General features: G+C 65.7%; 52 protein-coding genes and 1 tRNA gene (2 of these 53 only partly in view). 26 read left to right on the top strand and 27 right to left on the bottom strand.

Annotation, left to right across the window (positions count from 1 at the left end; translation table 11 throughout):
* Positions 1 to 88: transfer RNA gene (locus AC13CR_RS09955), tRNA-Ser, on the top strand (it extends 2 nt beyond the left edge of the window).
* 108 nt (positions 89 to 196) lie between these two features.
* On the opposite strand, the gene AC13CR_RS09950 is transcribed toward AC13CR_RS09955, so the two are convergent.
* Positions 197 to 649, bottom strand: a complete 453-nt coding sequence (locus tag AC13CR_RS09950) for an Hsp20 family protein (protein ID WP_292953691.1) — start codon at positions 647 to 649, stop codon at positions 197 to 199.
* Between the two features lie 266 nt (positions 650 to 915).
* Between AC13CR_RS09950 and AC13CR_RS09945 the strand changes: the two genes are divergently transcribed.
* Positions 916 to 1,677 (top strand): DUF599 domain-containing protein, encoded by a 762-nt coding sequence (locus tag AC13CR_RS09945; RefSeq protein ID WP_292978089.1) that lies wholly within the window; start codon positions 916 to 918, stop codon positions 1,675 to 1,677.
* Here the strand turns inward: AC13CR_RS09945 and AC13CR_RS09940 are convergent.
* Both AC13CR_RS09940 and AC13CR_RS09935 read right to left on the bottom strand, forming a co-directional pair.
* On the bottom strand, positions 1,595 to 2,782 hold the full coding sequence (locus AC13CR_RS09940) for an MFS transporter (RefSeq protein WP_292953685.1): 1,188 nt from the start codon (positions 2,780 to 2,782) through the stop codon (positions 1,595 to 1,597). The genes AC13CR_RS09945 and AC13CR_RS09940 overlap by 83 nt on opposite strands.
* A 94-nt stretch (positions 2,783 to 2,876) precedes the next feature.
* Complete coding sequence (locus AC13CR_RS09935) at positions 2,877 to 3,275, bottom strand: hypothetical protein (protein WP_292953682.1); 399 nt, start codon at positions 3,273 to 3,275, stop codon at positions 2,877 to 2,879.
* Between the two features lie 54 nt (positions 3,276 to 3,329).
* Here AC13CR_RS09935 and AC13CR_RS09930 point away from each other — a divergent pair, with 54 nt between their 5' ends.
* From AC13CR_RS09930 to AC13CR_RS09915, 4 genes are all read left to right on the top strand, one after another.
* A complete protein-coding gene (locus AC13CR_RS09930) occupies positions 3,330 to 4,118 on the top strand; it encodes an alpha/beta fold hydrolase (RefSeq protein WP_335662077.1) in 789 nt (262 codons plus the stop codon).
* A gap of 342 nt (positions 4,119 to 4,460) precedes the next feature.
* Positions 4,461 to 5,018: an ATP-dependent protease subunit HslV gene (gene hslV, locus AC13CR_RS09925; RefSeq protein ID WP_335662076.1), complete on the top strand. Its 558-nt coding sequence runs from the start codon at positions 4,461 to 4,463 to the stop codon at positions 5,016 to 5,018.
* A gap of 70 nt (positions 5,019 to 5,088) precedes the next feature.
* Complete coding sequence (gene hslU / locus AC13CR_RS09920; protein WP_482900462.1) at positions 5,089 to 6,396, top strand: ATP-dependent protease ATPase subunit HslU; 1,308 nt, start codon at positions 5,089 to 5,091, stop codon at positions 6,394 to 6,396.
* Positions 6,397 to 6,449: 53 nt separating this feature from the next.
* Positions 6,450 to 6,629, top strand: coding sequence for a PLDc N-terminal domain-containing protein (locus AC13CR_RS09915; protein WP_292978092.1), 180 nt, complete (start codon positions 6,450 to 6,452; stop codon positions 6,627 to 6,629).
* Positions 6,630 to 6,719: 90 nt separating this feature from the next.
* On the opposite strand, the gene AC13CR_RS09910 is transcribed toward AC13CR_RS09915, so the two are convergent.
* The 5 genes from AC13CR_RS09910 to AC13CR_RS09890 all read right to left on the bottom strand — a co-directional run bounded on the left by AC13CR_RS09910 (position 6,720) and on the right by AC13CR_RS09890 (position 11,316).
* Complete coding sequence (locus tag AC13CR_RS09910) at positions 6,720 to 7,463, bottom strand: flavodoxin family protein (RefSeq protein WP_292953706.1); 744 nt, start codon at positions 7,461 to 7,463, stop codon at positions 6,720 to 6,722.
* A gap of 677 nt (positions 7,464 to 8,140) precedes the next feature.
* Positions 8,141 to 8,437: a hypothetical protein gene (locus AC13CR_RS09905; protein WP_482900461.1), complete on the bottom strand. Its 297-nt coding sequence runs from the start codon at positions 8,435 to 8,437 to the stop codon at positions 8,141 to 8,143.
* 33 nt (positions 8,438 to 8,470) lie between these two features.
* Complete coding sequence (gene zapA / locus AC13CR_RS09900) at positions 8,471 to 8,833, bottom strand: cell division protein ZapA (protein ID WP_335662073.1); 363 nt, start codon at positions 8,831 to 8,833, stop codon at positions 8,471 to 8,473.
* Positions 8,833 to 9,474: a hypothetical protein gene (locus AC13CR_RS09895; RefSeq protein WP_292953661.1), complete on the bottom strand. Its 642-nt coding sequence runs from the start codon at positions 9,472 to 9,474 to the stop codon at positions 8,833 to 8,835. Before AC13CR_RS09895 ends, zapA begins: the two co-directional genes overlap by 1 nt.
* Positions 9,475 to 9,582: 108 nt before the next feature.
* A complete protein-coding gene (locus tag AC13CR_RS09890; protein ID WP_292953658.1) occupies positions 9,583 to 11,316 on the bottom strand; it encodes a BCCT family transporter in 1,734 nt (577 codons plus the stop codon).
* A 321-nt stretch (positions 11,317 to 11,637) separates the two neighbouring features.
* Between AC13CR_RS09890 and AC13CR_RS09885 the strand changes: the two genes are divergently transcribed.
* The 4 genes from AC13CR_RS09885 to hisH are packed head-to-tail and all read left to right on the top strand — an operon-like array spanning position 11,638 to position 14,953.
* Positions 11,638 to 12,342: a potassium channel family protein gene (locus AC13CR_RS09885; protein WP_348670935.1), complete on the top strand. Its 705-nt coding sequence runs from the start codon at positions 11,638 to 11,640 to the stop codon at positions 12,340 to 12,342.
* Between the two features lie 2 nt (positions 12,343 to 12,344).
* Positions 12,345 to 13,691, top strand: coding sequence for a TrkH family potassium uptake protein (locus tag AC13CR_RS09880; RefSeq protein WP_292953655.1), 1,347 nt, complete (start codon positions 12,345 to 12,347; stop codon positions 13,689 to 13,691).
* A 45-nt stretch (positions 13,692 to 13,736) separates the two neighbouring features.
* Complete coding sequence (hisB, locus tag AC13CR_RS09875; protein ID WP_292953652.1) at positions 13,737 to 14,324, top strand: imidazoleglycerol-phosphate dehydratase HisB; 588 nt, start codon at positions 13,737 to 13,739, stop codon at positions 14,322 to 14,324.
* Complete coding sequence (gene hisH / locus AC13CR_RS09870) at positions 14,324 to 14,953, top strand: imidazole glycerol phosphate synthase subunit HisH (RefSeq protein ID WP_292953649.1); 630 nt, start codon at positions 14,324 to 14,326, stop codon at positions 14,951 to 14,953. Before hisB ends, hisH begins: the two co-directional genes overlap by 1 nt.
* Before the next feature lie 93 nt (positions 14,954 to 15,046).
* Here hisH and AC13CR_RS09865 read toward each other — a convergent pair whose 3' ends face one another.
* On the bottom strand, positions 15,047 to 15,808 hold the full coding sequence (locus AC13CR_RS09865) for an HpcH/HpaI aldolase family protein (RefSeq protein ID WP_292953647.1): 762 nt from the start codon (positions 15,806 to 15,808) through the stop codon (positions 15,047 to 15,049).
* Positions 15,809 to 15,937: 129 nt separating this feature from the next.
* Here AC13CR_RS09865 and ade point away from each other — a divergent pair, with 129 nt between their 5' ends.
* A complete protein-coding gene (gene ade / locus AC13CR_RS09860) occupies positions 15,938 to 17,635 on the top strand; it encodes an adenine deaminase (protein WP_292953644.1) in 1,698 nt (565 codons plus the stop codon).
* A 108-nt stretch (positions 17,636 to 17,743) separates the two neighbouring features.
* Here ade and AC13CR_RS09855 read toward each other — a convergent pair whose 3' ends face one another.
* Complete coding sequence (locus AC13CR_RS09855) at positions 17,744 to 19,150, bottom strand: class II 3-deoxy-7-phosphoheptulonate synthase (RefSeq protein WP_293015305.1); 1,407 nt, start codon at positions 19,148 to 19,150, stop codon at positions 17,744 to 17,746.
* A 150-nt stretch (positions 19,151 to 19,300) separates the two neighbouring features.
* On the opposite strand from AC13CR_RS09855, the gene AC13CR_RS09850 reads away from it, so the two are divergent.
* Together AC13CR_RS09850 and AC13CR_RS09845 are read left to right on the top strand one after the other, a co-directional pair.
* Positions 19,301 to 20,347 carry a GlxA family transcriptional regulator gene (locus AC13CR_RS09850; RefSeq protein WP_292953639.1) on the top strand — a complete coding sequence of 349 codons (1,047 nt, stop codon included), beginning with the start codon at positions 19,301 to 19,303 and terminating at the stop codon, positions 20,345 to 20,347.
* 100 nt (positions 20,348 to 20,447) lie between these two features.
* A complete protein-coding gene (locus AC13CR_RS09845; protein ID WP_292953636.1) occupies positions 20,448 to 21,590 on the top strand; it encodes a Hint domain-containing protein in 1,143 nt (380 codons plus the stop codon).
* Between the two features lie 30 nt (positions 21,591 to 21,620).
* Here AC13CR_RS09845 and lpdA read toward each other — a convergent pair whose 3' ends face one another.
* The 3 genes from lpdA to queA form a co-directional block, all read right to left on the bottom strand.
* Complete coding sequence (gene lpdA / locus AC13CR_RS09840; RefSeq protein WP_292953633.1) at positions 21,621 to 23,012, bottom strand: dihydrolipoyl dehydrogenase; 1,392 nt, start codon at positions 23,010 to 23,012, stop codon at positions 21,621 to 21,623.
* 74 nt (positions 23,013 to 23,086) lie between these two features.
* The gene (locus tag AC13CR_RS09835; RefSeq protein ID WP_292953630.1) at positions 23,087 to 24,358 is read right to left on the bottom strand and encodes an MFS transporter; all 1,272 of its coding nucleotides are present in this window, start codon (positions 24,356 to 24,358) and stop codon (positions 23,087 to 23,089) included.
* A 106-nt stretch (positions 24,359 to 24,464) separates the two neighbouring features.
* Positions 24,465 to 25,511 carry a tRNA preQ1(34) S-adenosylmethionine ribosyltransferase-isomerase QueA gene (gene queA, locus AC13CR_RS09830; protein WP_446236567.1) on the bottom strand — a complete coding sequence of 349 codons (1,047 nt, stop codon included), beginning with the start codon at positions 25,509 to 25,511 and terminating at the stop codon, positions 24,465 to 24,467.
* Between the two features lie 139 nt (positions 25,512 to 25,650).
* Between queA and AC13CR_RS09825 the strand changes: the two genes are divergently transcribed.
* Complete coding sequence (locus AC13CR_RS09825) at positions 25,651 to 25,944, top strand: (2Fe-2S)-binding protein (protein WP_292953625.1); 294 nt, start codon at positions 25,651 to 25,653, stop codon at positions 25,942 to 25,944.
* The gene (gene bfr, locus AC13CR_RS09820; protein WP_292953622.1) at positions 25,892 to 26,377 is read left to right on the top strand and encodes a bacterioferritin; all 486 of its coding nucleotides are present in this window, start codon (positions 25,892 to 25,894) and stop codon (positions 26,375 to 26,377) included. Before AC13CR_RS09825 ends, bfr begins: the two co-directional genes overlap by 53 nt.
* Before the next feature lie 156 nt (positions 26,378 to 26,533).
* Here the strand turns inward: bfr and AC13CR_RS09815 are convergent, their stop codons facing one another.
* Positions 26,534 to 26,695, bottom strand: coding sequence for a small membrane protein YohP (locus AC13CR_RS09815; RefSeq protein WP_446232462.1), 162 nt, complete (start codon positions 26,693 to 26,695; stop codon positions 26,534 to 26,536).
* Between the two features lie 18 nt (positions 26,696 to 26,713).
* Positions 26,714 to 27,388, bottom strand: coding sequence for an HAD-IA family hydrolase (locus AC13CR_RS09810; RefSeq protein ID WP_292953616.1), 675 nt, complete (start codon positions 27,386 to 27,388; stop codon positions 26,714 to 26,716).
* A gap of 122 nt (positions 27,389 to 27,510) precedes the next feature.
* Between AC13CR_RS09810 and glmU the strand changes: the two genes are divergently transcribed.
* From glmU to AC13CR_RS09795, 3 genes are read left to right on the top strand one after another with little or no spacing between them, the layout of a single operon-like run.
* Positions 27,511 to 28,854 carry a bifunctional UDP-N-acetylglucosamine diphosphorylase/glucosamine-1-phosphate N-acetyltransferase GlmU gene (gene glmU / locus AC13CR_RS09805; protein ID WP_292953613.1) on the top strand — a complete coding sequence of 448 codons (1,344 nt, stop codon included), beginning with the start codon at positions 27,511 to 27,513 and terminating at the stop codon, positions 28,852 to 28,854.
* Positions 28,854 to 30,671, top strand: coding sequence for a glutamine--fructose-6-phosphate transaminase (isomerizing) (gene glmS, locus AC13CR_RS09800; RefSeq protein WP_482900460.1), 1,818 nt, complete (start codon positions 28,854 to 28,856; stop codon positions 30,669 to 30,671). The genes glmU and glmS overlap by 1 nt, the downstream gene beginning before the upstream one ends.
* Positions 30,672 to 30,719: 48 nt before the next feature.
* Positions 30,720 to 31,331, top strand: a complete 612-nt coding sequence (locus AC13CR_RS09795) for a hypothetical protein (RefSeq protein WP_292978959.1) — start codon at positions 30,720 to 30,722, stop codon at positions 31,329 to 31,331.
* Here the strand turns inward: AC13CR_RS09795 and AC13CR_RS09790 are convergent, their stop codons facing one another.
* Entirely contained in the window at positions 31,332 to 31,655 is a 324-nt protein-coding gene (locus AC13CR_RS09790; protein ID WP_292953604.1) for a HesB/IscA family protein, read from the bottom strand.
* A 74-nt stretch (positions 31,656 to 31,729) separates the two neighbouring features.
* On the opposite strand from AC13CR_RS09790, the gene AC13CR_RS09785 reads away from it, so the two are divergent.
* The gene (locus AC13CR_RS09785) at positions 31,730 to 32,887 is read left to right on the top strand and encodes a deoxyguanosinetriphosphate triphosphohydrolase (protein WP_292953601.1); all 1,158 of its coding nucleotides are present in this window, start codon (positions 31,730 to 31,732) and stop codon (positions 32,885 to 32,887) included.
* A gap of 63 nt (positions 32,888 to 32,950) precedes the next feature.
* Here the strand turns inward: AC13CR_RS09785 and AC13CR_RS09780 are convergent, their stop codons facing one another.
* From AC13CR_RS09780 to guaB, 4 genes are all read right to left on the bottom strand, one after another.
* A complete protein-coding gene (locus AC13CR_RS09780) occupies positions 32,951 to 34,489 on the bottom strand; it encodes a tripartite tricarboxylate transporter permease (RefSeq protein WP_292953598.1) in 1,539 nt (512 codons plus the stop codon).
* Between the two features lie 11 nt (positions 34,490 to 34,500).
* The gene (locus tag AC13CR_RS09775; RefSeq protein ID WP_292953595.1) at positions 34,501 to 34,932 is read right to left on the bottom strand and encodes a tripartite tricarboxylate transporter TctB family protein; all 432 of its coding nucleotides are present in this window, start codon (positions 34,930 to 34,932) and stop codon (positions 34,501 to 34,503) included.
* Positions 34,933 to 35,010: 78 nt separating this feature from the next.
* Positions 35,011 to 36,000 carry a Bug family tripartite tricarboxylate transporter substrate binding protein gene (locus AC13CR_RS09770; protein WP_292953592.1) on the bottom strand — a complete coding sequence of 330 codons (990 nt, stop codon included), beginning with the start codon at positions 35,998 to 36,000 and terminating at the stop codon, positions 35,011 to 35,013.
* Positions 36,001 to 36,346: 346 nt separating this feature from the next.
* Positions 36,347 to 37,795 (bottom strand): IMP dehydrogenase, encoded by a 1,449-nt coding sequence (gene guaB / locus AC13CR_RS09765; protein ID WP_292953589.1) that lies wholly within the window; start codon positions 37,793 to 37,795, stop codon positions 36,347 to 36,349.
* Positions 37,796 to 38,027: 232 nt separating this feature from the next.
* On the opposite strand from guaB, the gene AC13CR_RS09760 reads away from it, so the two are divergent.
* The 7 genes from AC13CR_RS09760 (at position 38,028) to metH (ending at position 47,103) form a co-directional block, all read left to right on the top strand.
* Positions 38,028 to 39,218 carry an OmpP1/FadL family transporter gene (locus AC13CR_RS09760; protein ID WP_292953586.1) on the top strand — a complete coding sequence of 397 codons (1,191 nt, stop codon included), beginning with the start codon at positions 38,028 to 38,030 and terminating at the stop codon, positions 39,216 to 39,218.
* 227 nt (positions 39,219 to 39,445) lie between these two features.
* Positions 39,446 to 40,309 carry an ATPase gene (locus AC13CR_RS09755; RefSeq protein ID WP_292953583.1) on the top strand — a complete coding sequence of 288 codons (864 nt, stop codon included), beginning with the start codon at positions 39,446 to 39,448 and terminating at the stop codon, positions 40,307 to 40,309.
* A gap of 224 nt (positions 40,310 to 40,533) precedes the next feature.
* Entirely contained in the window at positions 40,534 to 41,460 is a 927-nt protein-coding gene (locus AC13CR_RS09750; RefSeq protein WP_292953580.1) for a homoserine O-succinyltransferase, read from the top strand.
* Positions 41,460 to 42,353: a polyphosphate kinase 2 gene (gene ppk2, locus AC13CR_RS09745; RefSeq protein ID WP_292953577.1), complete on the top strand. Its 894-nt coding sequence runs from the start codon at positions 41,460 to 41,462 to the stop codon at positions 42,351 to 42,353. Before AC13CR_RS09750 ends, ppk2 begins: the two co-directional genes overlap by 1 nt.
* A 97-nt stretch (positions 42,354 to 42,450) precedes the next feature.
* Entirely contained in the window at positions 42,451 to 43,194 is a 744-nt protein-coding gene (locus AC13CR_RS09740) for an SDR family oxidoreductase (RefSeq protein ID WP_292953574.1), read from the top strand.
* A gap of 152 nt (positions 43,195 to 43,346) precedes the next feature.
* Positions 43,347 to 44,402 carry a homocysteine S-methyltransferase family protein gene (locus AC13CR_RS09735; RefSeq protein ID WP_446232571.1) on the top strand — a complete coding sequence of 352 codons (1,056 nt, stop codon included), beginning with the start codon at positions 43,347 to 43,349 and terminating at the stop codon, positions 44,400 to 44,402.
* Positions 44,395 to 47,103 (top strand): methionine synthase, encoded by a 2,709-nt coding sequence (gene metH / locus AC13CR_RS09730; RefSeq protein WP_446233720.1) that lies wholly within the window; start codon positions 44,395 to 44,397, stop codon positions 47,101 to 47,103. The genes AC13CR_RS09735 and metH overlap by 8 nt, the downstream gene beginning before the upstream one ends.
* A 70-nt stretch (positions 47,104 to 47,173) precedes the next feature.
* Here the strand turns inward: metH and AC13CR_RS09725 are convergent, their stop codons facing one another.
* The 7 genes from AC13CR_RS09725 to xdhB form a co-directional block, all read right to left on the bottom strand.
* The gene (locus tag AC13CR_RS09725; RefSeq protein ID WP_292953565.1) at positions 47,174 to 48,094 is read right to left on the bottom strand and encodes an NAD-dependent epimerase/dehydratase family protein; all 921 of its coding nucleotides are present in this window, start codon (positions 48,092 to 48,094) and stop codon (positions 47,174 to 47,176) included.
* Positions 48,094 to 49,527, bottom strand: coding sequence for a mannose-1-phosphate guanylyltransferase/mannose-6-phosphate isomerase (locus AC13CR_RS09720; RefSeq protein WP_292978967.1), 1,434 nt, complete (start codon positions 49,525 to 49,527; stop codon positions 48,094 to 48,096). The genes AC13CR_RS09725 and AC13CR_RS09720 overlap by 1 nt, the downstream gene beginning before the upstream one ends.
* Positions 49,524 to 50,594, bottom strand: a complete 1,071-nt coding sequence (gene gmd / locus AC13CR_RS09715) for a GDP-mannose 4,6-dehydratase (protein ID WP_292953556.1) — start codon at positions 50,592 to 50,594, stop codon at positions 49,524 to 49,526. Before gmd ends, AC13CR_RS09720 begins: the two co-directional genes overlap by 4 nt.
* Positions 50,591 to 51,763, bottom strand: a complete 1,173-nt coding sequence (locus tag AC13CR_RS09710) for a DegT/DnrJ/EryC1/StrS family aminotransferase (RefSeq protein WP_292953553.1) — start codon at positions 51,761 to 51,763, stop codon at positions 50,591 to 50,593. The genes gmd and AC13CR_RS09710 overlap by 4 nt, the downstream gene beginning before the upstream one ends.
* Positions 51,764 to 51,840: 77 nt before the next feature.
* A complete protein-coding gene (gene guaD, locus AC13CR_RS09705; RefSeq protein WP_292953550.1) occupies positions 51,841 to 53,124 on the bottom strand; it encodes a guanine deaminase in 1,284 nt (427 codons plus the stop codon).
* Entirely contained in the window at positions 53,112 to 53,852 is a 741-nt protein-coding gene (gene xdhC / locus AC13CR_RS09700; RefSeq protein ID WP_292953547.1) for a xanthine dehydrogenase accessory protein XdhC, read from the bottom strand. Before xdhC ends, guaD begins: the two co-directional genes overlap by 13 nt.
* Positions 53,849 to 56,077, bottom strand: partial view of a xanthine dehydrogenase molybdopterin binding subunit gene (gene xdhB / locus AC13CR_RS09695; RefSeq protein ID WP_292953544.1) — the 3' portion only. It continues 78 nt past the right edge of the window; the window shows 2,229 of its 2,307 coding nt (coding positions 79-2,307); its start codon lies beyond the right edge, outside the window; its stop codon occupies positions 53,849 to 53,851. The genes xdhC and xdhB overlap by 4 nt, the downstream gene beginning before the upstream one ends.

Below are 56,077 nucleotides of genomic sequence, written 5' to 3'. Positions count from 1 at the left end.
AAGCGTGGCCGAGTGGTTTAAGGCTCTGGTCTTGAAAACCAGCGTGCGGGAAACCGCACCGTGGGTTCGAATCCCACCGCTTCCGCCACTTTAGCAAAGATGCCGGACACCCATCGCCGATATCATGCCCGCCGACGGAGCGCGGCGGGCATGAACGGCCTGTCGGGGAAAAGACAGGCTGCGGGGTTCGGCGCGGTCAGGCGTCGAGCTTCTCGACCTTGGGCGCCGATTTGGCGATCTCGATCCGGCGCGGTTTCAGCGCCTCGGGCACTTCCCGGACCAAATCGATATGCAGCATTCCGTCGGCATGGCTGGCGCCATCGACACGGACGTGATCGGCCAGGGTGAACTTGCGCTCGAACGCGCGGGTCGCGATGCCGCGGTGCAGATAGGACCGGCCGTCATCCTCTTCGGCCTTCCGGGCCGAGACGATCACGGCGCCGTCACGAACCTCGACCGACAGATCATCGGCGGCAAAACCCGCCACAGCGATCGAGATTCGATAGGCATCCTCGCCGGTCTTCTCGATGTTGTAGGGCGGATAGGTCGGGGCCGCGACATCGGCGGACAGGGTTCGATCCATCACGTCCGCCAGACGGTCAAAGCCGACCGAGGCACGATAGAGCGGGGTCAGATCAAAATTGCGCATGGGTTACATCCTTTCATAAGCGATGCGGTCTAAGGCCCCCCGGTTTCCGGGCGGGCGTCCTGCCGGCGCCATTCAAGGCCGCCGGACAGAATAGATCTAGGGAACCGAAAGCAGCCTTCAAGACCCGGCGCAACCGATCGTGAAGGCCCGCGCCCGCCGCCGTTTGCCGGGTGCTGTCGCCGCCTGCGCCGACCTGCCGGATACCGCATCGGCGCGGCGTGCGAACAGGGCTTTCAAGGCGCGACCCGGCAGCCTAAACCAGGCTCATGCAGTTCGACATGACCTTCGCCACGCGTTTCGATCCCGCCGATCTGGCGGCGGTGCTGGCTCTGTTCGCCGCCTGGTGGGGCATCGGCTGGATGACCGAGCGACCGCCGGCCGGCAAGCCCTCGGTCTCGGTGCTGATGACGCGGTTCCGGCGCGAATGGATGCTGCACTTCCTGACCAGGGAACCACGCATCTTCGACGGCAATATCCTGGCCAGCCTGCGCGAGGGCACGGCCTTCTTCGCATCCGCCTGCATGATCGCGACCGGTGGAATCCTGGCGCTGATCGGCAATACCGACCCGTTGCGCGGTCTGGCCCGCGAATTCGATCTGGATCGCGGCCTGACCATCCTGTGGGAGGTCAAGCTGCTGGTGACGATGTTCTTCGTCGTCAACGCCTTCCTGAAATTCGTCTGGGCGCACCGGCTGTTCGGCTATTGCGCGATCATGATGGCAGCGGTGCCCAACGATCCGGCCGATCCGGCGGCGCGGGATCGCGCCATGCAGGCGGCGGACCTGAACATCACCGCCGCCCGCAGCTTCAATGCCGGGCTGCGCAGCGTCTATTTCGCCCTCGGCTCACTGAGCTGGCTGGCCGGGCCCTGGGCGCTGCTGGCCGGCGTGGCGGTCGTGCTGTTCGTGACCTGGCGGCGCGAATTCGCCTCGACCTCGCGGCAGGTCATCCTGCGCAATCTGCCACCGCCGCGGAGACCCGGTCCTGTCGCAAAGCCAGCATCAGAACCACCGCACCCGCAGCCGTAAGCGCGATTCCCACCAGACCGGGCGCGCGCCAGCCCCATCCTGCGGTCAGCGCCAGACCGGCCAGGAAAGGCCCAAGCGCGTTGGCCGCGTTGAACGCCGCGTGGTTCATCGCCGCGGCCATGTTCTGCGCCCGGCCCGCCACGTCCATCAGCCGCGTCTGCAGCGGGATCACCAGTCCCGCCCCCGCCGCCAGCAGAAAGCTGGAAACGACCATCAGCACCCAGTTTCCCACGGCCAGCGCGGCGAAGCCCTGCGTCACCGCCATCGCGGCAAGGCTGACATAGGCGGCGCGGGCCGTGCCCAGCCGCTCGGTCACGCGCCCGGCGAACCACGTGCCCAGTGTCCCGCCCAGGCCGAAGACCGCCAGCGCCAGCGGGATGGCCCAGCCCGGACCGTCGCTGGTGGCAAGGATCGCGGCCGTCAGGTAGGAATAGACCGCAAACAGCCCGCCAAAGCCGATCGCGCCCACGGCGAGGGTCCACAGCACGCGCGGATTGCGCAGGGCCTGCAATTCGTCCAGCGGGCGGGCATCGGGATCGCCGCCGACGCGCGGCGCCAGTCTGAGGATCGCCCAGGCCGAGATCAGCGCGATCAGGCCCGGCAGCGCAAAACCCCATCGCCAGCCGATCCCCTGCCCCATCGCGCCGGCCAGGGGAACGCCAAAGATATTCGCGATCGTCAGGCCCATCAACACCTGCGCAGCCCCTCGCGCGCGTTGTCCGGCCGGCAAGGCATCGGCGGCATAAAGCATCGCGACGCCCAGGAATCCGCCATGCGGCAGACCGGCCAGAAACCGCATCACGGTCAGCGCCGCCAGCCCCGGCAGTGCCGCGGCCAGAAGGTTCATGATCCCGTAAAAGGCGATCAGCGCCGCCAGATAGCGCCGGCGCGGCAGTTTGGCGCCCATCATCGAGGTCAGCGGCGCGCCGATCACGACGCCAAGCGCATAGGCGCTGATGACATGGCCCGCCTGCGGGTCGGTAATGCCCAGATCGGCAGCGAAATAGGGCAAAAGCCCCATCGCGGCGAATTCGGACGTGCCGATGGCAAAGGCGCCGATGGCCAGCGCCAGAATCGCGTTCCGGAATTCTCGGTTCTCGGGCATCATTGTCTCTCGCACATGTCGGAGCCAAGATCATGCTGCGGCGCAGCATTGACAACCCCCTGTTCCTGCAAGCCGGGTTGCACGATGTGCAAGGCTAAAGCCTGCCGCGCCACACCAGAAGCCAGACGATCGCCGCGCCCAGAACCAGCAGTCCGAAGGCGACCGAGGCCGCAAAGCTGATCGCGCGGCCCTGCCAACGGTTGAACTGGCCCAGAGGCTGCAAGTGGGCGATCAACAAGTCGCGGTCGCGGCTGAGCCCGGCCAGATCCATCTGCCGGGCGACCTTGGGCTGACGCGCCAGCGTTTCGGCGCGCGCCAGCCGGGCGCCGGCCTTGCGCAGCCTTCGCGGCAGGGCGCCGCCGCGGCGGCGCAGCATGATCCGCAGCGGTGGCCGTTCGCCCCGCCTGGCGCCACCGAACCGCGCCGCGATCATGTGCGAAACCTCTGCAGCCATGTCGCCGATCTCTTCGAAACTCTGCGCATCCCGTGCCATGGCCACAGGCTACGCGGGATGGCGGGCGGGCGCCAGACGCCGTAGGCTGCCGACATGAAGCTGAATCACGTCTCGATCGGGCCCGAAGGCGGGCTTCCCATCCTTCTGGTTCACGGCCTGTTTGGTCAGGGCCGCAATCTGGGCGCTCTGGCCCGGCGGCTGGCCGAATCGCGACGGGTGGTGACGGCGGACCTGCGCAATCACGGCGACAGCCCGCAAGATCCCGATCACAGCTATGCGGCGATGGCAGGCGATCTGGCGGAGTTGATCGGAATTCTCGGCGGGCGCGCCGATCTGGTCGGTCATTCGATGGGCGGCAAGGCGTCGATGGCGCTGGCGCTGACGCGGCCGCGGATGGTGCGCAAGCTGGCGGTGATGGACATCGCTCCCATCGCCTATCGCCACGACCAGAGCCACCATATCGACGCCATGGAATCCCTGGACCTGCGCAATCTGAGACGCCGCAGCGACGCCGACCGGCTTCTGGCCGCGCTGGTAGACGAGCCGGGCACCCGCGCCTTTCTGCTGCAATCGCTGGATCTGAAGGCCGATCCGCCGGCATGGCGGCTGAACCTGCCTGCGCTGCGCGCGGCGATGGCCGACCTGGTGGGCTGGCCGGAGGACCTGCCGCAGGGGACCTTCGACGGGCCGGTCCTCGAAATCGCGGGGGCGCGGTCGGATTACCTCAGCAAGGCGGGGCAGAAGGCGCTGCGCGCCAGCTTTCCCCAGGCCCGCGTGGTCAAGGTCAAGGACGCAGGCCATTGGCTGCACGCCGACGCGCCCGATGCGGTGGCAGCGATCCTGTCCCAGTTTCTGGGAGCGGCCGAGATCTCCGAGACATAATCCGCACACCGACGCGGATTCCGGCGAGTTGGAGGGATTCGCGACCGTTGTCGTCGCGCGGGTCACGGCGCGGGGCAAGAACCTCGGTGGCCTGGAGATCTCTGAACGGGCACCCAGGGCCAAGGCGGTTTAGATTGACGCCAGGTTTCCGGCTCGGCCGCACACTGGAAGCCCGGATCCGCCGTCGCCCCTGAGAATGTGGATCCGGCCGGCGCCGGCGCGAAAAACCACCCTGCCCGCAGACCCGCGCAGCAGCCTGCCAGAGCCCTGCACGGGATGGAACGGCTTGCAGTCATCGGGGCGCCTTCATATCTGGGTCCGGACAGAAGACGGAGACTTCCGATGGCGGATGAGACATTTCCCGGCTGGCACGGCACCACCATCCTTGCGGTGCGGCGCGGCGGCAGGGTCGTGGTCGCGGGCGACGGTCAGGTCAGCGTGGGCCAGACGGTGATGAAAGGCAGCGCGCGCAAGGTGCGGCGGCTGGCGCCGGGCGGGCGCGACGTCGTGGCGGGCTTTGCCGGTTCGACCGCCGACGCCTTCACCCTGCTGGAACGGCTGGAGAAGAAGCTGGAATCCGCGCCCGGACAATTGCAACGCGCCTGCGTGGACCTGGCCAAGGATTGGCGCACCGACAAGTACCTGCGCAATCTCGAGGCGATGCTGATCGTGACCGATGGCGACCAGATCTATGTCGTCACCGGCGCGGGCGATGTGCTGGAACCCGAACATGACGTGGCCGCCATCGGATCGGGCGGCAACTTCGCGCTGGCAGCGGCGCGGGGGCTGATGGAAACCGATCTCGATGCCGAGGCAGTCGCCCGCAAGGCGATGGCGATTGCGGCCGATATCTGCGTCTATACAAACGGAAACCTTACCGTCGAATTCCTGGAAGGGTAAGGCGGCGGCGCCCCATCGGCCCGTGTCGGGCCTCATCCCCGGGATATCTGACGACCAAAGCAGGCATGACATGACCGACCTGACACCGCGCGAGATCGTATCCGAGCTGGATCGCTTCATCATCGGACAGAAGGAGGCCAAGCGCGCCGTCTCTGTCGCGCTGCGCAACCGCTGGCGGCGCAAACAGCTGGGCGACGACCTGCGTGACGAGGTCTATCCCAAGAACATCCTGATGATCGGCCCCACCGGCGTCGGCAAGACCGAGATCAGCCGGCGGCTGGCCCGACTGGCCAATGCGCCCTTCATCAAGGTCGAGGCAACCAAGTTCACCGAAGTCGGCTATGTCGGTCGCGATGTGGAACAGATCGTCCGCGATCTGGCCGACGCGGCCATGATCGACACCCGCGAGCGGATGCGCGACGAGGTGAAGGCCAAGGCTCATGCCCTTGCCGAGGAGCGGGTGGTCGAGGCTTTGGCCGGCGAAAGCGCGCGCGACGGCACCCGGCAGATGTTTCGCGACAAGCTGAAACGCGGCGAACTGGACGACACCATGATCGAACTGGAATTGCAGGACAATTCCAACCCCCTGGGTGGCATGGAAATGCCCGGCCAACCGGGTCAGCCGCTGGGCGGAATGATGGATCTGTCCGGGCTGATGAAGGCGTTTGGCGGGCGCCGGGTTCGGCGCAGGGTGACGGTCGCGGAAAGTTATGAATTGCTGATCGCGGAAGAGGCGGACAAGCTGCTCGATGACGATGTGGTCAAGGCCGCCGCGCTGGAATCGGTGCAGGAAAACGGCATCGTCTTCATCGACGAGATCGACAAGGTCTGCGCGCGGGCGGATGCGCGCGGCGGCGATGTCAGCCGCGAGGGCGTGCAGCGCGACCTGCTGCCGCTGATCGAGGGCACGACCGTCAGCACGAAATACGGCGCGGTCAGGACCGATCATATCCTGTTCATCGCCTCGGGCGCGTTCCACGTGGCCAAACCCAGCGACCTGCTGCCCGAATTGCAGGGCCGCCTGCCGATCCGGGTCGAGTTGCGGGCGCTGACGGAAGAGGATTTCATCCGGATCCTGACCGAAACCGACAACGCGCTGACGCGGCAGTACACCGCCCTGATGGCCACCGAGGGCGTCGATGTGACCTTTGCCGATAACGGCATCGCGGCTCTTGCCCGGATCGCGGCCGAGGTGAACAGCGCGGTCGAGAATATCGGCGCGCGGCGTCTTTACACGGTGATCGAACGGGTCTTCGAGGATCTGTCATTCGAGGCGCCGGACCAGAAGGGTCAGTCCGTCAGCGTGGATGCCGACTACGTCGAGAAGCGTCTGGGCGATCTGTCCCGGTCGACCGATCTGTCGCGCTACGTCCTGTAGGGAACCCCGCGGCGGCCGGCGGGGTTGGCCATCAGGCAACAGGAGAAACAGCCATGGAATATCTGTTCGGCATTGTCATTCTGGTTCTGGATATCTGGGCAATCGCGCAGGTGATCAATACCAATGAAGGCACCGGCACCAAGTTGCTGTGGATCCTGCTGATCGCGATCCTGCCCATCCTGGGTCTGATCATCTGGTATTTCGCCGGTCCGAAATCGAATCTGAAGATCTGAGCCTTCGGTCACCTCGCCTTTCGGACAAGCAAGCTTGCCTTAGGCCGGCAAGCCGGGTGCCGGCCTGATCCTGCGCAATCGGGCGGCCGGCTAGCCGGGCTGGGGTTTTTCATAGTCGAACCGGCACCCGGCCGACCACGCTTTCCGGTCGTTGCCGTGGCTGGGGATGCCGCCAGCATCCTTCAGCATCCGCGCCATGTGCAGCAGGTTCCAGGTCATGATCGTGGTATTGCGCTGCGTGAACTCGTTGTCGAGCCCGGCGCCATCATCGCCATAGCTCGGGCCTGGGCCCGCCTCGCCGATCCATCCGCAATCGGCCTGCGGCGGAATCGCGTAACCCAGATGCGACAGGGAATAGAGCACGTTCATCGCCACATGCTTGATCCCGTCCTCGTTGCCGGTGACCACGACACCGCCGGTCTTGCCGTAGAAGATGGACTGGCCCTTGTCGTTCAACATCCCCGACATGGCATAGAGACGCTCGATCAGCAGCCGGCAGACCGAAGATTGCTCGCCCAGCCAGATCGGCGTGCCGACGACAAGGATGTCTGCGGCCTTCACCTTGGGCCACAGGTCGGGCCAGTCGTCGCGGTCCCATCCATGCTCGCGCATGTCGGGTTGCACGCCAAAGGCAATATCGTGCGCGGTCATGCGGATCTCGTCGACGGCGACGCCGCTCTTGCGCATGATCCTGGCCGAGCTGCCCATCAACAATGAGGTATGGGACGCCTGGTCGGGATGCTTCAGGGTGCAGTTGAAGAACACGGCGCGCAGATCGGAAAAATCGGTGTTTTTTTCGCCGCGATGGGCGGCTTGCTTCTCGCTCGGGTCCATGGGGTCCTCTTTTCTTTCATTTGCAGGACATCGGGCGCCTCTTCTCTGCCCGATTGCTTCGCGCCGAAGCGGGATCCGGCTACAGGCCGAAACAGGGTGTGATGTCCTCGTCCGATATATCGAACGCCTTGCTTGCCATTGCGGTTCTCTCGGCATGTCGTCGATCAGAGATGGACCCGGCGAAATCACCGCCAGACCGGACATCCGCCCCCCCCCGCCTTCCCACAACGACCGGTGAACTGTTTCAGCTTGGCGGCAAGGGGTGTTGTGCGGCTTGTTTGGCCGGCGATTGCCTTGCAGCCTGCTTTGCCTTCGCGCAAGCGCACCCCCTTCCTCACGGCAGAGGCGACTTGATCGAGACAGGCGCTCCGACCGGCGATTCCGTCCTGCCGGATAAAGAGGGGCCGATCGTCCTTTTCAGCGCGGGCGCAAGCGGCAGACCATACGGGGCGCGAGACGGCGCGTCCCATGACGCGCCTGAGTTCCGGGGACGATCGCTCCGGACGAATGTTTCACGAACGCTTCGATCCCGTGGGATGATGTCCGCCGCCGCTGCCGACATGTCACGATGCACGCGCTTTGCGGGACGAACGGAATGGCGCAGGCCGTGGCCTGAATCTCGGGTCAGGGTTCGGCCTGCCGACCGACAAGAGCGGTCCGCGCCTGTTCGCGCCGCCTCAGCAGACCAGATCGAATTGGGCCACCCCCGTGTCGCCAGGCAAACGGGTCCTGATGCTGTCTGCCAGCACGCGGCAGCCCGTGATCCGTTCCCCGGCCTCGGCCATCAGGGCGGGCACCCTGTCCCGCTGGGGGCGGGACAGGTATCCCATGCGGACGATTTCCACACGGTCGCCCTTGCGAAAGACGACGAAATCCAGTCCTTCCACCCTCACCGCCTGCCGCGTTCCGCCCATCATTCCGGGCGACGAGGTGGCGCAGGCCGACAGCAGTAGAAGCAAAAGCAAGCAGCGCATGACCGCTTGTCGCATCGCCGGGTTAACAAAGCGTTAAGACCCCTGCTGTTCCTCCAGCTTCTCGGCCAGCGATTCGGCGCGGGCGGCCAGCTCGGCCATGGCCTCTTTCAAATCCGAGGGGATCACCGGCACCTCGACACGGGCCGGGTTCGATTGCAGCCGGTTCAGATGGCGTTCGGCCTTTTCGGCGCGCTCCTCCATCACCGCGAAACGATCCGCCAACATCAGCCCGGCCAGCAGCAGCAGGCGCGGCTCGGGCATCCGGCCCGTCTGTTCCAGGATCTGCTGCGCCTCGGCATCGAGGATCGAGGCCGCACGTTGCAGCAGCCGCTCTTCGCCGTCCTGGGCGACCTGGCTGTATTCCTTGTGCCCGATGGTGAATGCGACCTCGGCCATTACCTGTTTCCCTCCTGAAAGCCATCGTCATCCGCGACCCCGCCATTCCCGGACCGTTCGTCGTGATCGCTGGGCAGGCCGTCTTTTCCGGTCTGCCGGGCTTCGGGCGCCTCGGGCACACCGGCTTCGTCCCCCGCGGCTTCCAGCGTCGGATCGACAATCTGTCCCGGTGCGGCGGGCACCTGATCCTCGGCCAGCAGGCGTTCCAGTTCGACCATGATATCGCCCATCTGCGACAATTCGGCCTCGCGCGCGGCGCGAAGGGATTCGATCTCGGCCTCCAGCGCGCGCCGAATCGCGGGATCTGCGTCACCCTGCCCGGCGGCGTCGATCAGCGCGCGGTTGGCAGCGGTCAGTTCCTCGTTCGCGGCGGCCAGGCGAGCCGCCTGCTGGCCGGCGCCGTCCAGCCGGGCCCGCGCCTCGGCCAATGCCGCCTCCAGCGGGCCGCCGCGATCGGCACGCAGAGCGGCCAGTTCCTGCGCCAGACGGTCGGCCTCGGCCTGCGCGGCGGCCAGCGCCTGGTCCTGATCGGACTGCGTGGCCGGGGATTGCGCGCCTCGGCCGGTGCCGGCTTCGAGGATCTGGTCGATGCGGTCCAGCGCGGCGCTGAGGCGGCGTTCGCTGACGGAAATTTCGCTCATCGGCGTCGGTCCTTCGGTGGCGTCAGCAACGGTTTTGGCACCGCGCGGACCATAAAACAAGAACGGGCGGGGAAAACCCCGCCCGCCACTGTGATTGACGCCGCCTGTTCAGGCAAGTTCTCGCCGTTCGGCAATCAGACCCTTCACGATCGACCAGCAGGCGATCAGCAGGATGATGGTGAAGGGAAGCCCGGTCGAGACGGCCATGGCCTGCAAGGCGGTCAGGCCGCCGCCCAGCAGCAGCGCGATCGCCACCAGACCCTCGAAGCTGCACCAGAAGATGCGCTGCGGGATCGGCGCGTTCACCTTGCCACCGGCCGCGATCGTGTCGATGACCAGGCTGCCCGAGTCCGACGAGGTCACGAAGAACACGATCACCAGGATGATGCCCACGAAGCTGGTGATCGAGGTCAGCGGCAATTGTCCCAGCATCTGGAACAGCTTCAGCTCCAGCGCCGCATCGGCGATACCCTCGAACCCGCCCACGGTCATGGTGATGGCGGTGCCGCCCAGGGCGGTCATCCACAGGATCGAGATGACCGAGGGCACGATCAGCACCGCGATCAGGAACTGACGCACCGTCCGGCCACGGCTGACGCGGGCGATGAACATGCCGACGAAGGGCGACCAGCTGATCCACCAGGCCCAGTAGAAAGCGGTCCAGCCCTGACGGAAGTTGTCGTCGCTGCGCCCGAACGGGTTCGACAGCGGCACCAGTTCCCGCGCATAGGCGCCCAGGTTGCCGAAAAAGCCGCGGAAGATCTCGATCGTGGGGCCGAAGAAGATGATGAACAGCAGCAGGACCAAGGCCAGCACCATGTTGATCTCGGACAGCCGCTTGACGCCCTTCTCGACACCCAGCACGACCGACATCGTCGCGATTCCGGTGATGCAGACGATCAGGATGATCTTGGTCGTGTTCGAGTTCGAGATACCGAACAGGAAGTTCAGGCCCGCCGTCGCCTGTTCCGCCCCGAAGCCCAGCGAGGTTGCCAGACCGAAGATCGTGGCAAAAACCGCCAGAACGTCGATGACATGTCCCGGCCATCCCCAGACACGTTCGCCCAGAAGCGGATAGAAGATCGACCGCATGGTCAGCGGCAGACCCTTGTTATAGGCGAACAGGGCCAGCGCAAGCGCCACGATCGCATAGATCGCCCAGGGATGCAGACCCCAGTGGAAGATGGTCGCGGCCATGCCCAGGCGCCGGGCCTCCATCTCGTTGCCCTGCGCGCCGCCCAGGGGCGCCCAGTCGGTGCGCACGCCGCCTTCCATCGTGACCCCGCCAAGCGCGGTCTGATAATGGCTGATCGGTTCGCTGACGCCATAGAACATCAGCCCGATCCCCATCCCGGCCGCGAACAGCATCGCGAACCAGCCCGACAGGCTGAAATCCGGCGTCGCGTCGGGTCCGCCAAGACGGATCGTCCCCAGCGGCGACAGGATCAGCCCCAGGCACAGCAGCACGAAGACATTGCCCGACAGCAGGAAGAACCAGTCGAGATTGCTGGTCAACCCGTCGCGCATCTGCAGGAACACGGGTTCGAGCTGAGTGGGAAACAGCATCGTCACCAGCGTGAACAGCACGATGGTGACGGCCGAGATCATGAAGACCGGGTTGTGAACATCGAAGGGAAAGGGTTTCTTGCCCTCGATATTGTGCTGGCCGATCTCGTAATCCGTCTGGATCACCTGGGTGGGGCCCTCGGGCGCGGGTATCGCCTCGATATCGGGTTCGGGATCGGGCTCGAAGCGGCCTTTCAGCGCCTCGCGTTCGCGGCGTTCGTCGCCGGGCCGGCCCTTGACGTTCTTCTGCCCCTTGGGCTGTGTCGAATCTGTCATGCGTCCCTTTCTCGTTATGATTGGATCGGGGCGGCGGATCAGCCGTGACTGGCGGAAATCCGCGCGTGGAACCGGGTTTCTGTCACATTCTCTTCAGAATGGCCACAAGGGGCGCGAAAGTGGCGGACAAATGCGACCCGGGCAACGCGGGTTGCGACATCGGCCGCTTTGTCCGCCGGCGCCAATGCGGAATCCGTCCGCGAAAACACGCGGCTCGGTCTGGGAACCGGATCGGGCTGGCCGGTCGCGCCCTTGCCAGGCGTGATCCCGGCGGGTGCAAGAAGCGGCTGCGGTGGCCCGGCTTGACCCCGGCCGTCCTGCATGAGCAGTATCGCCGCCGTCTCGACTCGGTCCTCCGGAGGGTCCATGGGCAAGCAGAATCGCAGCTTTGTCGTCGTCGGCCTCGGCTCCTTCGGCAGCGTGGTTGCATCCGAACTGGCGCGGTTCGGCAACCGCGTTCTGGGCGTGGACAAGAACCAGCGTCGGGTCGCGGCCCTGGCCGAGCAATTGTCGAATGCGGTGATCCTCGACGCCACCGACGAGGGCGCGCTGCGCGAGGCCGGGGTGGACCGCTACGACGTGGCGCTGGTCTCGATCGGCAACGATCTGGAAAGCAACGTGATCGCGGCGATGAACCTGCGCCTGATCGGCGTCGGCTCGGTCTGGGCCAAGGCCGAAAATCGCACCCACCATCGCATCCTGTCCAAGATCGGCGCCGACCGCGTGGTTCTGCCGGAACTGGAGATGGGCCGCCACACCGCACAGATGCTGAACAATCCGGCGGTGCAGGATTACGTCGCGCTTGGTAACGGCTTTTCGGTCGTGAACCTGATGCTTCCCGAGCGACTGAAGGGCAAGACACTGTCCGAACTGAACATCGGCGAGGGGATCACCGCGCTTGGGATGATGCGCGGAACCGAATATATCGACCTGCGCGGCAAGGCCGATCCGGTGCTGAACACGAATGACCGCCTGCTGCTGCTGGGCAAGCGCGTCGATCTGACCCGGTTCGGCGACCGGATTTGAGCGTGCGGACGCATCCGCTGGCCGCGTTCCGGGGCTGGTTGTCGCGCACGCCGCCGCCGGCCGTGCTGGCGGTCCTGTACCTGTCGCTGATCCTTGCCGGCGGGCTGGCGCTGATGCTGCCCTTCACGACCACGCGGGCGATCAGCTTTTCGGATGCGATCTTCACCTCGACCTCGGCGGTGACGGTGACGGGTCTTTCGGTGATCGACACCGAACTCGATCTGACCTTCTGGGGGCAGGTGGTCGTTGCGGTGCTGATCCAGCTTGGCGGGCTGGGGCTGATGACCTTCGCCGTGCTGGTCTGGTCCGCGCTTGGCCTGCCGCTGCGCATCACGCACCACACCTATCTGCGCGAGGATCTGAACCAGACCTCCTATGTCCGCCTGACGCAACTGGTCTTTACCATCTTCCGCGTGGCGCTGATGGCCGAGATCGCGGGCGCGATGCTGCTGTCGCTCAGCTTCATGCCCCGCGAGGGGCTTGGTCCCGGCCTGTGGGACGCGGTCTTCCATTCCGTCTCGGCCTTCAACAATGCCGGTTTCTCGACCTTTTCCGAGGGCCTGGTCCGCTATGCGACCGATCCGCTGGTCAACATCGTCATCCCCGGCCTCTTCATTCTGGGCGGGATCGGCTATGTGGTCGTGTCGGATGTCTGGAACCGGCGCTTCTGGTATGGCTGGACCCTGCATACGCGGCTGATGCTGGTGGGAACGGCGGCGCTGATCGTGATCGGGGTGGGGCTGACGGCGATCCTGGAATGGAACAATCCGCTGACGCTGGCGCAATATGACGGCCCGGTCGCGCGGATGACGGTGGCCTGGTTCCAGGGCGTGACGCCCCGCACGGCCGGCTTCAACACCGTCGATATCGGTGGGCTGCACGATTCGACCTCGTTGCTCTACATGGCGCTGATGATCATCGGCGCCGGCCCGACCTCGACCGGGGGCGGGCTGAAGGTCACGACCATCGTGGTGATGTTGCTGGCGACCCTGGCCTTCTTCCGCCGCCGGACCGAGATCTGGGCCTTCGGGCGGTCCATCGGGCTTGACGAGGTGCTGAAGGTGATGGCGCTGATCGCCATCGCCTCGGTGCTGATCTTCACGGCGGTGTTTCTGATGATGGCCAGCCACGACGGCTATTTTCTCGACATCAGCTTCGAGGTCGCCTCGGCCTTCGGCACCACCGGCCTGTCGCGCGGCTACACTTCGGAACTGAACCCCTTCGGCCGGATCATCATCATCACGGTGATGTTCCTGGGCCGGGTCGGGCCACTGACACTGGGCTTTTTCCTGGCGACGCGCACGACGCCCCGCGTGCGCTATCCCGAAGGACAGGTCCATCTTGGCTGATCCGCCGCGCCGCCCTATAAGGCCCGCGTCGTGAAAGGAAATTCCATGCGCAAGGCGACCATCACCCGCAACACTGCCGAGACCCGGATCGAGGTGGCGATCGACCTGGACGGCACCGGAACCTATGACAACCGGACCGGCGTGGGTTTTTTCGATCACATGCTGGACCAGTTGTCGCGCCATTCCCTGATCGACATGACGATCCGGGCGACGGGCGATCTGCATGTCGACGACCACCACACGATCGAGGATACCGGCATCGCCATCGGTCAGGCGCTGACCAAGGCTCTGGGCGACAAGACCGGCATCCGCCGCTACGGCAACTTCCTCCTGGCGATGGATGATGCGCTGGTCCGCGCCGCGCTGGATTTGTCGGGGCGGCCCTATCTGGTCTGGAACGTCGATTTCCCGTCGGCAAGGATCGGCGGCTTCGATACCGAACTGGTGCGCGAATTCTTCCAGGCGCTGGCCACCCATGGCGGAATCAGCCTGAATCTCGCGCGCCTGGACGGGATCAATTCCCATCACATCGCCGAGGCCGCCTTCAAGGCGGTCGCCCGCGCGCTGCGCGAGGCGGTCGAACCCGACCCGCGCATGTCCGGCGCCCTGCCCTCGACCAAGGGTGCGCTGTGATGCGTGTGGCGCTGATCGATTACGACAGCGGCAACCTGCATTCGGCCGAAAAGGCGTTCCAGAAGATGGGCCGGAGCGTCGGGGCCGAGATCGTTGTGACGTCCGATCCGGGTATCGCGGCACGCGCCGACCGGATCGTGCTGCCGGGCGACGGCGCCTTTCCCGCCTGCCGCGCGGCCCTGGGTGAGGTCGATGGAATGGCCGAGGCCCTGCGCGAGGCGGTCTTGAATCGCGGCGTGCCTTTCATCGGCATCTGCGTCGGAATGCAGATGCTGGCGACGACGGGATACGAATACCGCCCGACGGCCGGGCTGGACTGGATCGGCGGCGAAGTGGCGCGGATCGACGCGCCGGGCCTCAAGGTGCCGCATATGGGTTGGAACGATCTGGTCATCGACCGCCCCCATCCTGTCCTGGAAGGTATCGGCACGGGCGATCATGCCTATTTCGTCCATTCCTGGCAGTTCCGGGTAGCGGATCGGGCGCATCTGCTGGCCCATGTCGATTACGGCGGCGCGGTCACGGCGGTGGTGGGCCGCGACAACATCGTCGGCACACAGTTTCATCCCGAAAAATCGCAAGGCGTCGGTCTGCGCCTGATCGCGAATTTCCTGCGCTGGACCCCCTGACAATGACGGGGGCGGGACAGGAAGATCCTGCCCCGGTCGCTGCCGCTGGGCGGGGCGCGCGCGTCCCGCGCGCCGGCGGCGCAAAACCGCGCCCTATCCCCGCGCTTCGGCCAGCGCGGCGCCGAGCGCGCGCGTGAACAGCCCGGTATCGGTGGCCAGCGAGGCAAAATCGAATCCCTGTCCCAGCATCGCGCGCACCATCGCGCCATCGCCGCAATGCACGCCGGCCAGCAATCCCGCCTGCCGCGCCGCCGCCAGAACATCGCCGATTGCCTGCAGCACCTCGACCGCCTCGGGGTTCAGCGTGGGGGCGTAGCCCAGCGACAAGCCCAGATCGGCGGGGCCGACATAGACCCCGCTGAGCCCCTCGACCGCCATGATCTCGTGGCGGTTTCGCAGCGCCTCGCGCGTCTCGATCATGGCAAAGACCTGCACCAGATCGGCCGAGCGGGCGACGTAGTCGACATGCAGGGCGCCGGCCCGCACCGGCCCGTAGCTGCGCGCGCCCAGCGGCGCATAGCGCGCGGCCCGGACCAGCGCGCGCGCCTCGTCGGCGCTGTTGATCATCGGGCAGATGATTCCGTCGGCCCCGGCATCCAGCGCCTTCATCGCGATGCCGGGTTCGTTCCACGGGATGCGCACGAATTTCGGCGCCGGGCTGGCAGACATCGCCTGCAACATCGCCAGCATGTCGGCATAGCCGACCAGCCCGTGTTGCATGTCGATGGTCAGCAGATCATAGCCCGCATGCGCATGGATTTCGGTCGTGACCGGCGACGGGATGCCGCACCAGCCGTTGATTGCCTTGCCGCCGGCCCTGAAATGGTCGCGGAAAGTCCCTGCCGTCAAAGTCATTCGTGGCCTCCTCATCCGCCGGAGTGAAGGCAAACACAGGCTGGCCCGCGCGGCAAGTGGCCCCGGCTCTGGACCTTGGCCGGGCGATGGGGTTCTGTGGCCGCCTGCAAGGACGCGACGGAGGACGGCATGGACGGGTTGGAACAGCGGATCGCACAGGCGCGCGGGGATGAACCGGCCGATCTGGTCCTGCGCGGCGGGCAGGTCTTCGATCTGGTCACCGGCAGCATGATCGACGGCGACGTGGCGATCTGCGGCGAAACGATCGTGGGCATCGGTGCGCGATACGAGGCGCGCGCGGTGATCGACGTGACCGGGCTGACGCTGGTTCCGGGCTTCATCGACACCCATCTGCATGTCGAATCCAGCCTTGTCACGCCGTTCGAGTTCGACCGCTGCGTGACACCGCGCGGCATCACCACCGCGATCTGCGACCCGCACGAGATCGCCAACGTGATCGGCCTGGACGGTATCCGCTATTTTCAGCAGGCCAGCCTGCATCTGCTGATGGATCTGCGGGTGCAACTGTCCTCCTGCGTGCCGTCGACCGAGATGGAGACCTCGGGCGCGCGGATCGAGGCCGCCGACCTGGCACCGCTGATGGGACATCCCTCGGGGATCGGGCTGGCCGAGTTCATGAATTATCCCGGCGTGATCCACCGCGACCCTGCCGCGATGGACAAGCTGCGCCTGTTCGCGGGCGGCCATGTCGACGGCCATTGCCCGCAGCTTTCGGGCCGCGATCTGAACGCCTATATCGCCGCCGGCATCCGCACGGAACACGAGGCGACAACCGCCGGGGAGGCGCTGGAAAAGCTGCGCAAGGGGATGCGCGTGCTGATCCGCGAGGGTTCGGTCAGCAAGGATCTGGAAGCCCTGCAGCCGGTCCTGACCGAGACGACCAGCGCCTATCTGTGCCTGTGCACCGACGATCGCAACCCGCTGGATATCGGCGAGCATGGTCACCTGGACTACATGATCCGGCGGCTGATCCAGATGGGCACGTCGCCGCTGGCCGCCTATCGCGCGGCCTCGCTGTCGGCGGCCGAAGCCTTCGGGCTGAAGGATCGCGGGCTGATCGCGCCGGGGCGGCGGGCCGATATCGTGGCGCTGGATTCGCTGGAAGGTTGTCACGCGGCGCTGGTCCTGTGTGGCGGCCGGGTCGTGGACGATGCGGCATTTGCCGCACGTGGCGACGTGCCGCCCGTCGGCCGAAACTCGGTCAAGGCCCCGAAGGTCGAGGCTCGTGATTTCCGGTCCAGCGGCAACCGGGCCGAAACCGACGTGATCGGAATCATCGAAGGCAAGATCATCACCCGCCATCTGCACGATGAGATCGCACCGAAGGATGGCGACAAGCGGCCCGACCCCGCGCGCGATCTGATCCGGATCGCGGTGATCGAGCGGCATGGCAGGAACGGCAACATTGCCACCGGCTTCGTCAGGGGCTTCGGCATGGCGCGCGGGGCCATCGCCTCGACCGTCTGCCACGATCACCACAATATCGCGGTCGTCGGCGCGGATTATGCCGACATGGCGCTGGCGGCAAACCGGCTGTCGCAGATCGAGGGCGGTCTGGTGGTTGCGGCCGAGGGCGAGGTTCTGGCCGAATTGCCGCTGCCGGTCGCCGGGCTGATGAGCCTTCAGCCCTTCGAGACGGTGCGCGACCGGCTGGCCCGATTGCGGAAGGCGGCGAAATCGCTGGGTGTGACGCTGGAAGAGCCGTTCCTGCAACTGGCCTTTCTGGCCCTGCCGGTGATCCCGGCACTGAAGATCACCGATCGCGGCATGGTCGATGTGGAAAGGTTCGAGATCATCTCGGGCTAGGCCTGCCTTCGCTCCGCCCGAAAGGCGGATGGACAGACATCGCCACGGTCCGGAACGACGACAGCCGCCGGGCGTGCGGCGACTGTCCTCCGGGCGCGGGGGCCGTTTTCAGCCTGCCTTCACGTCCTTCCCGGGCGCGGCCGTCTCGCGCCGGTTGCGCAGTTCCTCGGCCACCAGAAATGCCAGTTCCAGCGACTGGCTGGCATTCAGGCGTGGATCGCAGGCGGTGTGATAACGGTCCGACAGATCCTCGTCGGTGACGGCGCGGACACCGCCGGTGCATTCGGTCACGTCCTTGCCGGTCATCTCGAAATGCACGCCGCCGGGGATCGTGCCCTCGGCCTTGTGAATGCCGAAGAATTCGCGCACCTCGCGCAGGATCGAATCGAAGGCCCGGGTCTTGTAGCCCGACGAGGACTTGATGACGTTGCCGTGCATCGGGTCGCAGGACCAGAGGACATTGGCGCCTTCTTCCTGCACCGTCCTGATCAGGCGCGGCAGATGATCGCCGACCTTGCCGGCGCCGAAGCGTGCGATCAGGGTCAACCGGCCGGCCTCGTTGTCGGGGTTCAGCTTTTCCATCAGCACCTTCAGATCGTCGGGCGTGGTCGTCGGGCCGCATTTCAGGCCGATCGGGTTCTGAACGCCGCGACAGAATTCCACATGCGCGCCATCGGGCTGCCGCGTGCGGTCGCCGATCCAGATCATGTGGCCCGAACCGGCGACCGGCAGTCCGGTCGTCGTGTCGATCCGGGCCAGCGCCTCTTCGTATTCCAGCAGCAGACCCTCGTGGCTGGTATAGAAATCGACCTTGGACAATTGATGCGCCGTGTCGGAATTGACACCCGCCGCCTGCATGAAGGCCATGGCGTCCCGGATGCGATCGGCGATGTCGCGGTATTTCGCGGCCTCGGGGCCGCCGACGAAATCGGCGATCCAGCTTTGGACCCGGTGCATGTCGGCATAGCCGCCGGTCGAGAAGGCGCGCAGCAGGTTCAGCGACGCCGCCGCCTGCGTATAGGCGGCCAGCATCCGCTGCGGGTCGGGAATCCGCGCCTCGGGGGTAAAGTCGAAGCCGTTGACGATGTCGCCGCGATAGCTGGGCAGTTCGACCCCGTTCGCGGTCTCGGTCGGCGCGCTGCGCGGCTTGGCGAATTGCCCGGCCATGCGGCCGACCTTGACGACCGGCAATTGCGCGCCCCAGGTCAGCACGACGGCCATCTGCAGCAGAACCTTGAAGGTGTCGCGGATGTTGTCGGCGCTGAATTCGGCGAAGCTTTCCGCGCAATCGCCGCCCTGCAACAGAAAGGCGCGGCCCGCTGCGACCTCGGCCAGTTGCTCGCGCAGGCGCCGCGCCTCGCCCGCAAAGACCAGCGGCGGATATCGGCGCAACTGCGCCTCGACCATCTGCAACGCGGCGGCATCGGTGTAGTCCGGCATCTGGACGCGCGGATAGGCACGCCAGCCGGCCTTGTCCCAGTTCCGGGCGGCGGTCTTGCGGGTCTCCTGCGTCATGGCGCGCACTCCTTGAAAAAATGGTCGGGCCGGTATAGGGCCGAACCGCGTCAAGGGAAAGGGTGGCGAAGCCTTGCGGACGCGGCAACCGCCCCTTGCGGCGGCGCGAAATCCCTGCTGATGTGCCTCATCGACAACAAAGCCAGTCCGATGTCCGCCGACAAGCCACGCCGTTTCACCTTCCTGCTGCTCGACCGTTTCACGATGCTGCCTTTCGCCGCCGCGATCGAACCCTTGCGGCTGGCGAATCGGGCCGCCGGAAAAACGCTGTTCGAATGGCGCCTGATCGGGCCCGGAGGGGATGTCGCCGTCTGCTCCAACGGGGCCCGCGTGGAACTGGATGGCGGGCTGGACGCCGAGATCGCCTTCGGGCGCGACGACGTGGTGATCCTGTGCGGCGGCATCGGGATCGCGCGCGTGGCGACGAAACCGGTGCTGAACTGGCTGCGCAAGCAGGCCCGCAGCGGCGCCGGGATCGGCGCGGTCTGCACCGGCGCCTGGGTTCTGGCCGAGGCCGGTCTGCTGGACGGCCGCAAGGCCACGATCCACTGGGAAAACCACGACGGTCTGGCCGAGGCTTTCCCCGAGGTCGATCTCTACCGTTCGGTTTTCGTGCATGATGGCAACCGGCTGACGGCGGCGGGCGGCACCTCGTCCATCGACCTGATGCTGCATCTGATTGCGGAATGGCATGGCGACGCGCTGGCGGCCGAGGTGGCCGACCAGATGCTGCACACCGCGATCCGCACCGATCAGGACCGTCAGCGCCTGTCGATCCCGACGCGGATCGGCGTTCGCCATCCCCGACTGGCCGCCGTGATCGCGCGGATGGAGGGCAATCTGGAAGATCCGATCAGTCCGGCCACCCTGGCCCGCGATGCCGGCATGTCCACTCGGCAGCTGGAACGCCTGTTTCGCCGTTATCTGAACCGCAGTCCCAAGCGGTATTACATGGAGACGCGGCTGGCCCGCGCCCGGAACCTGCTGATGCAGACCGAGATGTCGATCATCGAAGTGGCGCTGGCTTCGGGCTTTTCCAGCCCGTCGCATTTCTCCAAATGCTACCGCGCGCAATATGGCAGCACCCCCTATCGCGAACGCGGCACCGGAGCGGCGCCGAACGGCGGCGAGAATGCACCGACCGTGCATGGATCGGGCCGGCCCGGAACCGACCGGCCTTTGTCACGATCGCGTTAACCCTTCTTTAACCATCTGCCGGTAAACCGCGAAAAAGCGCGGGCCGATCACCCGCGGCCGGAACGTCCGGGAACAGGACAGGCACGGTGGCGGGGGGCGGATGGCGGAACTGAGCGAATACAAGATCACGATGGTGACGCTGGACTCGCCGCCGCCCATCGGCAGCAGCACCAACACGGTGTTCGAGCCCTGGTACAGGCAAAACTCGTTCACGATGTCGGGGGCGCGTGTCAGCACTGTCGCCGTTCTCGACGATGATCCCAATTTCGAGGTGCCGCGCTATTCGACCGACCTGGAACAATTTCTCGTCTCCGATACCGCGTTCGGTCCCGACCTTGTCGCCGCAGGCAACCGGCTGTCGGTGTTTCGCGGCTCGATCATCAAGGATGCAGACGGCAACCGCTTCCTGGCCAACTTTCCCTTCATCAATGGAACGCGGGGAAGTTTCGGCAACATGGTCGGGGGCCGCAAGGCCATCCTGATCACGCCCCTGCCGGTGACCGATGCCAGCACGGGGAAGACGACATTTCCCAAATTCGATGTCAATGCGACCTTCTCCTATGTCTCGGAGAAGGGGTTCGGCAACGGATATGCCAGCGTCGCCTACGCCCCCCAGGCGGCAATCTGCTTTACCGCCGGAACGATGATCGAGACGATGTTCGGCGCGCAGGCGATCGAAACGCTGTCGGCCGGCGACATGGTGCTGACGCGCGACAACGGCTTTCGGGTCTTGCGCTGGATCGGATCGACGCTGCTGGGCCGCGACCGCCTGGATCTGCAACCCCATCTGCGGCCGATCCTGATCCGCGCGGATGCGCTGGCGCCCGGCTTTCCCTCGCGCGATCTGCGGGTGTCGCCGCAGCATCGGGTTCTGGTGCGATCGGTCATCGCCCGGCGCATGTTCGGCGAGGACGAAATCCTGGTGGCCGCCAAACACCTTCTGGGCCTGCCGGGGATCGAGATCGTCAATCCCGCGCTTGGTGTCAGCTATCATCACATGCTGTTCGACGATCACGAGGTGGTCCGGTCCAACGGCGCCTGGACCGAAAGCCTCTATACCGGCCCCGAGGCGCTGAAAGCCGTCAGCGGCGCGGCGCGGCGCGAAATCCTCGCCCTGTTTCCGCATCTGTCCGATCCGGGTTTCCGATCCACCGGCGCGCGACGCCTGCTGAACGGCCGCGAAGGCCGCAAGTTGGCACAGCGGCACGTCAAGAACAGCCGGCAATTGGTGAACGAAGCCTGAATCCCCAAGGGATTTGTGTCGTGACGCCGTTCAGAAATGGATCGCCCGGCCATAGGCGTCCAGCACCGATTCATGCATCATCTCTGACAGCGTCGGGTGCGGGAAAATGGATTCCATCAGTTCGGCCTCGGTCGTCTCAAGCTGGCGCCCGACGATATAGCCCTGGATCAGTTCCGTGACTTCGGCGCCGATCATGTGCGCGCCCAGAAGCTCGCCGGTCTTGGCGTCGAAGACGGTCTTGACAAAACCCTCGGCCTCGCCCAGGGCGATCGCCTTGCCGTTGCCGATGAAGGGGAACTTGCCCACCTTGACCTCATAGCCCTGTTCCTTGGCCCTGGCCTCGGTCAGCCCGACGGATGCGACCTGCGGCTGGCAATAGGTGCAGCCGGCGACCGAGTTCGGCTTGATCGGGTGCGGATGGCCGCCCGCGACCAGTTCGGCGACCATGACGCCTTCGTGGCTGGCCTTGTGCGCCAGCCAGGGCGCCCCCGCCACATCGCCGATGGCAAACAGGCCATCGACGCCCGTGCGGCAATATTCGTCGGTCACGATATGGCTGCGATCGACCTTGACGCCGGCCTCTTCCAGGCCCAGCCCCTCGACATTGCCGACAATGCCGACGGCGGAAATCACCGTGTCGAAATCGATCGTCTTGGTCTTGCCGTCCTTCTCGATATGGGCGGTGACCTTGTCCTTGGCCCTGTCCAGTTTCGTGACCGTCGCCTTTTCCATGATGGTCATGCCCTGCTTTTCGAAGGCTTTCCTGGCAAAGGCGGAGACCTCGGAATCCTCGACCGGCAAAACGCGGTCCATCACCTCGACCACGGTGGTATCAGCCCCCAGCGTGTTGAAGAAGCTGGCAAATTCGATGCCGATGGCGCCCGATCCGATAACCAGCAGCTTTTTCGGCATATGCGGCGGCTTCAATGCGTGCTTGTAGTTCCAGACCAGCTTGCCATCCGGTTCCAGCCCCGGCAATTCGCGGGCCCGCGCGCCGGTCGCGATGATGATCGACCGGGCCGTGACCTCTTCGCTGCCCTTGTCGGTCTTGACCGTCACCTTGCCTTTGCCGGCCAGCCTGGCCTCGCCCATGATGGTTGTGACCTTGTTCTTCTTGAACAGATGCCCGATACCGCCCGACAATTGCTTGGCCACCCCGCGCGAACGATCGACGACCTTGTTCAGGTCATAGCCGATCCCTTCGGCGCTGAGACCGAAATCCTTGGCGCGTTCCATCAGGTGAAAGACCTCGGCGCTGCGCAACAGGGCCTTGGTCGGGATGCAGCCCCAGTTCAGGCAGATGCCGCCCAGATGCTCGCGTTCGATACAGGCCACCTTCAGCCCCAGTTGCGCGCCCCGGATCGCCGCGACATAGCCGCCAGGCCCCGCACCGATCACCACCATGTCGAAATTCTGGGCCATTGGTTCCCCCCGCTCGGTCAAGATGGTTCAGCGTTAAACCAATCCCCCGGCAGCGGCAAGCATCGGCCCCGATCTCAGGCGGCGGGGGGCGGCGCGTCCTGCGCGTCGGCCTGGCCGGAGGATTGCGCATCGTCCAGGGCCGCCCCCACCACAAGCTGCGTGTTGCCGGGGGTGATGACGGCGTAGTTGCCCTGTTCGTCCGGGGTCAGCGCCCGGCGCCGGGTCATCCGCCACCCCGCATAGATCGCCAGCGCCAGCATCAGCACGCCCATATAGGCCCAGAACCCCGACGGTCCCATCTGCGCCATCATCCAGCCGGTGATCAGCGGGCCGCCAAAGGATCCGACGCCATAGATGAACAGCAGCCCCGCCGATGCCGCGGCCATGTCCGACTGATCGAGATAGTCGTTGGTATAGGCCAGCAGAACCGCGTAGATCGGGTTCGCCACGCCGCCCATGATCGCCCCCGCGACCACCAGCCCCAGCGTACCGGGCTGCACCACCACCACGACCAGCGTCGTCAGCGCGCCCACGGCCGACAGGATCAGCACCAGCCGGCGCCGGTCCCAGCGGTCCGACACCCAGCCAAGCGGATATTGCAGCACCAGCCCGCCCGAATAGATCGCCGCCACGAACAGCGATATCTGTGCGACCGACAGCCCGATCGATGCGCCCCAGACCGACGACATCCCCGCAAGCGCCGAGAAGACCCCGCCCATCAGGAACACGCCCACGCAGCCCAACGGCGAGGCATCGTAGAGCCGGGCAAAGGACATGCGCTTGATCGTCTCGAAGTTGGGGGCGGGCCGGGCAGTCAGCAGGATCGGCGTGAAGGCCAGCGAAACCAGGACAGACGGGATGATGAACAGCAGGTATCCCGCCGGATCGCCGATATTCAGCAGCCCCTGCGCGATCACGATCCCCAGAAGCTGGGTGATCATGTAGGCCGCCAGCGCCTGTCCCCGGTTCTCGTTGGTCGAACTTGCGTTCAGCCAGCTTTCGGCGGTGATATAAACCCCGCAGAAGCAGAACCCCACCATGACCCGCAGAAGCGTCCAGACGATCCAGTCCGGCTGGATCGAATACAGCACCACCGCTGCCGAGATCAGCGATCCGAGGGCCGCGAAGACACGGACATGGCCGACATTCTTGATCACGCCGGGCACGACCAGGCTGCCCAGCAGGAAGCCGCCGAAATAGCCGGACATGACAACGGACATCTGGAAGGTGGGAATCCCCTCGATGCCGCCACGGATCCCCAGAAGCGTGCCCTGCATCCCGTTGCCGATCATCAGAAGAAGCATCCCCAGAAGCAGGGGCCAGGTGCTGCGCATCACCGAAGTCATGTCTCGTCTCGTTTCGTCAGGGTGTCGCCAGGGGTCCGGAAGACCCGTTTCATCAGATCGCCCGCCCTAATCCCGCGTGCCCGGCGATGCCAGCCGGAAAGCGACGTCAGGGAATCAGGAGCGACGCATCGCCGTAGCTGAAGAAACGATACCGCTGCGATACCGCATGTGTATAGATTTGCTTGATCTTTTCGGGCCCCATCAGGGCGGAAACCAGCATCAGCAGGGTCGATTTGGGCAGGTGAAAATTGGTCATCAGCCCATCTGTCACCTGGAAGTGATAACCGGGATAGATGAAGATGTCGGTCATGCCCTCGAACGGGGCGATCCGGCCGTCTCCGGCGGCGGCCGTTTCGATCAGTCGCAGCGCCGTGGTGCCGACGGCGATGACGCGCCGGCCCCCGGACCTGGCGCGGTTGATTGCCGCCGCCGCGTCCGGCGTGACCTCGCCCCATTCGGCGTGCATCCGGTGCGTCGTCACGTCCTCGACCTTGACGGGCAGAAAGGTGCCCGCGCCGACATGCAACGTGACGTGGACGAATTCCACGCCGCGGGCGTCCAGGGCGGCCAGCAGCGCCTCATCGAAATGCAGGCTGGCCGTGGGCGCGGCGACGGCACCCCGCCGCGCGGCCCAGACCGTCTGGTAATCCTGCCGGTCCTGGCTGTCGGGTGCGCGCAGGCTGGCGATATAGGGCGGCAGCGGCATCGCGCCGACCTGCGCCAGCGCAGCGTCGAATGCCTCGCCCGTGGCATCGAACCGCAACCGCAATTCGCCCTGCCCGATCGCCGCGACCTCGGCCGAAAGCTGTGGTCCGAAACGGATCACCTCGCCCTCGCGCAACTTGCGCAGCGGTTTGGCCAGCGCGCGCCAGCCATCGGCGGCCGGTTCCAGCAGCGTGATCTCGATCCTGGCGCTGACGGCCCCCTGCGCCGAATCGCGTTCGCGGCTGCCGGTCAGGCGCGCGGGGATGACCCTGGTGTCGTTCAGCACCAGCAGGTCGCCGGGTCGCAGGATCGCGGGCAGATCGCTGACAACACGATCCGCGATGATCCCGTCCTCGGCCAGCAACAGTCGCGCCGCGCTGCGCGGGCGGGCCGGCCGCGTAGCGATCAGCCCCTCGGGCAGTTCGAAATCGAAATCGGACAGTTTCATGGCCGGGCTTCTGCGCCTGACGGGGCCGCGGGTCAAGCATCGCGCGCAGGCCGCTCGCCATGCCGTGATGAGCGGGCGAAAAAGGCGGGCTTTACATGCCCGACAAATTCACTAGGTTTCGCTCATCCAGGAGTTTTCCATGATCGTCTGCCATTGCACCCAGATCACCGATCATCAGATTCGCGCCGCCATCGACTGGATGCGTGCCGCCGATCCGCAAACGATCATCACCCCGGGCAAGGTCTATCACGCACTGGGCCAGCGCCCCGATTGCGGCGGCTGCATGAAGCTGTTTCTGGACACCATGCGCCGCTGCGATAGTCTGGGCGTCGCCCCGCCGATCCTGCGGGTGAACACGGACAAGAAGGAGGATTCCGGTCATGAAGGGCGACGCCAAGGTCATCGAGTATCTCAACGCCGCACTCCGGTCTGAACTGACGGCCGTCAGCCAGTATTGGCTGCATTACCGGCTGCAAGAAGATTGGGGTTATGGACGGATCGCGGACAAGTCGCGGGCCGAATCGATCGAGGAAATGCATCATGCCGACCGGCTGGTCCAGCGGATCATCTTTCTCGAAGGCCATCCGAACCTGCAAAAGCTGGATCCGCTGCGGATCGGGCAGAACCTGAAGGAAACGATGGAAAGCGACCTCGCCGCCGAACATGACGCGCGGACCCTGTATATCGAGGCCCGTGATCATTGCGAGAAGGTCGGCGATTACGTCAGCAAGGTCCTGTTCGAGGAACTGATCGCCGACGAGGAAGGCCATATCGACTATCTGGAAACCCAGATCGAACTGCACGACACCATTGGCGCGCAGAATTTCGGCCAATTGAACGCCAAGCCCGCCGACGAGGCCGAATAGGCGGACGTCGCCCCGCCATCCCCCTGATGGCAGCGGAAGGATGGCGGGACGCGCGCCTTGGTCTGGCCTTCGTGCCTCGGTTCCGGCCGAGGACCGTTATGAACTGATTCCGGTTAAGATTCCGTTAACGCCGCCCGGAAGGGGCGGCGCTTCCCATCAGAACAACAGCTTCAGGATACCGATGACCACGGCAAGTCCGATCAGAAAGATGAGAAGGACGACGCCCCCGGCGAATTTGAACATGACAAGCTCCTTGACGTATCCAGGCTTTAACCGGATCAGGTCGCGAATGTTCCCCGCCACGGTGTTTTCCGGCATGGATGCGGCGACGGCGCCTCAGGCCAGCCACTCGCGGGCAAGATCGGGCAGGTCGTCGAAATGGGCCAGCAGCGCCTCGGGCGCGAGGCGGCCGATCGCCTCGCCTTCCGGGCCGAAGGCCACCAGCGCCACCCGGACCCCGGCGGCCGAGGCCGTCCTGCGATCCGTTTCGGTATCTCCGACCAGAAAGGATGCGCTGACCGACCCGCCCGCCGCCTCGACCGCGGCACGATAGGGGCGCGGATCGGGCTTGCGGACCGGCATCGTATCCGCCCCGACCAGGCTCGCGAACAGGTCGCGGATGCCCATCTCGCGCAGCAGGATTTCGGCCAGGCCTTCGGGCTTGTTGGTGCAGACCGACAGGCTGAATCCGTCGCCCGCCAGCCGCTCCAGCGCCGCGCCGACGCCGGGGTAAAGCCGCGTATGCACGGCGATGTTCTGGCCGTAATGATCCAGCAGGCGGGGATAATCCTCGTCCTCGGCGGAGGGCGGCAGCAGGGTGTCGGCACCGATCCGACCGTATCCGGCACGCAGCATCGCACGACCGCCGTGAAAGGCGATCAGCGCGTCAGCCACCGGGTCCAGCAGATCGCCCAGGCCACGCGCGTTGAAACAGGCATTGGCCGAGGCGATCAGATCGCCCGAGGTATCGGCCAGCGTGCCGTCCAGATCGAAGACCACCGTTCCGCCCATCCTGCCCTCTCGTAACGATCCGTAAACAAAGGTGAACGCCGCGTGCCCCCGGGGGACTTTCCAGCGCGCCCCGCCACGTCTAGAACGCCGGACAAGGAAAATGAACCGGCGAAGGGGCAGGCATGACGGATATTCCCGTATCGGTGGTGGTTCTGGCGGCGGGACAGGGCAGCCGAATGCAGTCGGACCTGCCCAAGGTGCTGCATCGGCTGGCCGGGGTGCCGCTGATCGCTCATGCACTGACCGCGGCCCGCGGGCTGGACCCCGAACAGGTCATCGTGGTCGCCGGCCACGGCGCGCAGGCCGTGGAACAGGCGGTTGGCCAGCTTGACCCCGAGGCGCGGCTGGTGCGCCAGGACCGTCAGCTTGGCACCGGCCACGCCGTGCGGCAGGCCCTGCCCGAACTGGAGGGATTCGAGGGCAAGGTGGTCGTTCTCTACGGCGACACGCCCTTCATCGGGCAGGATACGCTGGCCGCGTTGGCAGGCCACCCCGCCGATGTCGTCGTGCTGGGATTCGAGGCCGAGGATCCGGGCCGTTATGGACGACTGGTCGTCGGCAGCACGGGTCTGGACAGGATCGTCGAATACAAGGACGCGGACGACGCTACGCGGCAGATTGCCCTGTGCAATTCCGGCGTGATGGCGCTGGATGCGGGCCTGTTGCGGCAGCTGATCGTGCGGCTGTCTGACAACAACGCGGCGGGGGAATATTATCTCACCGACCTGGTGGCCCTGGCCCGGGCCGAGGGCCGGCGCACGGATGTCGTCACCTGCGATGAGGCGCAGACATTGGGCATCAACACGCGCGCCGAGCTGGCCGCCGCCGAAACCGCGTTCCAGGCCCGAGCCCGGGCCGAGGCGCTGGCGGGCGGCGTGACCCTGTTCGATCCGGGCAGCGTCTGGTTCGCGCTGGACACCTGCATCGGCCGTGACGCGGTGATCGGCCAGAATGTCGTCTTCGGGCCCGGCGTCACCATCGAATCCGGCGCCGAAATCCTGCCCTTCTGCCATCTGGAAGGCTGCCACATCTCCTCAGGCGCGACGGTCGGCCCCTTCGCCCGCCTGCGTCCAGGCGCGGAACTGGGCGGCGACGTGCATGTCGGCAACTTCGTCGAGATCAAGAATTCGGTTCTGGACGAGGGCGTGAAGGTCGGTCACCTGACCTATCTGGGCGATGCGCATGTGGGCGAGCGCGCGAATATCGGCGCGGGCACCGTCACCTGCAACTATGATGGCGTCGGCAAGCACCGGACCCGGATCGGGCCGCGCGCCTTCATCGGATCGGACACGATGCTGGTCGCGCCGGTGCGGGTCGGCGCGGATGCGCTGACCGGATCGGGCTCGGTGATCACGCAGGACGTGCCGGACGGGGCGCTGGCTCTGGCGCGCGCGCGGCAGGTCAACAAGCCCGGCCTCGCGACCCGGCTCATGGCGGCTTTGCGCTTGGCAAAAGGCAATAAATAATGTGTGGAATCATTGGCATACTTGGAAAACATGAAGTTTCACCGCAACTGGTCGATGCGTTGCGCCGACTGGAATATCGCGGTTACGACAGCGCCGGCGTCGCGACGGTCGACGATGCGGGCAGGCTGGATCGCCGCCGCGCGGTGGGCAAGCTGGTGAATTTGTCGGACCGGCTGGTTCTTGATCCGCTTCGCGGCCATGCCGGGATCGGGCATACCCGCTGGGCCACCCATGGCGCCGCCACCGAGACGAATGCCCATCCCCATCGGCATGGCCGCGTGGCCGTGGTTCATAACGGCATCATCGAAAATTTCCGCGACCTGCGCGAGGAACTGGCCACGAACGGCCTCAGGCCCGAAAGCCAAACCGATACCGAGACGGTGGCCCTGCTGACCGGCCATCATCTGGATCGGGGCCTGTCACCGCTGGAGGCCGCGCGCGCCACCCTGTCCCGCCTGCACGGCGCCTTCGCGCTGGCCTTCCTGTTCGAGGGCGAGGGCGATCTGATGATCGCGGCACGCCGGGGCAGCCCGCTGGCCATCGGCCATGGCACGGGCGAGATGTTTCTGGGTTCGGATGCGGTGGCCCTGTCGCCCTTTACCGACCGCATCACCTATCTGGAGGATGGCGACCACGCCGTCCTGACCCGCGCGGGCGTGCAGGTCTATGAGGCCGGGGGGCGTCCGGTCGGCCGCGGCGAAAGCCGGATCGACGTCGGCGCGACGGCGATCGACAAGGGCGGCTACCGGCATTTCATGGCCAAGGAAATCGCTCAGCAGCCGGTGGTGATCGGCGACGTGCTGAACCATTACGTCAAGGACAACCGGATCGTGCTTCCCGAGGGGCTGGATTTCACGGGCGTGGACCGCATCGCGCTGGTCGGTTGCGGCACCGCGCATCTGGCGGGCCATGTCGCGAAATACTGGTTCGAGCGGCTGGCGGGCCTGCCCTGCGATATCGACGTGGCCTCGGAATTCCGCTATCGCGAGCCGCCGCTGTCGGACAAGAGCTGGTTCATCGCCATCAGCCAGTCGGGCGAGACGGCGGACACGCTGGCTGCCCTGCATTATGCCAAGGACCGGGTGGCCCGAACCGTCGGTCTGGTGAATGTGGGCACCTCGGCCATTGCGCGCGACAGCGACGTGGCGCTGCCGACGCTGGCGGGGATCGAGGTCAGCGTGGCGTCCTCCAAGGCGTTCACCTGCCAGTTGACGGTGCTGGCGATCCTGGCGCTGAAGGCGGCCCGTGATCGCGGCCGGATCGACGATGTGCAGCTTGCGGGCCATCTGGCCGATCTGCGCGCCGTGCCGGGCCTGTTGCAGCAGGCGCAGAACCTGTCCGATGATTGCCGGGCGCTGTCGGAATGGCTGGGTCAGGCGCAGGACGTGCTGTATCTGGGGCGCGGGGCGCTGTATCCGGTGGCGCTGGAAGGTGCGCTGAAGCTGAAGGAACTCAGCTACATTCACGCCGAAGGCTATGCCTCGGGGGAATTGAAGCACGGCCCTATCGCGCTGATCGACCGCGATCTGCCGGTAATCGTTCTGGCCCCCCATGATGCGCTGTTCGACAAGACCGTCTCGAACATGCAGGAGGTGATGGCCCGGCACGGGCAGATTCTGCTGGTCTCGGACCAGGCCGGGATCGCGGCGGGGGGCGAGGGTGTGCACGCCACGCTGCGCCTGCCCTCGGGTGGCGGGGCGTTCCAGCCGATCCTCTATGCGATCCCGATGCAATATCTGGCCTATCACACGGCGGTGGCGAAAGGCACGGATGTGGATCAGCCGCGCAATCTGGCGAAATCCGTCACGGTCGAGTGATGCCCGCGCGGCGTGACGCCGCGCCCCTTCCGCGCTAGGATCGGAACCATGTGGCGCCTTCTGGTCCTTGCGCTGTGCCTTCTGCCGCTTGCGGCGGCCGCACAGGAACGTCCGCAGACCGGACTGATGTGGAACCGCAGCGGGTTGCCCGCGACCTTTCCGCTGCAGGTCAAGACCCTGCCCGGCAAGGATTACCTGGTCCATGTGACCGAACCTGGCAGCGGCCGGGCGGTCATGGCGGGCTATATCCGTGGCGGGGATTTCTTTCGTCTTCTGGTGCCGCCCGGCCAGTGGCGGCTGCGTTTCGCCTATGGCCTCGACTGGCAGGGAAAAGATGCCCTCTTCGGCCCGGAGACAGGCCGGACCGAGATGCGGCAGGTTCTGGATTTCAGCATTCTCGGCCTGAATCGGCGCCGCGTCTATATCGTCACGCTCATCGAGGAGAACGGCACCATGAAGATCGTCGATGCGGACCCGCGCGCGGAATGCCAGATCGTGTCGTGGACCAGCGAGGACGCCGAATACCCGCCGGAACGCGGGCTGGATCCGGTCATGCGGGAACGCCGTTACGGCATTCCGCGACCCAACGGTCTGGAGGCGCCGCCCAAGCTGCGCTATATCGAGCGCAGCTTCGTGATCCGCAAACGTCTCTGCGGCTGATCACATCGAAAAGGACGTGCCACAGCCGCAACTTGAGGTGGCGTTCGGATTGTCGATGGTGAACCGGGCGCCGATCAGCTCATCCGCGAAATCGATCACCGCCCCCGCCAGATAGGGCAGCGAGACCGGATCGACGACGACCCGCTGGCCGGCGCCTTCCAGCACCAGATCGTCGGCTTCGGCCTGATCCAGCCGGATCTCGTATTGAAACCCGGAACAGCCGCCCCCGGCCACCGCGACGCGCAGCGGACGGACGTCGCCGCCCGCATTGATCTCGGCAAGGTGGGCAAAGGCCCGTTCGGTCACTTTCGGAGGCAGGTTCATGGGGCGTTCCCGTTTTCGTCCTTGGGTCAGGAATATAGGCTCTGCACGCATCCCTCGCAAGGAAGGACCGCGCCTTGTCCACCGCCCCCTATGCCTGCCAGCCCGAAGACAGTCGCGGCAGGCTGCATCCGGAAAGCCTGTCCACCTTCCGCTCGCCCTGGCAGCGCGACCGCGACCGGATCATCCATTCCAGCGCCTTCCGGCGGCTGAAGCACAAGACGCAGGTCTTCGTCGAACATGACGGCGACGAATATCGCGGCGATTACTTCCGCACCCGGCTGACCCACACGATCGAGGTGGCGCAGGTCGCCCGCACCATCGCCGGCGCGCTGCGGCTGAACACCGACCTGGCCGAGACGGTGGCGCTGGCCCACGATCTGGGCCACCCCCCCTTTGGCCATACCGGCGAGGATGCGTTATCCGCGCTGATGCAGCCCTATGGCGGCTTCGATCACAACGCGCAGGCGCTGCGGATCGTCACCCGGCTGGAACGGCACTATGCCGATTTCGACGGGCTGAACCTGACATGGGAGGCGCTGGAGGGGATCGCCAAGCATAACGGGCCGGTGGAGCCGCCCCTGCCCTATGCCCTGGCCGAGGTGAACGGCGACTGGGATCTGGAGCTTTCAAGCAATGCCAGCGCCGAGGCGCAGGTGGCGGCCGTGGCCGATGACGTGGCCTATAACCACCACGATCTGCATGACGGTCTGCGGGCCGAATTGTTCACCGAGGAGGAACTGGCCGAATTGCCCGTGATCGGTCCCGCCTTCGCCGAGGTGGACCGCCTCTATCCCGGCCTCGACCGGATGCGGCGGCGACACGAGGCGCTGCGGCGGGTCTTCGGCGTCATGGTCGAGGACGTCATCGCCGTGGCCGAGAACCGGCTGGCGGGCCTGCAGCCGCAATCGGCGCAGGAAATCCGCGACATGGACGGGCCGATCATCCGCTTTTCCAAGCCGCTCTACCAGAACATCAAGGCGATCAAGTCGTTCCTGTTCACGCGCATGTATCGCGCGCCCTCGGTCGTGGATGAACGGGTCCGGGTGACGGCGATCCTGAACGAGCTGTTCCCGCTGTTTCTGTCGGACCCCGCCCAGATGCCGCCGCAATGGCACAGCGCGGCCGAGGCGGCGCCCGATGAAACCCGCCGTGCCCGCATCGTGCTGGACTACGTCTCGGGGATGACCGACCGCTATGCGATATCAGAGGCGCAGCGGCTGCTGACCGGTTGAAAGGGCGCGACACGGGCTGTCCGTGCCGCGCCATGTCATGCGGCGCCGCAAGACCGATCGGCCTCAGTCCCGGATCGAGCCCTCGTCATCGCCACGCCGGCGCATCCCCGACTTGACGCGGCGACCCACGATCAGCGGCAGAAGGAATCCGGCTATCGCGATGGCCCACAGCGTGATCGCCAGCGGGGAATCGATCAGGGTGAACCAGTTGCCGTTGTCGATGGTGATGGCGCGGCGCAGGTTGTTTTCCATCTGGTTGCCCAGAAGTGTGCCAAGGATGATGGGCACCAGCGGCACGTCGAACTTGCGCAGCACCCAACCCATGACGCCGAAGCCGATCATCACCAGAAGATCGAACGAGGAACCGGAAATGCCGTAGATGCCCACGAAGCTGACCATCGCCACGACCGGCATCAGCACCCGTGGCGGGACCAGCAGGATGCGGGTGAACAGGCCCACCATCGGGATGTTCAGCGCCAGCAGCATGAAGTTGGCGATGAACAGCGCCGCGATCAGTCCCCAGACCACATCCGGATTGTTGGTGAACAGAAGCGGCCCGGGCGTGATGTTCAGCGACAGCAGGACCGCCAGCAGCACCGCCGTCGTCCCCGATCCCGGCACCCCAAGCGCCAGCATCGGCACCAGCGCGCCGCCGGCGGCGGCGTTGTTGCCGGCCTCGGGCGCGGCGACACCGCGCGGGTCGCCGGTGCCGAAGGTGTTGTCCTTGTCCACCAGCCGCTTTTCCATCGTATAGGAGATGAACGAGCCCAGCGAGGCGCCCGCCCCGGGCAGGACGCCCGCGACAAAGCCCAGGCCCGAAGTCCGCAGCATTGTCGGGATGCAGGATTTCAGCATCGACCAGGGCGGCGTCAGTCGGCCGATCTTCAGCTTGCGGCCCTCGGCATCCGAGGCGCCGTGCCCCTCTTCCAGGAAGATGAAGACTTCCGACAGCGCGAAAAGGCCGACGATCGCGACCAGGAAATCCAGCCCGTCGTAAAGATTGACCTCGCCGAAGGTAAAGCGCGGCACGCCGGTCTGCGTGTCGACGCCGATCATCGCCAAGCCAAGGCCAAGGGCCGCGGCAAAGGCCGATTTCGCCTGGTTGGTCGAGGAAACCCCGCCCAGCGTCATGAAGGCCAGCGCGAACAGCGCGAAATATTCGGCCGGTCCGAAAAGCAGCGCGATCTTGACCAGTTGCGGGGCCAGCACGATCAGGCCCCAGGTCGCGATGAAGGATCCGACGAAAGAGGCGATGCCCGACAGCGACAGCGCCTCTCCGGCCAGGCCCTTCCTGGCCATCGGGTGCCCGTCCAGACAGGTCATCATCGCTGGCTCGTCCCCCGGTATGTTCAGCAGGATCGACGAAATCCGCCCGCCATACATCGCCCCGTAATAGACCGAGGTCAGCAGGATCAGCGACGGCGTGGCGCCAAGCCCCAGCGTGAAGGCCAGCGGGATCAGGATCGCCACGCCGTTCGATGGCCCCAGCCCCGGCAGCGCGCCCATGATGGTGCCCAGAAAACAGCCCAGCAAGGCAAGGCTCAGATTCTGCCAGGTCAGCGCGATGGCGAAGCCGTCGGCAAGATTGGACAGGGTTTCCATGACGCGCTCCTTCAGAAGCCGAACGGGCCGCGCGCCAGCGACAGACCCAGAGCCAGATTGAAGATGACATAAATGCCCAGCGAGGTGCCGATTCCCGTCGCCGTGGCCCAGAGGATCGTCGACCCGAGACGCCAGGACAGATAGGTTGCGGCGAAGGCTGTCGCGATGACGAAACCCGCTTCCGGCAGCAATTTGGCATAGAGGATCATGACCAGCACCGCCGCGCCGATCTCGGCCAGGCGGCCCAGGGCGGGCCAGGTCGGATCGGGATCGGGGCGCAGCGCGATGACGATGCTGGCCAGTCCCAGGACGGCCGCGATGATCAGGGGAAATGCCTTGGGACCGACAGCGTCCGACAGGAAGCTTTCCTCGATCGACAGCGCGGCCAGCGCGAAACCGATCGCCAGCAGGATGCCGACGAGGCCAAGGATGCGATCGCTCATCGCCGATTTCCTTTCGGGACAGAAGCGGCGCCGCGAAAGGTCGCGGCGCCCGAGATGTTTGCCGGCATCAGCCCGCGTCTACTTGATGATGCCGATCTTGCGCGAGATGTCCTGGATCCGGGTCACCGATTCGGACACGAATTGCTGGAATTCCTCGCCCTGAAGGTCCAGCGGCGCGATGCCGTTCACCTTCATCACCTCTTTCCATTCGTCCGAGGCATAAAGCTCGCCCAGCTTCGACACCCAACCGTTATAGGCTTCGTCGGACATGCCGCCCGGCCCATAGAAACCGCGCCAGTTCGCGCCGACAGCATCCACACCCTGTTCCTTGGCGGTCGGAAAATCGGCGAATTCGCCGTCAAGCCGTTCGGGGGCCAGCACCGCGATCACCCTGATGTCGCCGCTATCGACAAAGCCCTTGGCCTCGGAAAGGTCGCCGGTGAAGGCCTGGACCGACCCTGCCAGAAGCTGGGTCACGGCCTCGCCGCCGCCATCGAAGGCGATATACTTGACCGAGCGGACATCCTCGATGCCATAGGCATCGGCCGCGATCAGCACCTTCAGGTGATCCCAGCCGCCCACGGCCGAACCGCCCGCGACCGAGATCGAACCCGGATCGGCCTTGATCTTGTCCAGCAGTTCCGGCAGCGTCTTGATCTCGCTGTCGGCCGCCACGGCGATGACGCCGTAATCGGCCCCGATCGAGCCCAGCCAGCGGACCTGATCCATGGTGTTGCCCGGATAGGCGCCCTGTGCCAGCCGCGTCGCGGTCGCCGAGGACGCCGCCACGATCAGGTTGTTGTCGTCCTCGCGCTTGTTGACGACCTCGGCAAAGGCCACGCCGCCGCCGCCGCCGGCCAGATTGACGACCTGCATCGTCGTGTCGATCAATCCCAGATCCTGCATCGTCTTGCCGACCTGGCGGCAGGTGAAGTCCCAGCCGCCGCCGGGATTGGCCGGGGCGATGCATTCGGGATTGGTGGGATTGAAATCCTGCGCCATCGCGCCCAGCGACGACGCGCCCAGCAACGCGGCGGCCGCGATCATCCGGCTTGCCTTGAAAATCATGGTTTTCCTCCTGTTGTCCTACGGATGCTACGCCGCATTCCTGCAAGGGCGCAACATCGTCCCTGAGGCGGGATCTTGAGCGTCATTTGATGGCACGAAGCCTTGCAGCAGGCAAGCCTCGTCGTGGACAAGCCGCGCCGGGGAAAGGAAAAAATTTACCGAGGCCGAACCCGCGCCGAGGATCGCCATGTCCCGCCTGCAAGGGCTTTACGCACCTTTTCTGCTGTCCGGGGAGTCTTGGCCTTCCCGCGATCGCGGCACGAGGGGCGCCCCGTGTCGCGGGCTCCCGAAGGGCTTCACATCATGCGGAGACAGGCACCCAAGAAATGACCGCCCCGACCAGGGTTCATCCGAGACGGTAATTCGGGCTTTCGCGCGTGATCTGCACGTCGTGCACATGGCTTTCCTTGAGCCCCGCCCCGGTGATGCGGACGAACTGGCAGTTGCGGCGCATCTCCTCGATCGTGGCGCAGCCGGTATAGCCCATGGCGGCGCGCAGCCCGCCGACAAGCTGGTGGATCACCGTGCCGGCCGGTCCCTTGTAGGGCACCTGCCCCTCGATGCCCTCGGGCACCAGCTTGTCGGTCGCGGCATCCTTCTGGAAATAGCGGTCCGCGCTGCCCCGCGCCATCGCGCCCAGCGAGCCCATGCCGCGATAGGATTTGAAGCTGCGGCCCTGATACAGGATCACCTCGCCGGGGCTTTCATCAGTGCCGGCGATGGCGCTGCCGACCATGGCACAGCTGGCGCCCGCGGCGATCGCCTTGGCGAAATCGCCGGAATACTTGATGCCGCCATCGGCGATCACCGGCAGGCCATCGGCGCCGGCGCAGGCGTCCATGATCGCGGTCAGCTGCGGCACGCCGACCCCGGCAACCACCCGCGTCGTGCAGATGCTGCCCGGTCCGATGCCGACCTTGACGGCATCCGCGCCCGCCTCGATCAGTGCCCGCGTGCCTTCCGCCGTGGCCACGTTGCCCGCCACCACCTGCACCTCGTTCGAAAAGGTCTTCACCCGTTCGACCGCCCTGGCGACGCCTGCCGAATGGCCGTGAGCGGTATCGATCACGACCATGTCCACGCCCGCCTCGATCAGCGCCTGGCTGCGTGCAAAGCCCTCTTCGCCGACGGTCGATGCGGCGGCCACGCGCAGCCGCCCCAGCTCGTCCTTGCAGGCCAGCGGGTTCACCACCGCCTTCTCGGTATCCTTCAGCGTCAGAAGGCCGGTCAGATGACCCTGGCCATCGACGATCAGCAGCTTCTCGATCCGGCGTTCCTTCATCAGGTCGATGGCCTGCTGGCGATCGGCAGGCTCGGTCAGCATCGCCAGCCTGTCCGAGGTCATCATCACGCTGACCGGGGTGCGGTCGTCGCTGGCGAACCGCATGTCGCGATTTGTGACGATGCCGACGACGCGGCCCTCGGCATCGACGACCGGAAAGCCTGTGACGTTGTAGCGGTCCTGAAAGGCCTTCGCATCGGCCAGCGTCTGATCGGCGCGCAGCGTGATGGGCTTGTAGACGATGCCGCTTTCGAACCGCTTGACACGGCGCACCTCGTCGGCCTGCTGTTCGGTCGTCAGGTTGCGATGAATGACCCCCATGCCGCCTGCCTGCGCCATGGCGATGGCCATGCGGCTTTCGGTCACCGTGTCCATGGCCGAGGACAGAAGCGGAATGTTCATCCGGATGGTGCGCGTGACCTGGGTCGCGACATCGGCGGTCGAGGGCATCACCGTCGAGGCGGCGGGAACCAGAAGGACATCGTCAAAGGTCAGGGCCTCACGAATCTGCATGGGGTCATCCTTGCGGCAAGTTCGTTTGGCAGTTTCCCCTTTCACGCGCGGCGCCGATTGTCCAGAGCCGAAGAACCGGCGCCGGCCGCCGGGCTGCGTTGCAGCAAAGACACGCTGCCCCCAGGTCAGCGAGATCAGAACGTTGCGTCATCGGGCCGGCACGATTGATTGCATCACGAAGTCCCGTAAGGTGACAACCTGGATCGGTTGATCCGTCTAGGGAGGACAACTTATGAGATATACACTGACCGGCGCGGCCACCCTGCTGCTGAGCGCATCGCCCCTGCTGGCAGGCGGGATCGAACGCGCGCCGCAATCGCTGAGCCCGCTGTTCGAAGACGGAAACTACGCCGAGCTCAGCTTTGGCGGCGTCGATCCGACGGTCGAGGGCAAGGACCGCACGCCAGCGGCGGCCGGAGGCCCCTACAACACCGGCGACGTGGCGCAGGGCTACGGCTTCGTGGGTCTGGCCTACAAGCACCAGTTCACGCCCAGCATTTCCGGCGCCATCATCATCGAACAGCCCTTCGGCGCCGATATCCGTTATCCGACGCAACCCGGCGCGATCCCGGATCCGGGCCAGGACGGGTCGCTCCTTCTGGGCGGAACCAGCGCGAAGGTGGATTCCACCACCTTCACCGCGCTCGGACGCTACAAGTTCCAGAACAATTTCTCGGTTCATGGCGGCATCCGCGGGTCGCGTGCCGACGGCAAGGTCAGCCTGAACGGCGCGGCCTATGGTCCGGTGGCGGGCTATTCGGTCGATCTGGATACCGACACGGCCGTCGGCTGGGTGGCCGGCGCCGCCTGGGAAAAGCCCGAGATCGCGGCCCGCGTCTCGCTGACCTACAATTCCGAGGTCGAGCATGAATTCGACACGACCGAATCCGGCCCGCTGGTCGATCCCGACGGGGCCGGGCCGCTGCCGGCCCTGCCGCTGCTGACCGGCACCTCCATGACAAAGGTCAAGACCCCGGAAAGCTGGAACCTGGAATTCCAGACCGGCGTCGCGCCGGATACGTTGGTCTTCGGATCGATCCGCTGGGTGAACTGGTCCGAATTCCGGGTCGATCCGCGCAACTTCACCGCCGTGACCGGTGGCGGACTGGTCAGCCTGGAGGACACCACCACCTACACGCTTGGCGTGGGTCGCAAGTTCACCGATGCCTGGTCCGGTTCGGCCTCGTTCACCTATGAGAAGGCCGGGAATGATCTGGTTTCGCCGCTGGCCCCGACCAACGGGCGCAAGGGCATCACGCTGGCGGCGATTTATACGCGCGACAACATGAAGATCACCACCGGCGTCAACTATACCAAACTCGGCGATGCGAGGCCGGAAACCGGCACACCCGACACCGCGCGCGCGGACATGAAGGGCAATGACGCCTGGGGCGTGGGAATGAGGATCGGCTACAGTTTCTGATCGCCCGACCAGGAAGAAACGGAAAGGCCCGCCGCATCGTCGGGGCCTTTCCGCCAGCCCGCCCTGGTGCAAGGCTGTCGCCGATGCCGCTCCGGGCCGGGCGGCGCCACCCCGGCCGTCCCCGCACCGGTCATGGCCGCACCGAAACCTGCGCTGGCTTGACGCCCGCCCCTTTCCCTTGGGCGCGCCGCGGATTACCAAGTCCGAAACCAAGGACGGGGCGGCACATGATCCATCACAGCGGCCAGGACTGGCTTCGGGCAGCGAACCGGCGCGTTCTGCTGTTCGGCATGTCGGGACTGGGCAAGACCCATCTGTCGAACATGCTGCGCGCCTCGGGAGAGTGGTTTCACTATTCGGTCGATTACCGCATCGGCACCCGCTACATGGGCGAATATATCGCCGACAACTTCAAGCACGAGGCGATGAAGGTTCCGTTCCTGCGTGACTTGCTGCTATCCGACAGCGTCTATATCGCCAGCAACATCACCTTCGACAATCTGGCGCCGCTATCGACCTATCTCGGCAAGCCCGGCAGCCCCAGCCGCGGCGGCCTGCCTTTCGACGAATATCACCAACGTCAGGACCAGCACCGCCGGGCCGAGATCGCGGCGCTTCTGGACACCCATCACTTCATGTCCCGCGCAATCCGGATCTACGGCATTCCGCATTTCGTCTGCGACAGCGGCGGCTCGATCTGCGAGGTGGTCGATCCGGACGATCCCGACGATCCGGTCCTGTCGGCGCTGGCGCGCGATCTGCTGATGGTCTGGATCAAGGGCAGCGACGCGCATACCGCCGAACTGGTCCGCCGCTTCGACAGGGCGCCGAAACCCATGTATTACCAGCCCGAATTCCTCGAAAACGCCTGGGTCGCCTACCGGGTCGAGAAGGGCCTGACCGGCGACGAGGTCAACCCCGACGATTTCATCCGCTGGACCTATGCCCGCGCCCTGGCCCATCGCCAGCCGCGCTATCAGGCCATGGCGCGGCGCGGCATCACGGTGCTGGCCGAAGAGGTGGCCGAGGTGAAGGACCCGGCCGATTTCAATGCCCTCATCGCCCGCGCCATCGACCGGCGGCCGGACTGATCCGGCCCGCCGGCGGGCGCCGAAACCGTCCCGGGTCGCGCGCATCCGGCGCATTCGATCACGCCTGCCTCGTGTCTCTGCCTCGCGCTCTTTCCAAATACCTCGGGGGGAGTCGCGGGACGCGACGGGGGGCGGCGCCCCCCTTGCCCGCCCGCCATCGCGGCACGGCATCTTGCCGTGACCGCCGCTGCCTTCTACTTATCGGTCGCAAAAGGATCGCAGCCATGCCCATCACCCTGAACGAGAACCTGCCCGCCTACCGAATCCTGTCGGAAGAGGGCGTGATGGTGATGTCGCCGGGGCGTGCGGCAACCCAGGATATCCGCCCGCTGCGGATCGGCCTGCTGAATCTGATGCCCCGCAAGATCCAGACCGAGAACCAGTTCGCAAGGCTGATCGGCGCGACGCCCCTGCAGATCGACTTTCAGTTGATCCGCATGTCGGATCATGAAAGCCGCAATACGGCCGCCGACCACATGGAAAGCTTCTATCGTCCCTTCCGCGAGGTCGCGGCGACGGGCGAGAAATTCGACGGCCTCGTGATTACCGGCGCGCCGATCGAACACCTGCCCTTCGAGGCGGTCACCTACTGGGACGAACTGACCCAAGTCTTCGACTGGACCCAGACCCATGTCCATTCCACCTTCGGCGTCTGCTGGGGCGGGATGGCGATGGCCTGGCATTTCCACGGCCTTCCCAAGCACATCCTGGACGCCAAGGCCTTCGGCTGCTTTCGGCACCGGAACCTTTTGGCCGCCTCGCCCTATCTGCGCGGGTTCTCGGATGACGTGCTGGTTCCCGTCAGCCGCTGGACCGAGGTGCGGCAGGACGAACTGGACCAGCGCCCGGCCCTGACCACGCTGCTGGCCAGCGACGAGGTCGGCCCCTGCCTGGTCGAGGATCCGGGTCGCCGCGCGCTCTATATCTTCAACCACCTGGAATATGACAGCACGACGCTGAAGGACGAATATGACCGTGACGCGCTGGCCGGAAAGGCCATCGAGGTGCCGCGCAACTACTATCCCGACGACGATCCGGCCCGGATGCCGCTGAACCGCTGGCGCAGCCATGCGCATCTGCTCTACGGCAACTGGATCAACGAAATCTACCAGACCACGCAATACGACATGTCCAGGATCGGAACCCCTTGATGGCGAAAGCGAAACCCTCCGCGCCCGACCTGCCGCTGGTCGGCCAGATCAGCGACTATCTCGACCGGGGCGCCCCCAGGGACGTCCGCAAGACCATCGAGAAGGCCGGCAAGAAAGAGATCCTCGATCCCGGCTATCCCTACCGCGAGGAGATGGACAAGACCGATTACGAGGATCATCTGGAGATGCTGCAGTTGCAGCTTGTCCGTATGATGCACGACATTTCCTCGACCGGCAAACGTCTGGTGGTGCTGTTCGAAGGCCGCGATGCGGCCGGCAAGGGCGGCACGATCGAACGCCTGCGCGAGAACCTCAATCCGCGCTCGTGCTATATCGTGGCGCTTCCCAAGCCGACCGAACGCGAGGCGGGGCAATGGTATTTCCAGCGCTACGTGGACTGGCTTCCCGCTGCCGGCGAAATCGCGCTGTTCGACCGCAGCTGGTATAATCGCGGCGTGGTCGAGCGTGTCTTCGGCTTCTCGACCGAGACGCAGCGCAACGCCTTCTTCCGGCAGCTTCCGGGATTCGAGCAGACCCTGGTCGATGACGGCATCATCCTGGTCAAGCTGTGGCTGAACGTGGGCCGGGCCGAGCAATTGCAGCGTTTCCTCGACCGCGAGAAGGATCCGCTGAAACAGTGGAAGCTGTCGTCCATCGACGTGGAGGGTCTGGCCAAATGGGATGAGTATACCCAGGCGATTCACGACACGCTGAACCTGTCGCATTCGCCCATCGCGCCCTGGGCCGTGATCCGGTCCGACGACAAGCGCCGGGCCCGGATCGCGGCGATCCAGACGGTGCTGAACGCGGTCGATTACGCCGGCAAGGACCGCAAGCGGATCGGCGAGGTCGATCCCAAGATCGCCGGCGGTCCGGAAATGCTGCTGACCTGAACCGCGCAGGGTCCGCCGGTCCGCCGAACGGCCATGGCGGTCTGGAAAGGCTGCGGCGGTCGTGCCAGATTGGCACCGATCACAGGGGGAAAGACGCATGGATCTGTCAGTCAGCCGCGCCGTCGTGACCGGCGGTGCCTCGGGGCTTGGCCAGGCGACGGCCCGGCATTTTCGCGAACGCGGCGCGCAGGTCGTGCTGCTGGACCGCGATCCGGCCGGGGCAAGGGTCGCGCGGGCCATGGGCGCCGGTTTCGCCGAAACCGACGTGACCGATGAGGACAGCGTATCCCGCGCCATCGCGGCCTCGGTCGAGGCGATGGGCGGCATAGACATCTGCGTGAACTGCGCCGGCATCGTGATCGGTGAAAAGACCCTGGGCCGCGAGGCGCCGCACAGCCTGGCAGGCTTTCGCCGCACCGTCGAGATCAACCTGATCGGCAGTTTCAACGTGCTGCGGCTGGCCGCCGCCGAGATGGCGAGGAATGGCCGCGACGAGAACGGCGTCATCGTCAACACGGCCTCGATCGCGGCTTTCGACGGGCAGAAGGGACAGGCGGCCTATGCGGCCTCGAAGGCCGGGATCGCCGGGATGACGCTGCCAATCGCCCGTGACCTGTCTTCGCGCAACATCCGCATCTGCGCCATCGCACCCGGCATCTTCGCAACGCCGATGCTGCGCGGTCTGCCGACAGAAGTGCAGGACGGGCTGGCCGCCGGGGTGACCTTTCCCCGACGGCTGGGCGATCCGGCCGAATTCGCCCGGATGGCGGGAACGATCGTCGAGAACGCCTATCTGAACGGCGAGGTGATCCGGCTGGACGGCGGCCTGCGCATGACCTGAGACGGCCGGGGGCGCTTCGCCCCCCGGACCCCCCGAAGGTATTTGGAAAGAGCGCGAGGGAGAGGCGCAAAAGATTATCGATTCACGTCATGATCTTCTCGCGGATTATGAATTTGCCATTCGCCGGGCCGCTGTCTATCCAGCAGGCTTCGATGACGAGGCCCGATATGACCGCATTGCCCCCTTCTCCTGCTTTCGCCCTGCTGGATCGCGCGGCGACCGAACGGATTCTGATCCTTGACGGGGCGATGGGCACGCAGATCCAGAATCTGGACCTTGACGAAGTGGATTATGCCGGTACCGGCTCGGGACATGCCTGCGGGCATTCTTCGGAGCGACCGCAAAAGGGCAATAACGACCTGCTGGTCCTGACCCAACCCGAGGCGGTGGAGGACATCCACTATCGCTATGCCATGGCCGGGGCCGATATCGTCGAGACCAACACCTTTTCCTCGACCACCATCGCGCAGGCCGATTACGGACTGGAAGCGGCCGTTCACGATCTGAATGTCGCAGGCGCGCGCGTCGTGCGGCGGGCCCTGGACCGCGCCACCGCCGAGGATGGCAGGCCACGTTTCGTGGCCGGCGCCCTGGGCCCGACCAACCGCACCGCATCGATCAGCCCGGATGTGAACGATCCGGGATTTCGTGCCGTGACCTTCGACGATCTGCGGGCGGCCTATCTTCAGCAGGCCAGGGGCCTGATCGAGGGCGGCGCGGATATCCTGCTGATCGAGACGATCTTCGACACGCTGAACGCCAAGGCCGCGATCTTTGCCTGCCTTCAGGCGATGGAGGCGCATGGCCAGCGTATGCCGCTGATGATTTCAGGCACCATCACCGATGCCTCGGGGCGCACCCTGTCGGGCCAGACGCCCACCGCCTTCTGGCATTCGGTCCGCCATGCTCGGCCCTGGACGGTCGGGCTGAACTGCGCGCTTGGCGCCTCGGCCATGCGCCCGCATCTGGCCGAGATGGCTGGCGTGGCCGACACGCTGATCTGCGCCTATCCCAATGCCGGCCTGCCCAATGCCTTTGGCCAATACGACGAGGGGCCGCAGGATACGGCCCGGCAGGTGGCGGACTTCGCGCGCGAGGGGCTGGTCAATGTCGTCGGCGGCTGCTGCGGCACGACGCCCGATCATATTCGTGCCATCGCCGATGCGGTCGCAGAATTCAGCCCGCGAAAGGTGCCCGACTATGTCTGAACGCCAACTTCGGCTATCCGGCCTGGAACCCTTCGTGCTGACCGACGACATTCCCTTCGTCAATATCGGCGAACGCACCAACGTCACCGGCAGCGCCCGCTTCCGCAAGCTGGTCAAGAACCGCGATTATGCCGCCGCGCTGGAGGTCGCCCGCGATCAGGTCGAGAATGGCGCCCAGATCATCGACATCAACATGGATGAGGGGCTGATCGATTCGAAGGCGGCGATGTTCGAATTCCTCAACCTCCTGGCGGGCGAACCCGATATTGCCCGCGTGCCCATCATGATCGACAGTTCCAAATGGGAGGTGATCGAGGCCGGGCTGCAATGCGTCCAGGGCAAGCCGGTCGTCAACTCGATCAGCATGAAAGAGGGCGAAGACCAGTTTCGCCAGCACGCCCGGCTGTGTCTGGCCTATGGCGCGGCGGTCGTGGTGATGGCGTTCGATGAACAGGGCCAGGCCGACACCGCGGCGCGCAAGATCCAGATTTGCGAACGCGCTTATCGCATCCTTGTCGATGAAGTCGGCTTCCCGCCCGAGGATATCATCTTCGATCCCAACATCTTCGCCGTGGCCACGGGGATCGACGAACACAACAATTACGGCGTGGATTTCATCGATGCCGTGCGCTGGATCCGCGCGAACCTGCCCCATGCGCATGTTTCTGGTGGCGTGTCGAACCTGTCCTTCAGCTTTCGCGGCAACGAACCCGTGCGCGAGGCGATGCATGCGGTGTTCCTGTATCACGCCATTCAGGCGGGCATGGACATGGGCATCGTCAACGCGGGGCAACTGGCTGTCTATGACCAGATCGACCCGGACCTGCGCGATGCCTGCGAGGACGTGGTCCTGAACCGCAGCCCCGATGCTACCGAACATCTGCTTGAGATCGCCGAACGCTATCGCGGCGAAGGCGGGGCGCAGCGGCGGGAAAAGGATCTGTCATGGCGCGAATGGCCGATCGAAAAGCGGCTGGAACATGCGCTTGTCAACGGGATCACCGAATATATCGATGCCGATACCGAGGAGGCCCGCCAGGCGGCCCAGCGGCCGCTGCATGTGATCGAGGGCCCGCTGATGGCCGGGATGAACGTGGTGGGCGACCTGTTCGGCGCGGGCAAGATGTTTCTGCCGCAGGTGGTCAAGTCCGCGCGCGTGATGAAACAGGCGGTGGCGATCCTGCTGCCCTACATGGAAGAGGAAAAGCGCCTGAATGGCGGGACCGAGCGTGAAAGCGCGGGCAAGATCCTGATGGCCACCGTCAAGGGCGATGTCCACGACATCGGCAAGAACATTGTCGGCGTCGTGCTGGCCTGCAACAATTACGAGGTGATCGACCTGGGCGTCATGGTGCCCAGCCAGAAGATCCTGGACGTCGCGCGTGAACAGAATGTCGATGTGATCGGCCTGTCGGGCCTGATCACCCCCAGCCTGGACGAGATGGTCCATGTGGCGCAGGAGATGGAACGCGAGGGCTTTCATCTGCCGCTGTTGATCGGCGGGGCCACGACCTCGAAGATCCACACGGCGGTCAAGATCGCACCACGCTATCACAGGGGCGCTGCCGTCTATGTCACCGATGCCAGCCGCGCGGTCGGCGTCGTCTCGTCGTTGCTGTCACCCGCCCAGCAACAGAATTACGTTGCGGGCATCCGGGCCGAATACAGCGAGGTGGCCGACCGGCACGAACGCGCCGAGGCTGCCAAGTCGCGCCTGCCCCTGCAGGCCGCGCGGGACAACGCGCTGAAACTGGACTGGACCGGATTCGCCGCGCCCACGCCATCCTTTTCGGGAAGGCGGGTGATCGAGGACTGGGATCTGGCGCAGATCGCGCGCTATATCGACTGGACCCCGTTCTTCCAGACCTGGGAATTGAAGGGCGTCTATCCGCGCATCCTCGACGATGAAAAACAGGGGCAGGCCGCGCGCAGCCTGTTCGACGACGCCCAAGAGATGCTGGCCCGGATCATCGAGGGCGGCTGGTTTCGGCCCCGCGCGGTCGTGGGCTTCTGGCCGGCCAACGCGGTGGGCGACGATATCCACCTGTTTACCGGCGAGGATCGGTCCGAGGTGCTGGCACGCTTTCACACGCTGCGCCAGCAGGTGACCAAGCGCAAAGGCCGCCCCAACGTGGCGCTGTCCGACTTTGTGGCACCCGAGGGGCACCGCGATTATCTGGGCGCTTTCGTCGTCACCGCAGGGCCCGAGGAACAGGAAATCTCGGCCCGGTACGAACGCGCCAACGACGATTACGGCGCGATCATGGTCAAGGCGCTGGCCGATCGCATCGCCGAGGCGATGGCCGAGATGCTGCACGAACGGGTCCGCCGCGAGTTGTGGGGATATGCCCCCGACGAAGCCCATGCGCCCCAGGACCTGATCGCCGAGCCCTATGCCGGCATCCGCCCGGCCCCCGGCTATCCGGCGCAGCCCGACCACACCGAAAAGGACACGCTGTTCCGCCTGCTGGACGCCGAAGCCGCGACCGGGGTGACGCTGACGGAAAGCATGGCGATGTGGCCGGGATCGTCGGTGTCGGGCCTCTATATCGGTCATCCAGAGGCCTATTATTTCGGCGTGGCCAAGATCGAACAGGATCAGGCGCGCGATTATGCCGATCGCAAGGGCATGTCGCTGGCCGAGGTCGAACGCTGGCTGGCCCCGGTGCTGAACTACCAGCCAAAGGCAGACGCCGCCTGATGGCGCGAGAACCGGCCGCCGCCCAGCCTGTGCCCGCGACGCGGCCGGGCCGGGCCGGGGTCGCGCGATGCTACAGCGCCATCCGCGCGGCCCGGATCGCGATGCGCAGATCGGGCCGGATGTCGGCAGGCGGCGCATGGCCCAGGTCACGCGCGCGGGCCGATGACATCAGCTTGGCCTGCATCCCCTCGGGGCGGCTGCGGTCGTGGATGAACCGGCCCCGCCAGCCGGCCAGGTCAGCGATCATCCGGTAATATTCATCGACGCTGTAATCCCGGTCCGCCCCGACATTCAGCAGCAGCGGCAGGGTTTGCAGACGGTTCAGCGCCGTCAGCACGAACCGGGCCAGATGATCGACGGCCAGAAATTCGCGCCGTGCCCGACCCCCGCCCCAGATCGTCACATGATCGGCGCCATCCGCCTTGGCGCGCAGGATCTTGGTGATCGCTGCGGCGACCAGATGGGCCGAATCCCGTCCGAAATGATCCTGCGCGCCGAACAGATTGCACGGAATCAGGGTCCGGTAGGCGAATCCGTGTTGTCCCGAGATCGCCGCGCAAAGCCGCGCCGCCGTGATCTTGGCCAGGGCATATCCCTCATTCGAAGGCTCCAGCGGGCCAGCCAGCACATCCTCTTCCACCAGCGGCTGGCGCCAGTCGCGCGGATAGATGCAGGACGAGCCGATATTGACCAGCCGCGACACGCCGGCCCGGAACGCACCCATGATCAGGGCATCGTTGAGCCGCAGGTTTTCCGCCAGAAACCCGGTCGGATCGTCCAGGTTGGCCTGAATCCCGCCGACTTTCGCCGCCGCGTGGATCACCGCCTCGACCCGGTGCGCGGTGATCCAGTCGGTCACCGCCTCTCGCTGCGTCAGCGGCAATTCGGCGCGCGATGGCGCCAGCAGGTCAAGCCCCGGCGCGACCCGGGGCGCCAGCCGCAGCAGCGCGCGGCCGACCATGCCGCTGCCGCCGGTCAGCAGAACGCGCATCAATCGCCGCTGTCGCGGGCATAGACATCCTCGTAGCGGATGATGTCATCCTCGCCCAGGTAGGATCCGGTCTGCACCTCGATCAGCACCATCGGCACCTTGCCCGGATTTTCCATCCGGTGGCGCGCGCCCAGCGGGATATAGATGGACTGGTTTTCGGTCACCAGCGTGACGTGATCGTCAACCGTGACCCTGGCCGTGCCGCTGACCACGATCCAGTGTTCGGAGCGATGGACGTGGCTTTGCAGCGACAGCGCCGCGCCCGGCTTGACCACGATCCGCTTGACCTGAAAGCGGTCGGCCAGCGCCAGCGTCTCGAACCAGCCCCAGGGGCGGTGATCGCGCGGGAACGCCTCGGCCTGCTTGCGGCCTTTCTTCTTCAGCGCGGTAACGGCCTGCCGCACATCCTGCGCGCGCGATTTGTCCGCAACCAGGACCGCGTCCCCGGTGGCCACGACCATCACGTCCTGCAATCCGATACCCACCAATTGCAGATCCGCATGGTCCGATCGCAGCAGCACGTCGCGGCAATCGATGGCGGTGGAATTGGCATCGGCGACGACCCCGTCGCCGGCAGGCATCCGTTCCAGCTGCTCGCGCCAGACCGCGTCCCAGCCGCCCAGATCGGACCAGCGGCCCGAAAAACGCACCACGGTCAGATTGTCGGCCTTTTCCATCACCGCGTAATCGATGGAATTGTCCGGCAGACTTTCCCAGGGCGCTCGCGCCAGCCGCAGGAAACCCAGATCGCGGCGGGCGCCGTCCAGCGCAGCCCGCACCGGCGTCTGATAGTCGGGGGCATGGGCGTGAAACGCCTCGATCATGGCGCGGGCGCTGAACAGGAAGATCCCCGCATTCCACAGGTAATTTCCCTGCGCCAGCATCTGCGCCGCGCGTTCCGCGTCAGGCTTTTCAACGAAACGCGCCAGAGGCTGGGGACCCTCGCCACCGCCGGCCAGTTCCAGATAGCCATAGCCTGTTTCGGGGCGGTCCGGGGTGATGCCGAAGGTGACGATGCGCCCCTGCTTCGCGGCCTGCGCGCCTTCGGACACGGCCGCCGCAAAGGCCTTCGGATCCGGAATGACATGATCCGAGGGCGCCACCAGCAGCAGCCGCTCGGGATCGTCGTCGGCGACCATCAGCGCCGCCGCAAGGATCGCGGGCGCTGTGTTGCGTCCCGCCGGTTCGATCGCGATCGCTGCGGGTTCAAGCCCAAGCTGATCCAGCTGTTCGGCCACGATGAAACGGAAATCCGCGTTGGTCATCACGATCGGCGGGGCATAGCCCGGTCCGGACAGCCGTCGGGCCGAGGCCTGAAACAGCGTCTCATCCCCGATCAGCGCCGCGAATTGTTTCGGGAAGGCCTTGCGCGAGACCGGCCATAGCCGCGTCCCTGAACCGCCCGCCATCAGCACCGGAGTGATCGTCTTCATTCCATGACCCCATAGGCGCGGCGCGCCAGCCTTTCGGTTTCCAGAAGCCGCCGGTCCTCGGCGACCATTTCGGCCACAAGTTGCGCGAAAGAGATGCGCGATGTCCAGCCAAGCAGAGCGCGGGCCTTGGCGGCGTCGCCTTGCAGGACGTCCACCTCGGCGGGGCGGAAATAGGTCGGGTCGATGCGGATCAGGCAGCGCCCCGTGGCCGCGTCGTGCCCGGTCTCGTCCAGCCCCGCGCCGCGCCATTCCAGCCGGGTGCCGGTCTCGGCAAAGGCCGCCTCGCAGAAATCGCGGACGCTGTGGGTCCGGCCCGTGGCCAGAACGAAATCTTCGGCCCTGTCGTGTTGCAGGATCCGCCACATGCCCTCGGCATAGTCTCGTGCGTGACCCCAGTCGCGCAGGGCGTCCAGATTGCCCAGATAGAGACAATCCTGAAGTCCCATCTGCAAGGCGGCCACCGCGCGGGTGATCTTGCGCGTCACGAAGGTTTCGCCCCGGACCGGGCTTTCATGGTTGAACAGGATGCCGTTGGACGCGAACAGGCCATAGGCCTCGCGGTAATTCACCGTGATCCAGTAGGCATAAAGCTTGGCCGCGCCATAGGGCGAGCGCGGATGAAACGGCGTCGTCTCTGTCTGCGGCACCTCGGCCGCCTTGCCGTACAGCTCGGATGTCGAGGCCTGATAGAAGCGCGTTCCGGCCAGGTTCAGCAATCGCATCGCCTCCAGCAGACGCAGAGGGCCGATGGCATCGGCATTGGCGGTGTATTCCGGCATGTCGAAACTGACGCGGACATGGGATTGGGCGGCGAGGTTGTAGATCTCGTCCGGCCGGATTTCCGCCAGGGTGCGGATCAGCGCGCTGCCATCGGTCATGTCGCCGTAATGCAGATGAAAGCGCCGGTTGCGGTGCGGGTCGATCGACAGATGGTCGATTCGCGCGGTATTGAAGCTGGATGACCGGCGCTTGAGCCCGTGAACCTCGTAGCCCTTTTCCAGCAGCAGATCGGCCAGATAGGCCCCGTCCTGCCCGGTGATCCCGGTGATGAAGGCGCGTCTCGTCATGCCTGTCCCGCGACGCGGTCCACGATCTCGCGCAGGCGCGCGATCTGGTCGGGGATCGGGTAATGGTGGTTGCCGGTGAACAAGCCGTCGCGGTCAATGCGATCGGCCGCGACAATCGGTCCCGCGACGCTGTGATCCAGCTTGGCGATGACGGGATTGTTCAGGAAATTTCCGGCGACGACGGGGCGGCTTTCGATCCCGCCCTGGGTCAGCGCGGCGACAAGGGCGCCACGACGGCCCGCCAGCCGATTCTTCAGGATCATCGCGAAGCCGAACCACGACGACATGCCGGTTTCGGCCTGGATATCCAGATCGGGATGGTCCGCGAAAGCCTTCCCGAAGATCGCGGCGTTGCGGCGCCGTTCCTCGACGAATTCCGGCAGCTTGCGTAACTGTTCGGTTCCCGTCGCCCCCTCCATCTCCAGCGGGCGCAGGTTATAGCCGGGCAGCACGAAGCGGAACTGACGCTGGAACGGGTCTGGATCGACCGGCAGATGGGTGTCGTCGGGCAGGCCGCGGGTCCAGCCATGGGCACGCAGGCAGATCAGGTTGTGGTGCAGCTTGCGATCATTGGTGACGACCATGCCGCCTTCCATCGTGCAGATATGATGCGAGAAGAAGCTGGAAAACGTGCCCAGATCCCCCCATGCCCCGGCCGCCCGCCCGTCCAGCGAGGCGCCCATGGATTCGCAATTATCCTCGATGAGCAGCAGGTCGTGGCGGTCGCAGATGGCGCGCAGCCGGTCCAGCCGCGCCGGATTGCCCAGCAGGTTCACCGCCAGGATCGCGCGCGTCCGTGGCGTGATCGCGGCGCAGGCCAGATCGGGATCGATGTTCAGCGTGGACGCCTCGACATCCACGAAGCGCAGTTTCAGGCCGGTCTGCGTCACCGGGAAATAGCTCGTGGACCAGCTGACCGCGGGCACGATCACCTCGTCGCCGGCGCGCCAGTCCAGATCGGGGTGCCAGAAGGCCGCCGCCAGCGCCAGCAGGTTCGCGGCCGATCCCGACGAGGCCATCACCGCGTGCTGGCTGCCGACACGCGCGGCAAAGGCGGTTTCGAAGGCCGCGACCTCGGGGCCCATCGTGTGCCGACCCGAGACGATGACGCGTTGCAGCGCCCGGCATTCGGCATCGTCCCAGGTCGTGCTGGCAAGGGGATAGAACACGCGCGCGCCTCTGGTCATGCTGCGCCCAGCCATAACCGAAGGCGCCGCCCCCGCCAAGCGGCCGCGCGGGATTTGATCTAGTCCGCCGATTTCATCGGCTTGCCCGCGACATAGGTCTGCGCCACGGCGCGGTCGTCGCCCATGATCTGAAGGATGAACAATTCCTCGGCCAGCGTTCCGGCGCGTTGGGCGCGCAGCGCCATCGCCGGCGTCGCGCGGCTGTCCAGAACGACCAGATCGGCGGCGCTGCCGGCGGCCAGCGTGCCGATCTCGTCCTGCAAGCCCAGGGCTTGCGCATTGCCGCGCGTGACCCAGTGGAAGGCCGCCAGGGGATGCAGCTTCTGCCCGCGCAGTTGCAGAATCTTGTAGCCCTCGTTCAGGGTCTGCAGCATCGAATAGCTGGTGCCGCCGCCAATATCGGTAGCGATGCCGCAGGCGATCCCCGCCGTCCGCAGCCCGGCCTCGTCGAACAGGCCCGAGCCGAGAAACAGGTTCGAGGTCGGGCAGAAGACGGCGCGGCTGCCGGTTTCGGCCATGCGAGTGATCTCGCGCGGGCGCAGGTGGATGGAATGGCCCAGAAGCAGTTTTTCCGAAAGCAGGCCGTAGGTTTCGTAGATGTCCAGGTAGTCGCGGGCGTCGGGATAGAGGCCCAGCGTGAAGGCGATCTCGTCCAGGTTTTCGGACAGATGCGTCTGGATATGGCAATCGGGAAATTCTTGGACAAGCCGGCGCGTGGCCGCCATCTGCTCGGGCGTCGAGGTGATGGCGAAGCGCGGGGTAATGGCGTAACGCTGCCGCCCCTTGCCGTGCCAGCGTTCGATCAGCGCCTTGCTGTCGTCATAGCCCTGCTGCGGGGTGTCCAGAACCTGGGGCGGGGCGTTGCGGTCCATCATCACCTTGCCGGCGATCATGGCCATGTTCCGGGCATGGGCGGCGGTGAACAGCGCCTCGGCGCTTTCGGGATGGACCGAGCAGAAGGCGACAGCCGTGGTCGTGCCGTGGTCGGTCAGCAGGTTCAGGAAGGCGTCGGCCATGGCCGGGGCGTGACCCTGCTGGTTGAAGCGCGCCTCTTCGGGGAAGGTATAGGTATTCAGCCAGTCCAGAAGCTGCGTACCCCAACTGGCCACCACCTGAACCTGCGGGAAATGGATATGGGTATCGATGAAACCGGGCAGGATGAGGTTCGGGCGATGGTCGATTTCCGCAATCCCCGGCCTGGCCAGAACCGCGTAGTCGTCGACGGCCAGGATGCGGCCATCGTCGATCAGGACGGCGCCGTCTTCGAGGTAGCGGTGATTGTCCGCGGTTTCCGCCGGGTCGGCATGAAAATCGAGGACGCGGCCCCGGATCAGCTGTTGCATGGGTATTTGTTCAACGAAGAAGTGGCGGTCAGCCGGGCGATCAGCTCGGCGGCGGTGGTGGCGGCGATGACGGAGGGGCGCTTGTCACGTGTCAGGCCGGCGCCGATGGGACAGACCAGCGGCGCCGGATCGAGGCCCTGCTTGCGGGCGAAACCGCTGAAGCGGGCACGTTTCGTGGCGCTGCCGATCATGCCGACATAGCACAAATCGTCGCGGCTCAGCGCCTCGGCGGCCAGCAGGAAGTCCAGCGCGTGATCATGGGTCAGGATGACGACGGCGCTGCCGGGGCGGGCGGCGCGAATCAGGGCTTCGGGCAGCGGCGACATGCGGGTTTCGATGCCGGGGGCGGCCTGCGCCAGCTCCGGCGCGCGCTGATCGATCAGGGTGACGTTGACCGGCAGCGGTTGCAGCGCCAGCGCCAGCGCCCGGCCGACATGGCCCGCACCGAAGATCAGCGCGTCGGGATGGTCTTCGAGGGCAGACGGCTCGCGGTCCAGGCACAAGGTGACGCGGCCGCCGCAGCACTGGCCGATCTCGGGGCCCAGCGGAACCTCCATCCGCGCGCTTTCCTCGGAGCGCGCGATCATCTGCCGGGCGCGGTCGATGGCCATGTATTCCAGCTGTCCGCCGCCGATCGTGCCGGTGACGCGATGGGGCTCGACGATCATTTCGGCCCCGGCATCGCGCGGAGTCGATCCCGACGTCGCGATGACGCGGACCCGGATCATCCCCGAAGCCGGTTCACGGCCATCAGCACGCGTTCGGGCGTGGCCGGCGCATCCAGCCGCGCCGGTTCGCGGTAGTCGCCGATCGACGCGACGGCCATGTTGATCGCCTCGAAGACGCTGATGCCCAGCATGAAGGGCGGTTCGCCCACGGCCTTGGACCGCTTGATCGTGCGTTCGGCGTTTTCCGACCAGTCGGCCAGCTTCACGTTGAAGACACGCGGCCTGTCCGAGGCCAGCGGGATCTTGTAGGTCGAGGGCGCATGGGTGCGCAATTGTCCCTTGTCGTCCCACCACAATTCCTCGCAGGTCAGCCAGCCGGCGCCCTGGACGAAGGCACCCTCGATCTGCCCCTTGTCGATGGCCGGGTTCAGCGAGCGGCCGACATCGTGGATCACATCGGTCCGGTCGATCACGTATTCGCCCGTCAGCGTATCGACCGAAACCTCGGACACCGCCGCGCCGTAGGCAAAGTAATAGAAGGGCCGGCCGCGACCCGTCGCGCGGTCCCAGTGGATCTTGGGCGTCTTGTAAAAGCCCGCCGCCGACAGGTGAATGCGCGCCATGTAGGCCGCGGCGATCACCTCGTCGAAGGGAACGTCCTGCCCGCCCGCGCGGATATGACCGGGGATGAAGCGCACCTCGTCGCGCGGGGCCTGCCAGCGCTCGGCGACGAAATCGATCAGTCGCGCCTTGATCTGTTCGGCCGCGTCCAGCGCGGCCATGCCGTTCAGGTCGCTGCCCGACGAGGCCGCCGTGGCCGAGGTATTGGGCACCTTTTCGGTCGTCGTGCGGGTGATCTTGATCCGGGATATGTCGCATTGGAACGCCTCGGCCACGATCTGGGCGACCTTGGTATTCAGCCCCTGCCCCATCTCGGTGCCGCCATGGTTCAGCGAAATCGAGCCGTCGGAATAGACATGGATCAGCGAACCGGCCTGGTTGAACCAGGTCGCGGTGAAACTGATGCCGAATTTCACCGGTGTCAGCGCGATGCCCTTGCGGATCACGCCAGCCTTCGCGTTCCAGTCCAGCACCGCCTGACGGCGAGCGTGATAATCGCAGTCGGTTTCCAGTTCCTGAAAGATGCGCGGCAGGATCTGATCCTCGACCGGCTGATGATAGGGGGTCAACTGGCCGTTCCGATACAGGTTCTTCCGCCGGATCTCGTAGGGGTCGCGGCCAAGGGCATAGGCGATTTCCTCGATCATCCGTTCGGCCACGATCACGCCCTGCGGGCCGCCGAAGCCGCGAAAGGCGGTATTGCTGACGGTGTGGGTGCGCAGCGGATGGCTGCGCAATTCGACATCGGGGTAGAAATAGGCGTTGTCGGCGTGGAACAGCGCCCGGTCGGTGACGGGGCCGGACAGATCGGCCGAGAAACCGCAGCGCGCATACCAGTCGCCATCGACGGCGAGGATATGCCCGTCGTCGTCGAAGCCGACTTCGTAATCCACGACGAAGTCATGGCGCTTGCCGGTGGCGATCATGTCGTCGTCGCGGTCGGGACGAATCTTGACCGCGCGATTCCAGCGTTTCGCGGCGACGGCGGCAACGCAGGCGAACAGGTTCATCTGCGTTTCCTTGCCGCCAAAGCCGCCGCCCATGCGGCGCACGTTCACGACGACCGAATGGCTGGGCACGTCCAGAACATGGGCGACCATGTGCTGCACCTCGGACGGGTGCTGGGTCGAGACATTGATGACCACATCCTCGTCCTCGCCGGGCACGGCCATGGCGATCTGACCTTCGAGATAGAAGTGATCCTGCCCGCCGATGCCGAAACGGCCCTTGATGCGACGCGGCGCCGTCGCCATCGCGGCACGGGCATCGCCGCGCCGCAGGGTCAGCGGATCGGTCACATAATCATGACCCGCATCCCGGGCGGCGATCGGATCCAGCGCGAAGGGCAGGGCCTCATACTCGATCTGTGCCTTCTGCGCAGCGCGGCGGGCCTGATCGCGGCTCTCGGCGATAACGGCGAAGACCGGCTGGCCCCAGAACAGCACATGGTCCTGGGCGAAGACCGGATCGTCATGCTTGCCATTGGGCGAGACATCGTTGACGCCCGGCAGGTCGGCGGCGGTCAGCACGCCCAGCACGCCGGGATGGGCCAGCGTGTCGGTGAAATCCATGCCGGTGATCCGGCCATGCGCGCATTCCGACAGGCCCAGATAGGCATGGATCAGACCCTGAGGCTCGGGAAGATCGTCGGTGTAGTCGGCCCG

This window comes from Paracoccus sp. L-17 (assembly GCF_056857655.1).
This window is presented reverse-complemented; position numbering and strand designations above follow the sequence as displayed.

Bases quoted from the DNA above. Each gene is read 5' to 3' on its own strand.
- hslU (WP_482900462.1), top strand. From the start codon at position 5,089: ATGACCGACCTGACACCGCGCGAGATCGTATCCGAGCTGGATCGCTTC.
- AC13CR_RS09945 (WP_292978089.1), top strand. From the start codon at position 916: ATGCAGTTCGACATGACCTTCGCCACGCGTTTCGATCCCGCCGATCTG.
- AC13CR_RS09855 (WP_293015305.1), bottom strand. From the start codon at position 19,150: ATGACGCAGGAGACCCGCAAGACCGCCGCCCGGAACTGGGACAAGGCC.
- ade (WP_292953644.1), top strand. From the start codon at position 15,938: ATGGACGGGTTGGAACAGCGGATCGCACAGGCGCGCGGGGATGAACCG.
- hisH (WP_292953649.1), top strand. From the start codon at position 14,324: ATGCGTGTGGCGCTGATCGATTACGACAGCGGCAACCTGCATTCGGCC.
- AC13CR_RS09825 (WP_292953625.1), top strand. From the start codon at position 25,651: ATGATCGTCTGCCATTGCACCCAGATCACCGATCATCAGATTCGCGCC.
- AC13CR_RS09890 (WP_292953658.1), bottom strand. From the start codon at position 11,316: ATGACAGATTCGACACAGCCCAAGGGGCAGAAGAACGTCAAGGGCCGG.
- xdhC (WP_292953547.1), bottom strand. From the start codon at position 53,852: ATGATCCGGGTCCGCGTCATCGCGACGTCGGGATCGACTCCGCGCGAT.
- AC13CR_RS09720 (WP_292978967.1), bottom strand. From the start codon at position 49,527: ATGAAGACGATCACTCCGGTGCTGATGGCGGGCGGTTCAGGGACGCGG.
- AC13CR_RS09935 (WP_292953682.1), bottom strand. From the start codon at position 3,275: ATGGCACGGGATGCGCAGAGTTTCGAAGAGATCGGCGACATGGCTGCA.
- AC13CR_RS09740 (WP_292953574.1), top strand. From the start codon at position 42,451: ATGGATCTGTCAGTCAGCCGCGCCGTCGTGACCGGCGGTGCCTCGGGG.
- AC13CR_RS09940 (WP_292953685.1), bottom strand. From the start codon at position 2,782: ATGCCCGAGAACCGAGAATTCCGGAACGCGATTCTGGCGCTGGCCATC.
- queA (WP_446236567.1), bottom strand. From the start codon at position 25,511: ATGAAACTGTCCGATTTCGATTTCGAACTGCCCGAGGGGCTGATCGCT.
- AC13CR_RS09760 (WP_292953586.1), top strand. From the start codon at position 38,028: ATGAGATATACACTGACCGGCGCGGCCACCCTGCTGCTGAGCGCATCG.
- AC13CR_RS09835 (WP_292953630.1), bottom strand. From the start codon at position 24,358: ATGACTTCGGTGATGCGCAGCACCTGGCCCCTGCTTCTGGGGATGCTT.
- AC13CR_RS09915 (WP_292978092.1), top strand. From the start codon at position 6,450: ATGGAATATCTGTTCGGCATTGTCATTCTGGTTCTGGATATCTGGGCA.
- AC13CR_RS09865 (WP_292953647.1), bottom strand. From the start codon at position 15,808: ATGACTTTGACGGCAGGGACTTTCCGCGACCATTTCAGGGCCGGCGGC.
- hslV (WP_335662076.1), top strand. From the start codon at position 4,461: ATGGCGGATGAGACATTTCCCGGCTGGCACGGCACCACCATCCTTGCG.
- AC13CR_RS09850 (WP_292953639.1), top strand. From the start codon at position 19,301: ATGTCCGCCGACAAGCCACGCCGTTTCACCTTCCTGCTGCTCGACCGT.
- AC13CR_RS09815 (WP_446232462.1), bottom strand. From the start codon at position 26,695: ATGCCGGAAAACACCGTGGCGGGGAACATTCGCGACCTGATCCGGTTA.
- AC13CR_RS09885 (WP_348670935.1), top strand. From the start codon at position 11,638: ATGAGCAGTATCGCCGCCGTCTCGACTCGGTCCTCCGGAGGGTCCATG.
- zapA (WP_335662073.1), bottom strand. From the start codon at position 8,833: ATGGCCGAGGTCGCATTCACCATCGGGCACAAGGAATACAGCCAGGTC.
- AC13CR_RS09950 (WP_292953691.1), bottom strand. From the start codon at position 649: ATGCGCAATTTTGATCTGACCCCGCTCTATCGTGCCTCGGTCGGCTTT.
- metH (WP_446233720.1), top strand. From the start codon at position 44,395: ATGTCTGAACGCCAACTTCGGCTATCCGGCCTGGAACCCTTCGTGCTG.
- AC13CR_RS09780 (WP_292953598.1), bottom strand. From the start codon at position 34,489: ATGGAAACCCTGTCCAATCTTGCCGACGGCTTCGCCATCGCGCTGACC.
- AC13CR_RS09895 (WP_292953661.1), bottom strand. From the start codon at position 9,474: ATGAGCGAAATTTCCGTCAGCGAACGCCGCCTCAGCGCCGCGCTGGAC.
- hisB (WP_292953652.1), top strand. From the start codon at position 13,737: ATGCGCAAGGCGACCATCACCCGCAACACTGCCGAGACCCGGATCGAG.
- AC13CR_RS09910 (WP_292953706.1), bottom strand. From the start codon at position 7,463: ATGGACCCGAGCGAGAAGCAAGCCGCCCATCGCGGCGAAAAAAACACC.
- glmU (WP_292953613.1), top strand. From the start codon at position 27,511: ATGACGGATATTCCCGTATCGGTGGTGGTTCTGGCGGCGGGACAGGGC.
- glmS (WP_482900460.1), top strand. From the start codon at position 28,854: ATGTGTGGAATCATTGGCATACTTGGAAAACATGAAGTTTCACCGCAA.
- AC13CR_RS09810 (WP_292953616.1), bottom strand. From the start codon at position 27,388: ATGGGCGGAACGGTGGTCTTCGATCTGGACGGCACGCTGGCCGATACC.
- AC13CR_RS09795 (WP_292978959.1), top strand. From the start codon at position 30,720: ATGTGGCGCCTTCTGGTCCTTGCGCTGTGCCTTCTGCCGCTTGCGGCG.
- gmd (WP_292953556.1), bottom strand. From the start codon at position 50,594: ATGACGAGACGCGCCTTCATCACCGGGATCACCGGGCAGGACGGGGCC.
- AC13CR_RS09750 (WP_292953580.1), top strand. From the start codon at position 40,534: ATGCCCATCACCCTGAACGAGAACCTGCCCGCCTACCGAATCCTGTCG.
- bfr (WP_292953622.1), top strand. From the start codon at position 25,892: ATGAAGGGCGACGCCAAGGTCATCGAGTATCTCAACGCCGCACTCCGG.
- AC13CR_RS09755 (WP_292953583.1), top strand. From the start codon at position 39,446: ATGATCCATCACAGCGGCCAGGACTGGCTTCGGGCAGCGAACCGGCGC.
- AC13CR_RS09775 (WP_292953595.1), bottom strand. From the start codon at position 34,932: ATGAGCGATCGCATCCTTGGCCTCGTCGGCATCCTGCTGGCGATCGGT.
- guaB (WP_292953589.1), bottom strand. From the start codon at position 37,795: ATGCAGATTCGTGAGGCCCTGACCTTTGACGATGTCCTTCTGGTTCCC.
- guaD (WP_292953550.1), bottom strand. From the start codon at position 53,124: ATGCAACAGCTGATCCGGGGCCGCGTCCTCGATTTTCATGCCGACCCG.
- AC13CR_RS09845 (WP_292953636.1), top strand. From the start codon at position 20,448: ATGGCGGAACTGAGCGAATACAAGATCACGATGGTGACGCTGGACTCG.
- ppk2 (WP_292953577.1), top strand. From the start codon at position 41,460: ATGGCGAAAGCGAAACCCTCCGCGCCCGACCTGCCGCTGGTCGGCCAG.
- AC13CR_RS09770 (WP_292953592.1), bottom strand. From the start codon at position 36,000: ATGATTTTCAAGGCAAGCCGGATGATCGCGGCCGCCGCGTTGCTGGGC.
- AC13CR_RS09725 (WP_292953565.1), bottom strand. From the start codon at position 48,094: ATGCGCGTTCTGCTGACCGGCGGCAGCGGCATGGTCGGCCGCGCGCTG.
- AC13CR_RS09930 (WP_335662077.1), top strand. From the start codon at position 3,330: ATGAAGCTGAATCACGTCTCGATCGGGCCCGAAGGCGGGCTTCCCATC.
- AC13CR_RS09905 (WP_482900461.1), bottom strand. From the start codon at position 8,437: ATGCGCTGCTTGCTTTTGCTTCTACTGCTGTCGGCCTGCGCCACCTCG.
- lpdA (WP_292953633.1), bottom strand. From the start codon at position 23,012: ATGGCCCAGAATTTCGACATGGTGGTGATCGGTGCGGGGCCTGGCGGC.
- AC13CR_RS09790 (WP_292953604.1), bottom strand. From the start codon at position 31,655: ATGAACCTGCCTCCGAAAGTGACCGAACGGGCCTTTGCCCACCTTGCC.
- AC13CR_RS09735 (WP_446232571.1), top strand. From the start codon at position 43,347: ATGACGAGGCCCGATATGACCGCATTGCCCCCTTCTCCTGCTTTCGCC.